The organism is Exiguobacterium sp., from assembly GCF_020832205.1.
Lineage (GTDB): Bacteria > Bacillota > Bacilli > Exiguobacteriales > Exiguobacteriaceae > Exiguobacterium.
The window spans coordinates 1-57,325 of the sequence record NZ_JAFIFD010000030.1; the positions used below are offsets into that span (position 1 = coordinate 1).

The 57,325-nt window shown below is 52.2% G+C and carries 55 protein-coding genes, 1 pseudogene, 2 riboswitches and 1 other annotated feature (1 of these 59 cut by a window edge); of the genes and pseudogenes, 15 read left to right on the forward strand and 41 right to left on the reverse strand.

Features of this window, described 5'->3' with window-relative positions:
• Positions 1-88: 88 nt before the first annotated feature.
• The 3 genes from leuS to JJU47_RS06830 all read right to left on the reverse strand — a co-directional run bounded on the left by leuS (position 89) and on the right by JJU47_RS06830 (position 4,871).
• The gene (gene leuS / locus JJU47_RS06820; protein WP_228617494.1) at positions 89-2,491 is read right to left on the reverse strand and encodes a leucine--tRNA ligase; all 2,403 of its coding nucleotides are present in this window, start codon (positions 2,489-2,491) and stop codon (positions 89-91) included.
• 41 nt (positions 2,492-2,532) lie between these two features.
• Positions 2,533-2,750, reverse strand: a binding site (T-box leader).
• A gap of 58 nt (positions 2,751-2,808) precedes the next feature.
• The gene (locus tag JJU47_RS06825; RefSeq protein ID WP_024371316.1) at positions 2,809-3,555 is read right to left on the reverse strand and encodes a bacteriorhodopsin-like; all 747 of its coding nucleotides are present in this window, start codon (positions 3,553-3,555) and stop codon (positions 2,809-2,811) included.
• 125 nt (positions 3,556-3,680) lie between these two features.
• A complete protein-coding gene (locus JJU47_RS06830; protein WP_228617497.1) occupies positions 3,681-4,871 on the reverse strand; it encodes an MDR family MFS transporter in 1,191 nt (396 codons plus the stop codon).
• A gap of 166 nt (positions 4,872-5,037) precedes the next feature.
• Here JJU47_RS06830 and mnmL point away from each other — a divergent pair, with 166 nt between their 5' ends.
• Positions 5,038-6,021: a tRNA modification radical SAM protein MnmL/YtqA gene (mnmL, locus tag JJU47_RS06835; protein ID WP_483298121.1), complete on the forward strand. Its 984-nt coding sequence runs from the start codon at positions 5,038-5,040 to the stop codon at positions 6,019-6,021.
• Positions 5,975-6,544 (forward strand): tRNA 5-(aminomethyl)-2-thiouridylate-methyltransferase MnmM, encoded by a 570-nt coding sequence (gene mnmM / locus JJU47_RS06840; RefSeq protein WP_228617501.1) that lies wholly within the window; start codon positions 5,975-5,977, stop codon positions 6,542-6,544. The genes mnmL and mnmM overlap by 47 nt, the downstream gene beginning before the upstream one ends.
• A gap of 30 nt (positions 6,545-6,574) precedes the next feature.
• Here mnmM and JJU47_RS06845 read toward each other — a convergent pair whose 3' ends face one another.
• Entirely contained in the window at positions 6,575-7,291 is a 717-nt protein-coding gene (locus tag JJU47_RS06845) for an alpha/beta fold hydrolase (protein ID WP_228617504.1), read from the reverse strand.
• Positions 7,292-7,379: 88 nt separating this feature from the next.
• Positions 7,380-7,850: a GNAT family N-acetyltransferase gene (locus JJU47_RS06850; protein ID WP_228617506.1), complete on the reverse strand. Its 471-nt coding sequence runs from the start codon at positions 7,848-7,850 to the stop codon at positions 7,380-7,382.
• A 162-nt stretch (positions 7,851-8,012) separates the two neighbouring features.
• On the opposite strand from JJU47_RS06850, the gene JJU47_RS06855 reads away from it, so the two are divergent.
• Positions 8,013-8,501 (forward strand): hypothetical protein, encoded by a 489-nt coding sequence (locus JJU47_RS06855; protein WP_228617508.1) that lies wholly within the window; start codon positions 8,013-8,015, stop codon positions 8,499-8,501.
• 43 nt (positions 8,502-8,544) lie between these two features.
• On the opposite strand, the gene metK is transcribed toward JJU47_RS06855, so the two are convergent.
• Complete coding sequence (gene metK, locus JJU47_RS06860; protein ID WP_228617510.1) at positions 8,545-9,753, reverse strand: methionine adenosyltransferase; 1,209 nt, start codon at positions 9,751-9,753, stop codon at positions 8,545-8,547.
• A gap of 130 nt (positions 9,754-9,883) precedes the next feature.
• Positions 9,884-10,003, reverse strand: a riboswitch (SAM riboswitch).
• A gap of 316 nt (positions 10,004-10,319) precedes the next feature.
• On the opposite strand from metK, the gene pckA reads away from it, so the two are divergent.
• Positions 10,320-11,891, forward strand: a complete 1,572-nt coding sequence (pckA, locus tag JJU47_RS06865; RefSeq protein WP_228617512.1) for a phosphoenolpyruvate carboxykinase (ATP) — start codon at positions 10,320-10,322, stop codon at positions 11,889-11,891.
• A gap of 29 nt (positions 11,892-11,920) precedes the next feature.
• On the opposite strand, the gene JJU47_RS06870 is transcribed toward pckA, so the two are convergent.
• The 12 genes from JJU47_RS06870 to JJU47_RS06925 form a co-directional block, all read right to left on the reverse strand.
• Complete coding sequence (locus JJU47_RS06870) at positions 11,921-12,682, reverse strand: alpha/beta hydrolase family protein (RefSeq protein ID WP_228617514.1); 762 nt, start codon at positions 12,680-12,682, stop codon at positions 11,921-11,923.
• Complete coding sequence (gene ytkD / locus JJU47_RS06875; protein WP_228617517.1) at positions 12,663-13,136, reverse strand: RNA deprotection pyrophosphohydrolase; 474 nt, start codon at positions 13,134-13,136, stop codon at positions 12,663-12,665. Before ytkD ends, JJU47_RS06870 begins: the two co-directional genes overlap by 20 nt.
• A gap of 101 nt (positions 13,137-13,237) precedes the next feature.
• On the reverse strand, positions 13,238-14,587 hold the full coding sequence (locus tag JJU47_RS06880; protein ID WP_228617519.1) for a glucose-6-phosphate isomerase: 1,350 nt from the start codon (positions 14,585-14,587) through the stop codon (positions 13,238-13,240).
• 106 nt (positions 14,588-14,693) lie between these two features.
• Complete coding sequence (locus JJU47_RS06885; RefSeq protein ID WP_228617522.1) at positions 14,694-15,857, reverse strand: iron-containing alcohol dehydrogenase; 1,164 nt, start codon at positions 15,855-15,857, stop codon at positions 14,694-14,696.
• Positions 15,858-15,925: 68 nt separating this feature from the next.
• Positions 15,926-16,924 carry a Gfo/Idh/MocA family protein gene (locus JJU47_RS06890; protein WP_228617525.1) on the reverse strand — a complete coding sequence of 333 codons (999 nt, stop codon included), beginning with the start codon at positions 16,922-16,924 and terminating at the stop codon, positions 15,926-15,928.
• A gap of 92 nt (positions 16,925-17,016) precedes the next feature.
• Positions 17,017-17,409, reverse strand: coding sequence for a S1 domain-containing post-transcriptional regulator GSP13 (gene yugI / locus JJU47_RS06895; RefSeq protein ID WP_024371302.1), 393 nt, complete (start codon positions 17,407-17,409; stop codon positions 17,017-17,019).
• A 194-nt stretch (positions 17,410-17,603) separates the two neighbouring features.
• Complete coding sequence (locus JJU47_RS06900; RefSeq protein ID WP_228617528.1) at positions 17,604-18,848, reverse strand: lysine N(6)-hydroxylase/L-ornithine N(5)-oxygenase family protein; 1,245 nt, start codon at positions 18,846-18,848, stop codon at positions 17,604-17,606.
• Positions 18,849-18,906: 58 nt separating this feature from the next.
• Positions 18,907-20,091 carry an aminotransferase gene (locus JJU47_RS06905; protein ID WP_228617530.1) on the reverse strand — a complete coding sequence of 395 codons (1,185 nt, stop codon included), beginning with the start codon at positions 20,089-20,091 and terminating at the stop codon, positions 18,907-18,909.
• On the reverse strand, positions 20,088-20,582 hold the full coding sequence (locus tag JJU47_RS06910; protein WP_228617532.1) for an Lrp/AsnC family transcriptional regulator: 495 nt from the start codon (positions 20,580-20,582) through the stop codon (positions 20,088-20,090). The genes JJU47_RS06905 and JJU47_RS06910 overlap by 4 nt, the downstream gene beginning before the upstream one ends.
• Before the next feature lie 3 nt (positions 20,583-20,585).
• A complete protein-coding gene (locus JJU47_RS06915) occupies positions 20,586-21,386 on the reverse strand; it encodes a glycosyltransferase family 2 protein (RefSeq protein WP_228617535.1) in 801 nt (266 codons plus the stop codon).
• A complete protein-coding gene (locus JJU47_RS06920; protein ID WP_228617537.1) occupies positions 21,383-21,631 on the reverse strand; it encodes a NifU N-terminal domain-containing protein in 249 nt (82 codons plus the stop codon). Before JJU47_RS06920 ends, JJU47_RS06915 begins: the two co-directional genes overlap by 4 nt.
• Before the next feature lie 12 nt (positions 21,632-21,643).
• Positions 21,644-21,877, reverse strand: coding sequence for a DUF1871 family protein (locus JJU47_RS06925; RefSeq protein ID WP_228617539.1), 234 nt, complete (start codon positions 21,875-21,877; stop codon positions 21,644-21,646).
• A 535-nt stretch (positions 21,878-22,412) separates the two neighbouring features.
• On the opposite strand from JJU47_RS06925, the gene JJU47_RS06930 reads away from it, so the two are divergent.
• Genes JJU47_RS06930 through JJU47_RS06940 form a run of 3 tightly spaced genes read left to right on the forward strand, consistent with a single transcriptional unit; the run spans position 22,413 to position 26,186 of the window.
• Positions 22,413-24,653 carry a ribonucleoside-diphosphate reductase subunit alpha gene (locus JJU47_RS06930; protein ID WP_483298122.1) on the forward strand — a complete coding sequence of 747 codons (2,241 nt, stop codon included), beginning with the start codon at positions 22,413-22,415 and terminating at the stop codon, positions 24,651-24,653.
• 29 nt (positions 24,654-24,682) lie between these two features.
• Positions 24,683-25,189: a flavodoxin domain-containing protein gene (locus JJU47_RS06935; RefSeq protein ID WP_228617544.1), complete on the forward strand. Its 507-nt coding sequence runs from the start codon at positions 24,683-24,685 to the stop codon at positions 25,187-25,189.
• Positions 25,146-26,186, forward strand: a complete 1,041-nt coding sequence (locus tag JJU47_RS06940; protein ID WP_228617546.1) for a ribonucleotide-diphosphate reductase subunit beta — start codon at positions 25,146-25,148, stop codon at positions 26,184-26,186. Before JJU47_RS06935 ends, JJU47_RS06940 begins: the two co-directional genes overlap by 44 nt.
• A gap of 123 nt (positions 26,187-26,309) precedes the next feature.
• On the opposite strand, the gene JJU47_RS06945 is transcribed toward JJU47_RS06940, so the two are convergent.
• The 3 genes and pseudogenes from JJU47_RS06945 to JJU47_RS06955 all read right to left on the reverse strand — a co-directional run bounded on the left by JJU47_RS06945 (position 26,310) and on the right by JJU47_RS06955 (position 29,127).
• Positions 26,310-27,686, reverse strand: coding sequence for an N-acetylmuramoyl-L-alanine amidase (locus JJU47_RS06945; protein WP_228617628.1), 1,377 nt, complete (start codon positions 27,684-27,686; stop codon positions 26,310-26,312).
• A gap of 75 nt (positions 27,687-27,761) precedes the next feature.
• A pseudogene (locus JJU47_RS06950) lies at positions 27,762-28,220 on the reverse strand (SH3 domain-containing protein); the annotation flags it as partial.
• A 127-nt stretch (positions 28,221-28,347) separates the two neighbouring features.
• Positions 28,348-29,127, reverse strand: a complete 780-nt coding sequence (locus JJU47_RS06955) for a MazG nucleotide pyrophosphohydrolase domain-containing protein (RefSeq protein WP_228617548.1) — start codon at positions 29,125-29,127, stop codon at positions 28,348-28,350.
• Between the two features lie 84 nt (positions 29,128-29,211).
• On the opposite strand from JJU47_RS06955, the gene ytvI reads away from it, so the two are divergent.
• Positions 29,212-30,345 (forward strand): sporulation integral membrane protein YtvI, encoded by a 1,134-nt coding sequence (gene ytvI, locus JJU47_RS06960; protein WP_228617550.1) that lies wholly within the window; start codon positions 29,212-29,214, stop codon positions 30,343-30,345.
• Positions 30,346-30,349: 4 nt separating this feature from the next.
• Here ytvI and JJU47_RS06965 read toward each other — a convergent pair whose 3' ends face one another.
• Entirely contained in the window at positions 30,350-31,009 is a 660-nt protein-coding gene (locus tag JJU47_RS06965) for a DUF429 domain-containing protein (protein ID WP_228617553.1), read from the reverse strand.
• 135 nt (positions 31,010-31,144) lie between these two features.
• Complete coding sequence (locus tag JJU47_RS06970) at positions 31,145-32,584, reverse strand: leucyl aminopeptidase (protein WP_228617555.1); 1,440 nt, start codon at positions 32,582-32,584, stop codon at positions 31,145-31,147.
• A gap of 330 nt (positions 32,585-32,914) precedes the next feature.
• Here JJU47_RS06970 and ptsP point away from each other — a divergent pair, with 330 nt between their 5' ends.
• Entirely contained in the window at positions 32,915-34,633 is a 1,719-nt protein-coding gene (ptsP, locus tag JJU47_RS06975; RefSeq protein ID WP_228617557.1) for a phosphoenolpyruvate--protein phosphotransferase, read from the forward strand.
• 84 nt (positions 34,634-34,717) lie between these two features.
• Here ptsP and ptsG (JJU47_RS06980) read toward each other — a convergent pair whose 3' ends face one another.
• The 5 genes from ptsG (JJU47_RS06980) to JJU47_RS07000 form a co-directional block, all read right to left on the reverse strand.
• Complete coding sequence (gene ptsG, locus JJU47_RS06980; protein ID WP_228617559.1) at positions 34,718-36,742, reverse strand: glucose-specific PTS transporter subunit IIBC; 2,025 nt, start codon at positions 36,740-36,742, stop codon at positions 34,718-34,720.
• A 112-nt stretch (positions 36,743-36,854) separates the two neighbouring features.
• Complete coding sequence (ptsG, locus tag JJU47_RS06985) at positions 36,855-38,381, reverse strand: glucose-specific PTS transporter subunit IIBC (protein WP_300997564.1); 1,527 nt, start codon at positions 38,379-38,381, stop codon at positions 36,855-36,857.
• A 217-nt stretch (positions 38,382-38,598) separates the two neighbouring features.
• Positions 38,599-39,444, reverse strand: coding sequence for a glucose PTS transporter transcription antiterminator GlcT (gene glcT, locus JJU47_RS06990; protein ID WP_024371284.1), 846 nt, complete (start codon positions 39,442-39,444; stop codon positions 38,599-38,601).
• 105 nt (positions 39,445-39,549) lie between these two features.
• The gene (locus JJU47_RS06995) at positions 39,550-39,867 is read right to left on the reverse strand and encodes a YuiB family protein (protein ID WP_228617561.1); all 318 of its coding nucleotides are present in this window, start codon (positions 39,865-39,867) and stop codon (positions 39,550-39,552) included.
• A gap of 129 nt (positions 39,868-39,996) precedes the next feature.
• Positions 39,997-41,208 carry an NAD(P)/FAD-dependent oxidoreductase gene (locus tag JJU47_RS07000; RefSeq protein WP_228617564.1) on the reverse strand — a complete coding sequence of 404 codons (1,212 nt, stop codon included), beginning with the start codon at positions 41,206-41,208 and terminating at the stop codon, positions 39,997-39,999.
• Between the two features lie 267 nt (positions 41,209-41,475).
• Here JJU47_RS07000 and JJU47_RS07005 point away from each other — a divergent pair, with 267 nt between their 5' ends.
• Complete coding sequence (locus tag JJU47_RS07005; RefSeq protein WP_228617566.1) at positions 41,476-42,453, forward strand: NAD(P)/FAD-dependent oxidoreductase; 978 nt, start codon at positions 41,476-41,478, stop codon at positions 42,451-42,453.
• A 37-nt stretch (positions 42,454-42,490) separates the two neighbouring features.
• On the opposite strand, the gene JJU47_RS07010 is transcribed toward JJU47_RS07005, so the two are convergent.
• Positions 42,491-43,345, reverse strand: coding sequence for a Rossmann-fold NAD(P)-binding domain-containing protein (locus JJU47_RS07010; RefSeq protein ID WP_228617570.1), 855 nt, complete (start codon positions 43,343-43,345; stop codon positions 42,491-42,493).
• 108 nt (positions 43,346-43,453) lie between these two features.
• Positions 43,454-43,810, reverse strand: coding sequence for a HesB/IscA family protein (locus JJU47_RS07015; RefSeq protein ID WP_228617573.1), 357 nt, complete (start codon positions 43,808-43,810; stop codon positions 43,454-43,456).
• A 97-nt stretch (positions 43,811-43,907) separates the two neighbouring features.
• Positions 43,908-44,049: riboswitch (FMN riboswitch) on the forward strand.
• A gap of 159 nt (positions 44,050-44,208) precedes the next feature.
• Here JJU47_RS07015 and JJU47_RS07020 point away from each other — a divergent pair.
• Positions 44,209-44,796 (forward strand): ECF transporter S component, encoded by a 588-nt coding sequence (locus tag JJU47_RS07020; protein ID WP_024372564.1) that lies wholly within the window; start codon positions 44,209-44,211, stop codon positions 44,794-44,796.
• A 151-nt stretch (positions 44,797-44,947) separates the two neighbouring features.
• Here JJU47_RS07020 and JJU47_RS07025 read toward each other — a convergent pair whose 3' ends face one another.
• Together JJU47_RS07025 and JJU47_RS07030 are read right to left on the reverse strand one after the other, a co-directional pair.
• On the reverse strand, positions 44,948-46,159 hold the full coding sequence (locus tag JJU47_RS07025; protein WP_228617575.1) for a NupC/NupG family nucleoside CNT transporter: 1,212 nt from the start codon (positions 46,157-46,159) through the stop codon (positions 44,948-44,950).
• Positions 46,160-46,362: 203 nt separating this feature from the next.
• Positions 46,363-46,599, reverse strand: coding sequence for a YuzB family protein (locus tag JJU47_RS07030; protein ID WP_034804163.1), 237 nt, complete (start codon positions 46,597-46,599; stop codon positions 46,363-46,365).
• Between the two features lie 98 nt (positions 46,600-46,697).
• On the opposite strand from JJU47_RS07030, the gene JJU47_RS07035 reads away from it, so the two are divergent.
• Together JJU47_RS07035 and JJU47_RS07040 are read left to right on the forward strand one after the other, a co-directional pair.
• Positions 46,698-47,753 carry an NAD(P)/FAD-dependent oxidoreductase gene (locus tag JJU47_RS07035; protein WP_228617578.1) on the forward strand — a complete coding sequence of 352 codons (1,056 nt, stop codon included), beginning with the start codon at positions 46,698-46,700 and terminating at the stop codon, positions 47,751-47,753.
• Between the two features lie 267 nt (positions 47,754-48,020).
• On the forward strand, positions 48,021-49,451 hold the full coding sequence (locus tag JJU47_RS07040) for a S8 family serine peptidase (RefSeq protein ID WP_228617580.1): 1,431 nt from the start codon (positions 48,021-48,023) through the stop codon (positions 49,449-49,451).
• Between the two features lie 43 nt (positions 49,452-49,494).
• Here JJU47_RS07040 and JJU47_RS07045 read toward each other — a convergent pair whose 3' ends face one another.
• Positions 49,495-49,776, reverse strand: a complete 282-nt coding sequence (locus JJU47_RS07045) for a YuzD family protein (protein WP_228617583.1) — start codon at positions 49,774-49,776, stop codon at positions 49,495-49,497.
• Positions 49,777-49,876: 100 nt separating this feature from the next.
• Here JJU47_RS07045 and JJU47_RS07050 point away from each other — a divergent pair, with 100 nt between their 5' ends.
• Positions 49,877-50,134 (forward strand): NifU family protein, encoded by a 258-nt coding sequence (locus JJU47_RS07050; protein ID WP_228617585.1) that lies wholly within the window; start codon positions 49,877-49,879, stop codon positions 50,132-50,134.
• 20 nt (positions 50,135-50,154) lie between these two features.
• Here the strand turns inward: JJU47_RS07050 and JJU47_RS07055 are convergent, their stop codons facing one another.
• Both JJU47_RS07055 and JJU47_RS07060 read right to left on the reverse strand, forming a co-directional pair.
• Positions 50,155-50,934 (reverse strand): TIGR01457 family HAD-type hydrolase, encoded by a 780-nt coding sequence (locus JJU47_RS07055; protein ID WP_228617587.1) that lies wholly within the window; start codon positions 50,932-50,934, stop codon positions 50,155-50,157.
• Between the two features lie 4 nt (positions 50,935-50,938).
• Positions 50,939-51,382 carry a DUF86 domain-containing protein gene (locus JJU47_RS07060; RefSeq protein WP_228617590.1) on the reverse strand — a complete coding sequence of 148 codons (444 nt, stop codon included), beginning with the start codon at positions 51,380-51,382 and terminating at the stop codon, positions 50,939-50,941.
• 158 nt (positions 51,383-51,540) lie between these two features.
• Between JJU47_RS07060 and glpX the strand changes: the two genes are divergently transcribed.
• The gene (glpX, locus tag JJU47_RS07065) at positions 51,541-52,521 is read left to right on the forward strand and encodes a class II fructose-bisphosphatase (protein ID WP_228617592.1); all 981 of its coding nucleotides are present in this window, start codon (positions 51,541-51,543) and stop codon (positions 52,519-52,521) included.
• A gap of 167 nt (positions 52,522-52,688) precedes the next feature.
• Here the strand turns inward: glpX and JJU47_RS07070 are convergent, their stop codons facing one another.
• The 6 genes from JJU47_RS07070 to JJU47_RS07095 all read right to left on the reverse strand — a co-directional run.
• A complete protein-coding gene (locus tag JJU47_RS07070; protein WP_228617595.1) occupies positions 52,689-53,894 on the reverse strand; it encodes a YibE/F family protein in 1,206 nt (401 codons plus the stop codon).
• A gap of 258 nt (positions 53,895-54,152) precedes the next feature.
• Entirely contained in the window at positions 54,153-54,830 is a 678-nt protein-coding gene (locus tag JJU47_RS07075; RefSeq protein ID WP_228617598.1) for a DUF975 family protein, read from the reverse strand.
• Between the two features lie 101 nt (positions 54,831-54,931).
• Positions 54,932-55,237, reverse strand: coding sequence for a hypothetical protein (locus JJU47_RS07080; protein WP_024372268.1), 306 nt, complete (start codon positions 55,235-55,237; stop codon positions 54,932-54,934).
• 157 nt (positions 55,238-55,394) lie between these two features.
• Positions 55,395-55,775, reverse strand: a complete 381-nt coding sequence (locus tag JJU47_RS07085) for a YutD family protein (protein ID WP_228617600.1) — start codon at positions 55,773-55,775, stop codon at positions 55,395-55,397.
• Between the two features lie 49 nt (positions 55,776-55,824).
• Positions 55,825-57,168, reverse strand: coding sequence for a bifunctional metallophosphatase/5'-nucleotidase (locus JJU47_RS07090; RefSeq protein WP_228617603.1), 1,344 nt, complete (start codon positions 57,166-57,168; stop codon positions 55,825-55,827).
• A gap of 9 nt (positions 57,169-57,177) precedes the next feature.
• Positions 57,178-57,325, reverse strand: partial view of a DUF72 domain-containing protein gene (locus JJU47_RS07095; RefSeq protein WP_228617606.1) — the end only. Its footprint extends 698 nt past the window's final position; 148 of the gene's 846 nt are visible here — the last part of the coding sequence; its start codon lies off the right edge, out of view; the stop codon is at positions 57,178-57,180.

Genomic DNA, 57,325 nt, shown 5'->3' on the forward strand with positions numbered 1-57,325 from the left:
TAAAAAAAAAAAAAACCCCAACCCGGCCGCGTTAGGCTACGTGTTGCGTCAACAGCCTGAACGTGTGACAATGTCACACGCGCTTCACTTATCCGACAACGATATTGACAAGTTTGCCAGGGACGACGATGACCTTGCGGACCGTCTTCCCTTCCGTGAACTCTTGGACGCGTTCGTTTCCGAGCGCTTCTGCCTCGAGCACTTCTTTTGAAGCGTCACGGCCAACGTGCATCTTCGCGCGAAGTTTCCCGTTCACTTGGATGACGACTTCAATCGTGTCACTGACGAGTTTTGACTCATCGAACGTCGGCCAAGCCGCATACGTCAAGTCTTCCGTCATGCCGACACGCTCCCACAACTCTTCGGCCAAGTGCGGCGCGACCGGCGCGAGCATCTTGATGAAGGCGAGCATCTCTTGTTTCGGAAGCGTCTCTTGCTTATACGCTTCGTTGATGAATACCATGAGTTGCGAGATCGCCGTGTTGAAACGGAGTGCCTCGTAATCTTCGGTCACTTTTTTCACCGTCTGATGATATGTGCGTTCGAAGTCGGCCGTCGGAGCGCCGTCTTCGAGTTTTGTCTGTTCGAAGAGACGCCAGACGCGGTCGAGGAAGCGACGGGCTCCGTCAAGACCGTTCGTCGACCAAGCGATCGCCGCATCGAGCGGGCCCATGAACATTTCGTAAAGTCGGAGCGTATCGGCTCCGTGCGACTTGACGATATCGTCCGGGTTGACGACGTTGCCTTTTGACTTCGACATCTTCTCATTGTTCTCACCGAGGATCATTCCTTGGTTGTACAGCTTTTGGAACGGCTCGTTCGTCGGGACGATGCCGATATCGTAAAGCACTTTGTGCCAGAAACGGGCGTAAAGCAAGTGGAGCACCGCATGCTCGGTACCGCCGATATACAAGTCGACCGGGAGCCAGCGCTTGAGTTTCTCAGGGTCGGCGATCATGTCTTCGTTATGCGGGTCGATGTAGCGGATATAGTACCAGCAGCTGCCGGCCCATTGCGGCATCGTGTTCGTCTCGCGACGACCTTTTTCACCGGTGACAGGGTCTGTGTACGTCAACCACTCATTAGCGTTGGCGAGCGGTGATTCCCCTGTTCCAGACGGTTTAATCTCATCGATGATCGGGAGCTCGAGCGGGAGGTCCTCGACCGGTACCGTCTTCAGTGTGCCGTCTTCCATGTGAACGATCGGAATCGGCTCGCCCCAATAACGTTGGCGGCTGAACAACCAGTCACGGAGACGATACGTCGTCTTCGCACGGCCCGTCCCGGCAAGCTCGAGCTCTTCGATGATTTTGGCGATGGCGTCAGCTTTGTTGAGGCCGTCGAGACTGCCTGAATTGACGTGGACGCCGTCCTCGACGTAAGCCGCCTCATCCAAGTTGCCGCCTGTGACGACTTCGCGGATCGGAAGGTCGAACGTCTTCGCGAACTCGTAATCGCGCTCATCATGTCCCGGTACGGCCATGACCGCACCTGTCCCATACGTCGACAAGACGTAGTCGGCGATCCAAATCGGGAGTTTCTCGCCGTTGACCGGGTTGATGGCGTAGGCACCCGTGAACACGCCCGTTTTCTCTTTGGCGAGGTCGGTCCGTTCAAGGTCCGTCTTCTTCGATACTTCTTCGATGTACGCTTCGATGGCTACCGCTTGTTCCGGCGTCGCAATCGCCTTGACGAACGGATGCTCCGGCGCGAGCGTGACATACGTCGCTCCGTAGAGAGTATCAGGGCGCGTCGTGAACACCGTCACGACTTTTTCATGGCCATCGACTTTAAAGTCGACTTCGGCCCCGACCGACTTGCCGATCCAGTTGCGTTGCATCTCTTTCACGCTCTCTGGCCAATCGAGCCCTTCCAAATCATCAAGCAACCGTTCCGCGTATTCCGTGATGCGGAGCACCCACTGTTTCATCGGGACACGGTATACCGGATGATTCCCGCGCTCTGACAGACCGTCGATGACTTCTTCGTTCGCGAGTACCGTGCCGAGTGCCGGGCACCAGTTGACGGCAACTTCATCGACATAGGCGAGGCCGCGGTCGTAAAGTTGCGTAAAGATCCACTGCGTCCACTTGTAGTATTTCGGGTCGGTCGTGCTGATTTCACGGTCCCAATCGTACGAGAAGCCGAGATCTTTCAACTGACGGCGGAACGTCCCGATGTTGCGCTCTGTGAACTCACGCGGGTCATTCCCTGTATCGAGGGCGTACTGCTCGGCCGGAAGACCGAACGCGTCCCATCCGATCGGGTGCAGGACGTTATAGCCTTGCATCCGCTTCATGCGGGCGATGATATCCGTTGCGGTGTAACCTTCCGGGTGACCGACGTGAAGTCCGGCTCCTGACGGGTACGGGAACATGTCGAGGACGTAGAAACAATCTTTATCCGGGTCTTCTGTCGTCCGGAACGAGTCTCGCTCTTCCCAACGTTTTTGCCATTTCGGCTCGATGTCTTGATGTTTAAAATAACTCAAAATTCTTCCTCCTCTGCATAATAAAAAGCCTTCCGCCCCGGTAATGGGACGAAAGGCTTGAAAGCTTTCCGCGGTACCACCCATGTTGCATTTCTGCCACTTGAGACGCCGATAACGTGGCGTAACTCCGGTTCTCCCTACTCTTCGTTCAGGCGAACTGCTCCAAGGCGAGTTCTCATGGTCCATATACCGGTTCACACCACCCACCGGCTCTCTACAATACAGACGACACGATACTATTCCTTTTCATCGCGATTATTTATCTCACTTCTTTATTCTATCTCAAGATAAAAAACCGCGTCAACGTCAACTTTCCGTCACGTCTTGATTTGTTTCATCGTCGAGATCGTTTTGACGGCGAAGAAGGCGATCAAACCGAACCCGACTTTGTTCACCAAGTCGGCCACGTTGTAAATCAATTCACGCACCAATTGCACTTCGACTCCTGTCGCAAACAGCGTGACGGCATAACCGATCGGGTAAATCGCCCAGCCGATCAAAATGAACAGCCGCATATTGAGGAGCGCTTTCCGAATCGGTGCAGGCGATGATTCGGCCGCTTTCGTGACGTTCGTGAACAGAAGGTAGATGATATAAATCCACGCCAAACAGCCAATCAAATATCCCCATAGTCCGAGTTGCGTGAAGCCGCCGTTCAAGTTGATTGAGGATTCCCCGAGATACCCGGCGACGATCATGATCACGTCCGCGACAATCAGCTTCGTCAACAACCCCGACTTCATCTTTCCTTTCAGACTGAGCAAGAGCGGAAACTTGACGAGCAGGAGCGGCGTCGTGACGAGCCAGTCGATATACCGTATCTCCGTCGGGAAGCCTGTGATCTCTGACAACAACCCTGTATCGCCGACCGCGTCTTTCATGAAGTAATAGTGAATCGCGGCGACGAACGTGACGAGTGCCGCGACGGTCGCGACCGAACGATATTCCGGGTCCAAACTGTTCCGTTCCACTAAAAAGTAAAGCGTCGCTGCTGCCATCCCGACAAAACCGACCCAAAACATATACTGTGTCGCCAACACGAGCAAATTGACTTCTTCGTTCATTCTGTCCCTCTCCTTCGCATGAGAACAGACTAAAGACGACAACTGATTTTATGTGAAAGGATCCTTTACTTTATTTTATAGGAAAGAACAAGCATGCGACGCGTTTGAAAATGCTCCCGATATGCTCATTGTTCCGATGTTTGACGATTCAGTGAACTCGCTTTCGTGAAGAAGAATAGACCGGTCGAACTTAAGACGATGAGCAAGACGAAGACCGCATTCATCCCCATCACATCATACAATAGACCTGATAACGTCGGACCGACCATCCGTCCGACCGAAGCTGCGATATTGACGAGCCCTTGATACTGACCGGCTTTTCCTGGAGGCGCGAGTTTCGCGGCGATCGTCGGAACGGCCGGCCAGATGAACATCTCCCCGATCGTCATGACGATCATCGCCACCATGAACATCGAGAACGCACCCGCGAACGGTACGATCGCGAACGCGGCGAGGAAGATGACACCGCCGATGACGAGTTGACGTTTCAAGTCGTCTTCAAATTGTCGGAGCATCCGGTTAAGGAGCGGTTGTGCGAACACGATCATCGCCCCGTTCACCGTCCATAAAAGTGAATACTGGCTGATGCTGACGCCAAGCCCTTGCGAATGGACGGCGATCGTCCCTTGCCATTGGACGTACACGAACCAGAGGACGGCATAACCGATGGCAACATACCACATCGATTTCATCGTCGCACCTGACAACGTCGTCGCAGCGGCCTCGAGTTGAGACTGAACGACCGGGCGACCCGGGTTCTTCAAGTAACGGAAGCCGAACAAGAGGACGACGACGAACAATACCGACAAGAAGAAGTTCGCATAGAAGATCCACTCGATGTTGATGCGTGCAACTTGGCCGCTCATCGCCGTCCCGAGGGCGACCCCGACGTTTTGGGCGACGTAAATCGCGTTGAAAGAGCGGCGCCCCCCTTCTGGCCAAATCAAACCGGCGAAAGCGTATACGGTCGGAAAGACGAGACCGCCCGAGAAGCCGATCATCCCGAGCCAAGCTAAATAGCCGAAGAACGTCGCGTGGAACAATAAGAAACCAAGCGAGCTCGCAAGCAACAGCGTGACCGAGATGACGAGCGTTTTCTTGCCGCCGAGCCGGTCGAACAACGTCCCGCCGATATAGTTCCCGGCAATCGCGAGCGCCGAGTTGACGAGCAATGCGACGCCAGCGAGTGTCATCGATTCACCGAGATGACCGTTGATATACAGTGTGTTAAAAGGCCACAAAAAAGACGCCGCCGTCGTGTTGAGCGCCATCGCAATGACCAGAATCCAAATAGAAATCGGCATTTTATTGTTCACGCCAACTCCTCCTTCCTTTATAAACAATAAAAATTCGGCACGGTGGCCGAATCTGAAATAAGTCCTTCTCCAAGCTAACGGAACCGTGTATAACTGTCAAGAAAAAGTACTCATTCTGAAGTTTATGAACGACTTGCTTGTGATAGCATGAGCAAAGAAGGAGAGGATGACCATGAACCACCCATTTGGCGAAGCCAGATACAACAAATTGAATGAAGCGTATCGTCGCGAATACGGCGGAAAAGTATTCAAAGTCCCACTCGACGGAGGCTTCACGTGCCCGAACCGGGACGGTCTCGTCTCTCGAGGCGGCTGCACGTTCTGTTCTGACGATGGGAGCGGAGATTTCGCGGGGAACGCCTGTGACCCGATTTCGGTCCAGTTCGCAGAAGGAAAAGCCCGGCTGCATCGTAAATGGAAAGACGCGCGCTATATCGCTTACTTCCAAGCGTTCAGTAACACGTACGCCCCTGTCGAGCGTTTGCGTGAACTGTTCGAGCCGGCACTTGAAGAAGAAGGCGTCGTCGGTCTGTCGATCGCGACACGTCCTGACTGCCTTCCGGATGACGTCGTCGACTACCTCGCCGAGCTGAACGGACGGACGTCTCTATGGGTCGAGCTTGGACTGCAGACGATTCACGACAAGACCGGCAAGAAAATCAACCGCGGCCACGACTACGCGACGTTCCTAGACGGGTTGGCCAAACTGCGGCGCCACAACATTCGGGTGTGTGTCCATATCATTAACGGACTTCCGGGAGAAACGACGGAGATGATGCTCGACACAGCCCGAGAAGTTGCTAAAATGTACATACAAGGAATCAAGATCCATTTGCTCCACGTCTTGAAACAGACGCCGCTCGCACGCCAATACGAATTAGGTTTGCTCAAACTGATGGACGAGAAGACGTACGTCTCACTCGTCTGCGACCAGCTGGAATATTTGCCTGAAGATGTCATCGTCCATCGATTGACGGGCGACGGTCCGCCCGACTTGTTGATCGGACCGATGTGGAGCCGGCAAAAGATGGCTGTCTTGAACGCCATCCACGCCGAATTGGAGCGCCGCGATTCCTTCCAAGGAAAAAAGAAGGATGAGAGATATGGGATTAATGAGAGTGTTACCGTTCGCGAAACATCTGTTACGTGAACACGCCATACCTGGAACGGTCGCCATCGACATGACGGCCGGAAACGGGCATGATACGTTATTTTTAGCTGAACTCGTCGGAGACGGCCATGTGTATGCGTTCGACGTCCAAGAAGCTGCGGTCCTCGCCACTCGGCGACGTCTCGAGGAAGCTGGGCTGATGGAACGCGTGAGCGTCATCCATGACAGCCACCATACCGTTCAAGACGTTGTGACGGACGAGACGCGTCCGATCACGGCAGCTGTTTTCAACCTCGGTTACTTACCGGGAAGCGACAAGACGGTCACGACTTCCGGGAAAACGACGATTGACGCCATCGAACAGTTGCTTGCTGTCATGGCAATCGGCGGGGTCATCGTCGTCGTCATCTACCACGGGCATGACAGCGGCAAAGCGGAGCGCGACGACGTGCTCGCCTATGTGGAAGCACTCGATCAAACGAAAGCCGGGGTGCTTCGTTACGGCTTCATCAACCAAGTGAACCATCCGCCATTTATCGTGGCGATTGAAAAACGGGCATGACAAAGGCGACTCTACTCGAGTCGCCTTTCCTTATTCTTGAATCAATTCATAAAACGTCAATAGCGTCTCGGCGAACTTCGTGTTCAACCGTTCATATCCGAAATGCGGGAAACCTTCGAGTCGGCGGATGTATACTTGGTCGCCGCCGATCTTTCGGCAGACGTTCAGCGTCAGTTTCACATCGGCAAAGCGATCGTCCGGTGCGTAAAAACAAGCGAGCGGCAACCGCGGCAAATGTTTCTTCTCTTCCTGATGTTCGACGATCTCTTCTTCGATTTCCCGATACTGGGCGTAGGTGATTTCTCCGAACCGTGAAGCTTCTTCTCCGCCTCCTGTGAACGTCATCATGCCGAGCGGCAAATCGGGACGGAATCGGTCGACCGCGCTGGCGACGGCTTGTTTCAATCCGCCGATTTGGCGAGACGCATGCCAATCAAACAACGGTGAGATGTACGTCAAGCTGCCGAGCGGCACATCGTATTCTTGCAACAAGCGGTTCGTCAAGAGCGCTCCTAGGCTGAACGCGACGACGTGAATCGGCACTTTGTACTGGCCCGCCTCACGAAGCGTCTTCTTGATCAGTTGCTTATGCTCTTCCGCCGTGATTCCGAGCGCTTGGCCGCTCACGACGAGTACTTCATAGTCTACGCTCAAGCGTTGCAAGAACGCTTCGCTGACGCGCGACGAGAACTGGAGCGGATAAACGATCACGATGACCCCTTTTCGTGATGTTTCTTCATATGTCATGCTGTCACCTCATTATTAGTATGTCTGTTTAATTCTAACAAAAAACATCAGCCGCGACTGATGTTTGTATGAAAATCCGTCTGGAGTCTTAGCGCGGATCATAGCGCAAATGGATGAGTTCCATCGGTTGGTCATATACTTCTTCTTGGATCCGGTTCAACTCGATAAAAGATTGGTGGTTCAAGAATCCGATCGCCTGCTCGTTCGAGCTTTCGACGTACAGTTCGATCGGTTGCGTCTTCCGCTCCTCTAGATGCGTCAGCAACTCTGCCCCTAACCCTTGACGGTGATGGGCCGGGTGAAGATAAAGACGAAGCACTTCCCACATATCGCCCCGGTCGATGGCGTGGTAAAATCCGATGACGTCGCCGTCAGACTCGCCGACGATGAACAACTGTTCTTTCGCTTCCTCACTCGAACTGATGGCTCGGACGATCTCTTCGAGCTGATAAGCCCGTTCCATAACTTTCGATCGGACGTCGTTCGATACACTCGTCGTCGCGAGCGCGATTTCTCGAATCAACGCGGCATCTTCCGGCACGGCTTCCCTCATCTTCATGACAGCTTCCCCCTTTTGGCCAATCTAGTACTATCATTCCCTCTCCCGATAAAAATATCCTGCTGTTTCATTACTTTTTCATGTCGAATTCGGATGGAACGTTACTTTCTAATTTGACAAGGGTATAAAGGTACCAATGCCAACTTACAAAGGAGTGTTTTTATGCAACCACCATTACAAAATGACACACAAGCCAACAACCCGAACCGCCAGTTTGACCAGCACGAGTCGGGCGGTCCAAAGATCAACGTCGTCACCGGTATGTTGCTCGGCGCGCTCGTCGGCGGTCTGATCGCTATGCTTAGCTCATCGAACCGTGAAAACACGAAACAGTCGCTCACGAATGCGAAAGCTTCGGTCGGCGGACTCGTCGACACGGTGAAAGAAGATCCGGCCGGCAAAGCGTCGCAAGTGATCGATCAAGTGAAATCGGCCTCAGGGATCATCCAAGAAGTCGCGACAGACGTACAGAACGTGTACGAAAAAGTCGCCGGTGAAGCCGATACGGTCAAGCAAGACGTGAACAAAGTCGTCGAGACGGCGCAAGAAGCAAAAGCCGACCTGCAAGAAATCGGCGAAAAAGTCGTCGAGGCGAAAGATACGGCTCTCGGGCAAGAAGATACATCGACTGACCAAAAATCACAAACGTAAAAAAAGACGACCTTTCACGAGAGAAAGGTCGTCTTTCATTTGGTTAAGCGAAGCGTTTCGCGCCTTCTTCAAGCACTGCCGCTTTGTCCGTCTGCTCCCAAGGGAGTTCAACGTCCGTACGACCGAAGTGGCCGTAAGCTGCTGTCTGCTTGTAGATCGGGCGACGAAGGTCGAGCATCTTGATGATGCCGGCCGGACGGAGGTCGAAGTTCTCACGGATGAGTTCAACGAGCTCTGTCTCGCTCAATTTGCCAGTGCCGAACGTGTCGACCGCGATCGATACCGGGTGAGCGACACCGATTGCGTACGCGAGTTGTACTTCCGCTTTGTCAGCAAGGCCTGCTGCGACGAGGTTTTTCGCCACGTAACGAGCCGCGTATGCTGCTGAACGGTCAACTTTTGTAGGATCTTTCCCTGAGAACGCACCGCCGCCGTGACGAGCGTAGCCGCCGTACGTATCAACGATGATTTTACGTCCTGTGAGACCTGCATCACCTTGTGGCCCACCGATTACGAAACGGCCAGTCGGGTTGATGAAGTATTTTGTGTCTGCATCGATCAATTCAGTCGGGATGACTGCGTCGATGACGTGTTTCTTAAGATCCGCTTGAATTTGCTCGAGCGTGATCTCTTCAGCGTGTTGTGTCGAGATGACGATCGTGTCGATGCGGACCGGGTTGTTGTCTTGATCGTATTCGACTGTCACTTGCGTCTTCCCATCCGGGCGAAGGTAAGCGAGCGTACCGTTCTTGCGGACTTCCGCCAAACGGCGTGACAATTTGTGTGCGAGCGAGATCGGGAGCGGCATGAGTTCCGGTGTCTCTTTCGTCGCATAACCGAACATGAGACCTTGGTCTCCGGCACCGATTGCGTCGAGCTCTTCTTCAGTCATCTGACCTTCACGTGCTTCGAGTGCTTGGTCGACACCTTGGGCGATATCGACTGATTGCTCATCGATCGAAGTGAGGACAGCACATGTCTCTGCGTCGAAACCGTATTTCGCACGTGTGTAGCCAATCTCACGAACTGTTTCACGAACAACTTTCGGGATATCCACGTAAGTTGATGTTGTGATTTCACCTGCTACAAGCACGAGACCTGTCGTGACAGATGTCTCAGCCGCAACGCGGGCGTTTGGATCTTCAGCTAAAATCGCGTCCAAAATCGCATCTGAGATTTGGTCACAAATTTTATCCGGATGTCCTTCCGTGACGGACTCCGAAGTGAAAAGACGACGGTTTAAGTTTGCCATTTCGAAAAACCTCCTATAATAAGGGTGATGTGTGGACGGTACTCGTTCCCCTTACGCGTTGCTTTGGGACGGTAATGAAAAAAACCTCTCGCCACGTTCAATGGGAAAGGTTGAATCGTTCTTCCTTACCCTCTTATCGTTCGAAGCTTACGCTTCGCTTCAGGATAGCACCTTTTCCGAAAAACTTTGACAAATCGGACGGTTGCTGGGCTTCGTAGGGCCTTGTTCCCTCCACCGCTCAGAATAAGAGTATCCGTTACGAAGACCATCATATAAATGCCGTACCGTTCTGTCAAGCGTATCGACCGAATTCGTAAAACTTTTCACGAACTCGCTAATAGTTATGTTTGTGAAATAACAAACATTTTTTTGTCCGTTTCCGTTTTTGTACTATGACCTGGTACAGAATATGTTAGAATGACAGTGTAAGAAAGCGCTTACTTTACAGAATGAATTAACTCTTGTTTTTGATTAGTGTGTCACATATAATAAAAACGTCATACTAATCAATCGCGGAAGTATGCGGATTTCATCCACATCTATTTAGGGGAAAGGTGGGATTCGGGATGGCGACAACGCTCCTGAAAATCGAAGAATTAATTAACGGTACCGATGTATTGCGGAACTTGACGGTTCCGCAACTGGTGGAAGAGGCCATTCGCAACGGGGAAGGTGTACTGACGAAAGACGGGGCTTTATCAGTCAGTACCGGCAAATTCACAGGACGGTCACCAAAGGACAAATTCGTCGTGAAAGATGAAGTCAGCAACAACTTGGTCGACTGGGGTCCAGTCAACCAACCGATCGCCGAAGAAAAGTTTTCGGCACTGCTCGACAAAGTGCTCACCCACCTCGAGACGAAAGACAAACTTTACTACCTCGAGGCGTCAGCCGGGGCTGACGAACATTACACGTTACCGGTACGGGCCATCACTGAATACGCATGGCACAACTTGTTCGCCAAGCAGTTGTTCTTGCGGGAATGGCCGACTGCTGGCGCCTTCGACCCGTTCACGGTCATCTACGCGCCGAGCTATAAGGCCGACCCGGCTGTCGACGGGACGAACTCTGAGACGTTCATCCTCGTCTCGTTCGCCAAACGCACGATTCTGATCGGGGGAACAGAATACGGCGGCGAAATTAAAAAATCGATTTTCTCGGTTATGAACTTCCTGTTGCCTGAGCAAAACGTCCTCTCGATGCATTGCTCGGCGAACGTCAATGACGCAAACGAGACCGCGCTCTTCTTCGGCCTGTCAGGGACCGGCAAGACGACGCTGTCAGCTGACACGGAACGCCACCTCATCGGGGACGACGAGCACGGCTGGTCACCGGACGGCATCTTCAACATCGAGGGCGGCTGCTACGCGAAGACGATCAACTTGTCGCGCGAGAACGAACCGCAAATCTATGATGCGATCCGCTTCGGGTCACTCATCGAAAACGTCGTGTTGAACGATGACCGGTCACCGGACTATAAAAACATCTCATTGACAGAGAACACGCGAGCGGCTTATCCGATCAACTATATCGATAACGCCATGCTCCCATCGCGAGCCGGTCATCCGAACACGATCGTCTTCTTGACGGCCGATGCTTACGGGGTGTTGCCTCCAATCAGCAAGTTGACGAAAGAACAGGCGATGTATCACTTCCTCTCTGGTTATACGTCGAAATTGGCCGGTACCGAGCGCGGTGTCACCGAGCCGCAAGCGACGTTCTCGACTTGCTTCGGCTCACCGTTCTTGCCGCTCGCACCGGAGCGCTACGCTGACATGCTCGGCAAGTTGATCGAGAAACATGATGTCGACGTCTATCTCGTCAACACGGGCTGGACGGGTGGCGCGTACGGAGAAGGATCACGCATGAAACTTCCTTATACTCGGGCGATGGTGAATGCGGCCGTCAACGGCGAACTTCGTGACGTCGAGACGATGCGGCACGACATCTTCAACGTGGAAATCCCGCTCGATATCCCAGGCGTACCAAAAGACGTGCTCAACCCACGCGAGACGTGGAAAGACGGCGAACGTTACGATGCCGAGGCAAAAGCACTCGCTCGTAAATTCCAAGACAACTTCAAGCGATTCACAAAAGCGAGTGAGTCGGTCGTCGCGGCCGGCCCGATCGTCTTCTAACCACAAAATGACTAGTGCCCCGAGCGGCACTAGTCATTTTTTGTCGTCTTCTCGAGCATCCAATCCATCGCCCGTTCCGTCGTCTCCCACTTCTTCCAAAATGGCAGTTGGTGGGCATACGGCACGACCCACAGTTCGGCTTGATCCCCGAGCTTCTCGGCGACTGCCGTCGCGTGACGCAGCCGCACTTGCTCATCGTCGGTGCCGTGAATGAGCAGCGTCGGTGCTTGCCATTCCTTAAACAGTGGTGACCGCTCGACATACGCCTCTTTAGCCGTCTCCGGATCTCCCCCGGTCATGCGGCGAAGCATCTTTCGCATCGTCCGTTGCTCCTCATACGTCCATGCCAGATTTGTCACACCCGCCCATGAGGTGACCGAAGCGAGCGGGCGCGCTGCGGCCAAGGAGAGCGCCATCATGCCGCCACGTGAGAAACCGAGCGCGTGGATCGTCGGGCATGTATCGTTGACCCGGTCGTACAATGACAACACGTCTTCTAAATCGTCTCCTCCAAAATCTTCTTTCCCACTGCCGCCGTGGTTGCCGCGATAGACCGGCGCGACGACGTGGAAGCCGCGGGCGGCGAATTGCATCAAGCGAGGAAGCCGGACGTCACCGATTCGGCCCGTCCCGCCGCGCAAATAGAAGAGGACTTGTCCGTTCGGACGTTTCGGCGTGATCGTATACGCGACGACATCCTCGCCGTCGCGCGTCTCGTACCATCCACGATGGACCGGGTATCCAGCGTAAGGCGGGAGCACCTCGACCCGGTCAAACCATTTTTTGGGCATGGAGCACCTTCATCGTTTCCGGGAGCACCCGGTCTTTCATCATGAAGCTGTATTGGTGATTGCGGAGCAAATTTTTCGGCAACTCATCGAGAAGAACGGCGCCGTCCGTCTCTTCGATGGCCGGATGATCCTCGAACCGTTCGATGACGGCGAAGTAGATGTTTTTAATGACCGTGTCCCCTCGTCCGAGCACCCGGTATTGCCCGAGATAATGGAGCGACTCGACGATGCCCCCGGTCTCTTCGAACACTTCGCGGATTGCCGCGTCATCTTCATGCTCCCCAGGCTCCACTTTTCCCCCAGGAAATTCGAGACCTCGCTGTTTATGTTTCGTCAAAACCCATTTGTCGCCGTAACGGGCGACGACCCAGACGTGGAGCGGCTTATCTGAGAACGGATAGTGGGTGAAGCTCAACTCGACTTGATTATGATAGTAGTCCGTGAATGTCAACATAGTCCATCCCTTTCTTTCCCGTGTCTACTCTCACTTTACCTTGTCTCACCCTAGTTTCAAACAAAAAAATCGGTCCACCGAGGTGGACCGACTTGGATTCGTTACTTCAAACGCTTTTCAAGCTCTGCTTTTTGCTCTTCATAGCCCGGTTTTCCGAGAAGCGCGAACATGTTCGCTTTGTATGCTTCAACACCCGGCTGGTTGAACGGGTTCACCCCGAGGATGTAACCGCTCATCGCACATGCCTTCTCGAAGAAGTAGAACATGTAGCCGAGGTGGTACGGCGTCATCTCCGGCAATTCGACGACGAGGTTCGGAACGTTTCCGTCCGTGTGGGCGAGGAGTGTTCCTTCTGCCGCCTTGTCGTTGACGAATTGGATTGTCTCGCCGGCAAGGAAGTTCAAACCGTCAAGGTCTTGCGCGTCTTCCGGTACGTTCATCGTGTGGCGGACGTTCGTGACACGAATGACCGTTTCGAACAAGTCACGGCGTCCTTCTTGGATGTATTGTCCCATCGAGTGCAGGTCTGTCGAGAAGTCGACCGCCGCCGGGAAAATCCCTTTGTTGTCTTTTCCTTCTGACTCGCCGTAAAGTTGTTTCCACCATTCCGAGACGTAATGGAGAGCCGGCTCATAGTTGACGAGAAGCTCAATCGACTTCCCTTTCGCGTACATGGCGTTACGGACGACCGCATATTGATACGCTTCGTTCTCGCTTAGCTCAGGTGAGCTGTATGCATTCTCTGCGTCGCGCGCACCTTCCATGAGGGCGTCGATGTCGATGCCGGCAGCGGCGATCGGAAGCAGTCCGACTGGCGTAAGGACCGAGAAACGGCCGCCGACGTCATCCGGAATGACGAACGTCTCGTAGCCTTCAGCGTCAGCGAGCGTCTTGAGCGCTCCGCGAGCCCGGTCTGTCGTCGCATAAATGCGGTCACGGGCGCCGTCTTGACCATACTTCTCTTCCATGAACTGTTTCAACACACGGAAAGCGATGGCCGGTTCAGTCGTCGTCCCTGATTTCGAGATGACGTTGACCGAGACGTCTTTGTCTTTCAAGACGTGAAGCAACTCTGTCATGTAAGTTGACGAGATGTTATGTCCGGCAAAGAACACTTGCGGCGCTTGGCGCTCTTCTTTTGACAACACGTTAAAGAACGAGTGTTGAAGCATCTCAATCGCCGCGCGGGCACCGAGATAAGAACCGCCGATTCCGACGACGACGAGAACGTCCGAGTTGTCACGGATCCGTTTCGCTGCCGCTTTGATGCGGGCGAACTCGTCCGTATCGAAGTTCGTTGGAAGGTCGACCCAGCCTAGAAAATCACTGCCCGCCCCACTGCGGTCGTGGATGACCGAGTGAAGTGCTTTTACCGTTTCTTGCATTTGATCGATCTCATGTTCCCCGACGAAAGACAGGGCGTTAGAATAATCGAAACGTACAGTTGACATATCATTTCCTCCTTTAAATCGCTCATCAAAGAGCCATACATGACTCATCATAAACGGAAACGCCGGATTCGTTCAATCATTATTGCAAAATAGGCATGAAATCGCCTTATTTGCTCAACTCGAGAATCGCCGCCACATCTTCACGCTCAAGCGTGCGGAAACGCCCGAACGACCCGCGCTTCATCGCCGAGTCAAGGATCGCATCAAACGTCGACTCGTCAATCTCGTAATCACGCAACGAGCTCGGCGCGCCTAGTTTGTCAAAGAAAGCACGGATCGCTTGAATCGTCCGTTTCGCCGTCTCGAGGTCGCTCTCCCCTGGCTCGACGTCGAACACTTCTGTCCCGAGGCGGGCGAAGCGTGCCGCATTGTCCTCATCAAGGACGTGTTCCATCCAACGCGGGAACAAGATGGCGAGACCGCCGGCATGGGGAATATCGTGGACGGCCGAGACGGCGTGCTCGATATTGTGAGACGCCCAGTCCCCTGATGCGCCCATTTGCAAGACGCCGTTCAAGGCAATCGTGCCAGCGAACAAGATGATGGCGCGCAAATCAACGTTTTCTAAATCGTCGACAAGTTTAGGCGCCGACTCGACGACCGCCTTTAAGACGCCTTCGGTCATGCGTTCTTGGACCGGTGCATGGTTCGGGTGGAAGTATTGTTCGAAGCAATGGCTCATCATGTCGACGATGCCGTAAATCGTTTGGTCTTTCGGGACCGACACGGTGTAGCGCGGGTCGAGGATCGAGAACGTCGGATAGACGAGCGGATGGCCCCAGCCATACTTCTCTTGTGTCTCCCAGTTCGTGATGACCGAGCCCGAGTTCATCTCAGAACCGGTCGCCGCGAGCGTGAGCACCGTTCCGAACGGTACTGCTTCCGCCGGGATGTGGTCGCGAAGGACGATATCCCAAGCGTCGCCTTCATATGGGATGGCCGCCGAGATGAGTTTTGTACAGTCGATGACCGATCCGCCGCCGACTGCGAGCAAGGCGTCGACGCTTTCTTCGCGCGCTTGTTTGACAGCACGACGTACCGTCTCGATGCGCGGGTTCGGCTCGACGCCAGAGAAGTCGACGAAATCGATGCCGGCTTTGTTTAACTCGGCGACGACTTCTTCATACGTCCCGTTCTTTTTGATGCTCCCGCCTCCATAGACGAGCATCACTTTCTTCGCGTCGAGCGCTGTGAGCTCACCGGCGAGCTTTTCGATTTGATGTGTCCCGAAAATCAATTTTGTCGGGTTTTTGTATTCAAAGTTGTGCATGATTCATCCTCCTCACGAAAATATGTAACACCTACACTATATACCCTGTTTTTCTGGAATGAAAAGCATCATGCCTCCCCGTAGATGCGATCGATGATTGTATGCAAGATGACGGCTTGTTCCCCCTGCTCAAACTCTGGCTCTCGCTGACAAGCGTCAAGAAACGTTTGAATTTGGACGGCGTACGGGTCGACATGTTCGAGATGGGCTGGCGTCTGATCGAACAAGGCGCCGTATGCTTCCGTATGGACGTGGAGGGGGAATAAGGTTGCCCCGCCTTCAGTCCCGCGCAATTCGACACGCATCGTGTCTCTCGGCCCGATATTGGCCATGAAGCTCCCATCAAATAAGAGCGACGCCCCGTCATCAAACTTCACCATCGCCCGCGCTGTGTCTTCGACAGAAAACGTGTCCGGATCCCATGTCCCCATCAAGCCGACACCAGGCCGTGTCCCGAGATATTGACCGGTGTGACCGATCACGTCCACCGGTTTCGGATACCCCATCAAGTAAAGCGCCAAATCGAGCATATGGACGCCGTGATCTAACAGTGCGCCGCCCCCTTGCAGCTCTTTGTCCGTGAACACACCCCACCCCGGGATGCCGCGGCGCCTTAGCGCGATCGCGGTCGCCGCATAAAGATGACCGAGTTCGCCCGCCTCAATCATGCGCTTCAGCAGTTGGGTATCTGACCGGTGGCGGTAATGAAACCCATAATGGAGCGTCCGGTTCGCGGCTTTGGCTGCTTCTAACATTTCCCCCGCTTCTCGGGCGGAGATGGCGGGCGGCTTCTCACACAGGACGTGACAGCCTGCTTCGAGCGCTGCGATGACATGATCTTTATGCAGAGCGTTCGGCGTGCAGACGCTGACCGCGTCGAGCTGTTCGTTCGCCAACAACTCTTTCACCGTTTCGTATACCCGCTCGATCCCGAACTGACGAGCGGCCGCCTCACCGCGCTCACGTGTCCGGTTCATGACGGCGACGACGTCCGCTCCGGCGGCGATGTATTGCGGGATATGGGCGCTTGTCGCAATCCCGCCTGTACCGATAATACCTAGGTTCATGTTAACCCCTCCTTTTCTGTACTGTTCGGGAAGGGGTCGCCGATTTCCTGTACAACAAAAAAGACGACCTACGAATAGGTCGCCTTAATCACTTACTTTTTGAAGTTCGTGTTTTTGATCCAGTCTTCGAGCTTGTCCTTGAGGACAGTGAAGCCTGGTGCTTCTTCTTGCTTGAAGTTAGAAGCTTCGTTGCGGCGTTGACCACCACGGCGAGCTGGCTTAGCAGACTTCTCGCGTTTTGGAGCTTCTTGTGTCGCTTTCATTGAAAGCTTGATTTTCTTAGAAGCTTCATCAACTTCAAGAATTTTCACTTCAACTTCTTGACCGACTTGAACGTACTCGTTCACGTCTTTCACGTAGTCGTGTGAGATTTCAGAGATGTGGACAAGACCTTGAGTCTCGTCGTCGAGTGCGACGAACGCACCGAAAGGTTGGATTCCTGTTACTTTACCTTTTAAAACTTGATCTTTTTCGTATTTTGCCATTACAAACACTCCTATGCTAAATTCATCAACTTACTATAACATACTTTTTTCGATAAAGTGTAGAAATTCCTAAAAAAGATTATTCGAAAACATTTTTACGTTTCAAAGTCGAACTTCGGGGTAAATACAAATCAAGCAAGACTTCAAGTATTCCCCCCTGATTCCGCTAGGCTGAGGCCTAGCCCTTTTTTTGTTCAAAACGTCGTAAACGGCTTTTGACCACCCACTTCATAGAGCGTTTCTCCCGCCATCTCGTTCACGATAATCGCGTTTCGATACACGGCCATGCCGAGGTTCGTCGCGGCCGGTCCATGGGAATGTTCGAGATTCGTATGGGTGAACAACTTTCCACTTAACTCTTCTTCCATGCGCACCTCGTATGTCTCACCTACACGCCATTCACGCTCAGCTTCCCAGACGATCGGCAGTCGATCAATCCAAGACGGAAGAACCGGACGATATCCCGTCGCAACGACGACGAGGTCGTACGTTCGTTCAACCTCTTCTCCCGTGTACATTTTTTTACCTGTCAACTGATGGGTCAACCAATCGTATGTGATGGATTCGACTTCAACTTGTGTGAGTAACTCCGCTTTCGTTGAGTCACGTTCTGCGGTTCGGTGATACAACGTCTCGTAAATCGCTGTCATCGTCTCCGGATTGACACCATGACGAAAGCGTTCGAACGAGCGTATCAACTCTTTTCGTGACGTGTACGATAAGCTGTGAAAGTACTTCACGTAGTCGACACTAAAGATTTCATCCCCTAACTTGCCTGCCTCCAGTGTCTCGAAATGGTCTGATCGTGTGATCCAGTCGACACGTTGCTCATCTGTCGCGTCACGAAGCAAATCTAGGAACACTTCCGCCGCGCTTTGCCCGCTGCCGACGACGGCAACACGATATCGGTCTTTCAATACATCTCGATACGTCATGTATTCGCTCGTATGGATCACTTGTTCAAATCCGGCTGGAACGAACGGCGCCATCCCCGTCCCGAGCACAAGGTGTTTAGCACGAAGTTGCTTCGTCTGTCCTGCCGACTCGACTGTCACGAGAAAACCTTCAGCTTCGAGAGTCACGTCTGACACCTCGTGACCAAACTCAATCGTCGACAAGCGTTCGGAAACCCATCTGAGATAACGATTGTATTCCGTACGAGGAATCGTGTTTCGCTCTTGAGTGATGAACGTCTGCAGTCGCCCCGTCTTATTCAAGTAATTTAAAAAGCTTGCCTCATTCGTCGGGTCAGCGAGCGTGACGAGGTCTTGCAAATAATGTGTTTGCATCGTCATGCCTTCGATAAGCATCCCTTCGTGCCACATCATCTCGGTACGTTTCTCAAAACAAATCCCTCGTAACGTCGTCTTTTCCGCTAGCGCCATCAATCCCAGATTGTATGGCCCACAACCGACGGCGACAAAATCCACTCGTTCCATTTGCCTCACCCCGTCCCTTTATTCCCGTTCACTATACCGATAAAACGTCAACAGACCCTCACTGCTGAGAGTCTGATGTGACGGTCACTTCGAACTGGCTCATAAACCGGTCGATGCGACGAATCGCTTCTTGTAACTGTTCGATCGACGTCGCGTAACTGGCGCGGACGAACCCTTCCCCGCTCGCTCCAAACGCGTTGCCCGGGACGACGGCGACCCGTTCCTCGAGCAAGAGCCGCTCAGCGAACTCTTCACTCGATAGGCCCGTATGACGAATCGACGGGAACGCATAAAAAGCTCCCCCTGGGACGTGGGTCGGCAGTCCGGCATCATTGAGCGCTTGAATGAAGTAGTTTCGGCGCTGGCGATAGCTCTTCACCATCTTCGGGACGTGTTGGTCTCGGGTCCGGAGCGCCTCGAGACCGCCGAACTGGACGAGCGTCGGAGCGCACATCATGCCGTATTGATGAACTTTGAGCATCTCGCGCGTCACGACTTCCGGTGCGCACGTGAAGCCAAGCCGCCATCCCGTCATCGCGAACGCCTTCGAGAAGCCGTTGACGACGATCGTCCGGTCGCGCATATCATGAAGCGTCGCAAAGCTCGTGAACGGTTCATCGTACGATAGTTCCGCATAAATCTCGTCACTGACGACCCAAAGGTCATGCTTCGTCGCGAGCTCTGCGATTTGACCGAGTTCTTCCCCGGTCATCGTCGCGCCAGTCGGGTTTGACGGGAAACAGAGCAAGATGGCTTTCGTCCGTTCCGTGATCGCCGCCTCGACGTCGTCACGGTTTAAACGGAAGCCGGTCTCGGGACGACAGGCGACGGAGACGACTGTTCCGCCCGCCAGTTCGATGAGCGGACCGTACGAGACGAATGCCGGCTCGACGACGATGACTTCATCCCCTGGGTTCAATAAAGCCCGGAAGGCGATATCGAGCGCTTGAGACGCCCCTGTCGTGACGATCAACTCGGTGCCCGCGTCGTAACCGACGTCGAACCGTTCTTTCATATAGCTGGCAATCTCTTCTCTCAATTCCAGCAGTCCGGCGTTGGCGCTGTACGCGGTATAACCTTGTTCAAGCGCCGCGTAACTCGCCTCACGCACGTTCCAAGGCGTGATGAAGTCAGGCTCCCCCACCCCGAGGGAGACGACGTTTTCCATCGTTTGCGCCAAATCAAAGAAGCGGCGAATGCCGGACGGCTTCATCGAGACGACTTGATTTGATAGCGACTTCATGGCGTGATGTTCAACCGTTTATCTTCGACGTGCGGGGTGAACAAGATGCCGTCATGTTTATACGTCTTCAACTTGAAGTGTGTCGTCGTCGAGACGACCGAGTCGAGCGGCGACAGTTTGTCGGACACGAACGAGGCGACGTCTTGAAGCGAGTTCGCCCGGATGACGACTTGCAGGTCGTAAGCGCCTGACATCAAGTAGAGTGCCGTCACTTCCGGGAAGCGATAAATCCGCTCGGCTACTTCATCGAATCCGCGTCCGCGTTTCGGCGTCACTTTGACATCGATGAACGCCGTGACGTCGTGCCGATTGATTTTTTGCCAGTTCACCATGGCCCGGAACCCGAGTAAGATGCCGTCCTGTTTGAACTTCTCAAGCATCGCCTCGACTGTCGCGACGTCGGTCGCGAGCATCTCTGCGAGGATCTTCGTCTCGAGATACCCTTTTTCTTCAAGCAACTCTAACAGTTCTAGTTCTTTTGATGTATACATGATTTATTCTCCTTCCGTTCTACCGGGGAATGCCCCTGTGAACGTTCTTTCTGTCCGTCTCACATAGTCCCGCCGCTCGGACTGGACGATGTGAAAGTTTTTCATCTCCATGTCGGTGAGCCCGTGCTTTTGACAGAAACGATCAAAGTAGCGGCGGCGCGTCTCATCTTGTTTCGCCGACAAGTTGTCCGAGCCGTTAAACGCATACAACACGGTCGCCCGTGCCGGATGAACGATCGTGCCGTGCTCACTCACCCGCAAAATGAAGTCCCAGTCCCAGTAGTTGTACACCGACTCATCGAACGGACCGATTTGATCGTGGATCCGTTTGCGGTATAACGTGCCGGACGGGATATATGTCGAGTCCTGCCGGAGACGCTCGAGATCGAGGTCGTAGGCGAACGCCTCCCAATCGGTGACGACACGGCGGCCGTCTTTCCATTCGAAGCGAAACAGTTCGGCATCGGTAAAGACGAGGTCGGCCGTCTCTAAGTCTTGAAGTGCCTGCTCGATATGCGTCGGCATGAGCAGGTCATCATCGTCGAGCAACAAAATATAGTCACCTTTCGCCTCGTTCACGCCACGGTTTCGCGCCTTGACGTGATGGTTCTCTCCGAGTTCGACCAACCGAATCGACAAGCGATTCAAAAAAGGCGCCAAAAGATGTTGTTTTGGCGGCCCGTCATTATTGATTACGACGACTTCGAACTGCTGGAACGTCTGAACGACGAGACTTTCGAGCAGTTCGGTCAGTTCCGTCTCCCGTGAATAGACCGGGATGACGATTGATACGAGCGGGTTCATCCGCGGTAAGCAGTTTCGACGTGCGGCAAAATCGTTTCCCAGCTGACGCCGTTCTCTTTTGATACGGTGACGAAATCACCATACGCGAAGACGCTCTCGACGCCTTCGATTTCGACGAGTTTCGCGAGGAGCGGTTGGTCTGTCGCCTCGCCCGCTTTCACGCTTTGGCTTTTTGCTCCAAAGACGTTTTCCGGAAGTGTGATTTTCATTGCGTTTGGATTAGGTGTTGGATCGATTCGTAACATGTAAGTTCCCCCTTATAGTTGACAAGATTGTGAAGACGCGAGTAATCGGATCGCCATGGCGCGCGTCTCAGACGGAGGCGGGCATTCGCCGAACGCTTCCGTCAACACGTGTCGGATGCGTGCGTCTAATTCGCCTGCTGTGTCGAGTTGCGTGAGCGCCACCGCGATGTCATCAAACTCTGGTCCATACGACCCGACCCCGTAACCGAGTGGGTCCCATGCTAATAATAAGTCTTCTGCTCTCATTTGTTAAACCCTTCTTTTTAAGCTGATATCAAACCTTACTCCCTCAATCTACCTCACTTTCACTCTCGATGCTAGCACCCGCTCCGATTTCCCTCTTTTCAAAAGTTCGGCATTTCTATATATAGTATGTGAAGATAAGCGAGAAAATGGAATGGATTCATGTGAAAATAATCACATATACCTTTTCTTATCCCTTTTTCCTCAATTGACCGCTTACATAAAAATCTGGACCTTCCTCCGATCGATGACGCATAAATTTTTTTCTATCTCAAATCCCATCTCAAATCGGATGACAGCGCCATTTTACGGTGAAAGCAATATATGGGGCAACAGTTTGGCGAATGTCAAGCATTGCAAAACTAAATATAGGTGATTTATGATTAAAAAGACAAAAAAACGTCAATATATAGTTAAAAGCAAAAACGACGCTTCGCTATATATTGACGGTATGCAGGGTATTACGAGTTATACCTTTATAATATCTACATCTTAAGAAGGAGTGATCATTTTGACATCCCCTATCCACCACGAGACGATGTTGCCTGTGACACCAACGCTCACAGACGTCTCGACCTTGATCCAATCCATCACACAACGCTACCCACAACTCAGTGTGGAACGATATGAAGAACGCTTGGTCCGGGCGCTCGAATCTAAAACGCTGACACAAGATGTAGTATATGACCTCATGACGATGCACGCCCTCGATATGCTGAAAGCCGAGGAGCCGGACTGGACGTTCGTGGCGACCGAGATGTACTTGAACCGCCTCTATCTCGAAGCGGCACGCAACCGCGGCTACGATGCGTCGATGCGTTATGGTGCGCTCTATCCGATGATCGAGACGCTCACGAAGAAAGGCATCTTCACGTCAGCCTTGATCGACACGTATTCAAAAGAAGACGTCGACTACTTAGAGACGTTGATCGATCCGTCACGCGACCGCTTGTTCACATACATCGGGCTCCGGACGTTGTCGGACCGTTATCTCGGACGTGACCACGTCAAAAACTTGTACGAGCTCCCGCAAGAGCGGTTCATGGTCATTGCCATGACGCTCATGCAAAAAGAAAACCCGACGCAGCGTGTCAAGCTCGTCGAAGAAGCCTACTGGGCGCTCTCTAACCTATATATGACGGTCGCGACGCCGACGTTGTCAAACGCCGGCAAGTCTTACGGTCAACTCAGCTCGTGCTTTATCGACACGGTCGACGATTCGCTCCGCGGAATCTATGACTCGAACACGGACGTCGCCACCCTTTCAAAAGGCGGCGGCGGGATCGGCGTCTATCTCGGCAAGATCCGCTCGCGCGGCAGTGACATTAAAGGATTCAAAGGCGTCTCAAGCGGCGCGTTGCCTTGGATGAAGCAATTGAACAACACGGCTGTGTCAGTCGACCAGCTCGGCATGCGCCAAGGCTCGATCGCCGTCTATTTGGACATTTGGCATAAAGACATTTTCGAGTTCCTCGATGCGAAACTCAACAACGGCGATGAGCGCCTCCGGACCCATGACTTGTTCACGGGCGTCTGTTTGCCGGACTTGTTCATGCGTACCGTAGAAGCACGCGGCGACTGGCATCTGTTCGACCCGCATGAAGTTCGGACGGTCATGGGCTTTAGCCTCGAAGACTTCTACGATGAGACAGAGAACGGCGGTTCATTCACCGAGAAATATATGGCTTGCGTCAACACGCCGGAACTGTCGCGTGTGACTGTCCCAGCCATCGACCTCGTCAAACGATACATGCGCTCACAACTCGAAACGGGCACTCCGTACATGTTCTTCCGGGACGCCGTCAACCGCGCCAACCCAAATAAACATGCCGGCATGATCTACAGCTCGAACCTTTGTTCAGAGATCGCTCAAAACATGTCTCCGACGGTCATCGATGAAGAGTATACCGCAGACGGGAAAATCGTCATCACGAAGACACCGGGTGACTTCGTCGTCTGTAACTTGAGCTCGATCGCCTTGGCCCGGGCTGTCAAGTCGGACGTCCTTGAACGACTCATCCCGATTCAAATGCGCATGCTCGATAACGTCATCGACTTGAACACGATCGAAGTGCCGCAAGCGATGATCACGAACCAAAAATATCGGGCCGTCGGTCTCGGTACGTTCGGCTGGCATCACCTGCTCGCACTCGAAGGCATCCGCTGGGAATCGGTCGACGCCGTCCAATATGCGGAGAAGCTGTATGAGAAAATCGCTTATCTCACGATTCAAGCGTCGATGGAACTCGCCAAAGAAAAAGGTGCGTTCGGTGTGTTCGAAGGCTCCGAATGGCACACAGGCGAATATTTCAAGCGTCGCAACTATCGTTCGCACGATGAGCTCGACTGGGACGGCCTCGCGGCTGAAGTTCACCAAAACGGTGTTCGTAACGCCTACATGATGGCAGTCGCCCCGAACTCGTCGACAGCGATCATTGCCGGTAGCACCGCTTCGATCGACCCGATCTACAAGAAAGTATATTCAGAAGAGAAGAAAAACTATAAGATTCCGGTCACGGTTCCTGACCTCAACCCGGAAACGAACTGGTTCTATAAATCAGCGTTTGAAGTCGACCAACTCTGGAGCATCCGTCAAAATGCGGCGCGCCAACGTCACATCGACCAAGCAATCAGTTTCAACTTGTACGTCAAAAATGACGTCAAGGCGACTGAAATGTTGGCGATGCACCTCGAGGCGTGGTCGCTCGGTATGAAATCAATCTACTACACGCGTTCAACGACCGTCGAAGTCGACGAGTGTGAATCTTGCGCTTCTTAAGTTGAGTGAAAAGAAAGGTGGGACCGACCATGAACATCGCAATCGTCTATAGTTCAATGAGCGGAAATACGGAAGAAGTCGCCTCGCTCGTCGAGGCGACCCATCTCGAACGCGGCGACCGGGTCGTCACGTTTGAGGCCGACCGAATCGGGCATCGGGAAGCGATGTCTCTCGCGACGTATGACCTCGTCTACTTCGGGTCATACACGTGGGCCGACGGGGTGCTCCCTGATGAGATGAAAGATACGTTCCGTCTCGTTTTAAAAGAACTGTCCGTACCGATTCGACAAGCGGCCGTGTTCGGCACCGGCGACAAAATGTTCGTCCACTTCTGCCGAGCCGTCGACGAGATGGCGTACCACCTTTCGAAATATGGAATCCCCCTCGTCGGCGAACTGTTGAAAATCGAACAGTCGCCGCGCAACCAGCCGTACAACGTCCGCCACTGGACGGAGCGGTTGGCACGAAACGCCGAAGAAGGAGTATACGCTTATGACCATTCAAAAGATCAAACTTCTGTCGCCCAAACATCCTAACCGGGCGACAGCCATCGTCGGGGGCGAGACAAGTTCTATCGTCAACTGGAACGATATCGCCTACCCGCAATTTTATACGATTTATAAACAGTTGCTCTCGAACTTTTGGATCCCAGATGAGATCTCGATGTCGAAAGATATGCAGCAATGGCCTCAATTGAGCGAACGCGAGCAAGACGCGTTCAAACGCATTATCGGCTTGTTGTCGATTCTCGACTCTGTTCAGACGCGTTACATCCTCGAATCGTCGATGTTCTCGTCTGATTCGTCGGTTCATGCGGTACTCGCGGTCATCGCCCAACAAGAAGTCGTGCATAACCAGTCATACAGCTACGTGCTGTCAAGTCTCGTTCCGCTCAGCGAACAAAACCGAATTTTCGATATCGCCAAAGACGACGAGATGGTCATGAAACGGAACCAGTTCATCTTGAACTTATACGAAGATTTCCGGGCCGAGCAAACGGCTGAAACGTTCGCCAAATCACTCGTCGCTTCAATCATTCTCGAAGGGATCAACTTCTATTCCGGATTCGCTTACTTCTATAACTTGGCCCGTCACCAGAAGATGGTCGGGACATCGACGATGATCAGTTACATCCAACGCGATGAGATGCAGCATTCGTACTTCGTCAGCCAGTTGCTCCGTGCCGTCTTGACGGAAAACCCTGAAATCGACGCTGACGGCAGCTTCAGCCAGTTCGTCTACGACACGATGGCAGAAGCAGTCGACCTCGAGATCGAATGGTGCGAATACGTTCTCCGTGACCTCGACGGCCTCGATGTCAGCGAGATGCGCGACTACGTCAAATACCTCGCCAACAAACGCTTGCGCGTCATCGGCTTGAACGACTTGTACGAAGGTTTCAACGAAGACGTCATGCCTTGGATTCGTGCCTACTCGGACGACTCGCTCAACGCGACGAAATCGGACTTCTTCGAACAAAAATCCCGCTCTTACGCAAAAGTCACGGACGCCAACGGCTTCGACGACTTGTAAGCCACGAAAAAGCGCAAGACCTCATCATTCGGATGGGGTCTTGCGCTTTTTAATCGTCCATTAGAAAGCCCTCGACCGTGGTCGAGGGCTATATTCATATCGTCCTGCGCGAGCAGGTCAGAATCAATGGTATGCTCTGACGTATTGGGCGATTCCTTCAGCGATGGCTTCAGCCATGCGCTGACGTGATGCATCACTACGTAAATGAATGATATCTTGCGGTGAAGAGATGAAACCAAGTTCGACGAGCGCTGACGGCATTGTGTTGTAACGGATGACATAATAGTTCGCCGTTTTGACACCGCGATTCGTCATGCCTGACATCGTCGATACCAAGTTCGACTGGATGTTCGTCGCCAACACACGGCTCCGGGCGCTATGGGCAGAAGACGATGAGTAGAACGTCTCGATCCCTTTGGCCGCCGATGAAGTCGCTGCGTTCGCATGGAAGCTGACGAACAGGTCGCCACGAAGGTTCTTCGCGATTTGTACACGTTGGTCAAGTGTCAAATAAACATCCGTTGAACGAGTCAAACGTACTTGATAGTCGTACTTCGAACGGAGGTACGCTTCAGCTCGTTTCGTCACGTCGAGGACGACCGTTTTCTCATAAAGCGATCCGCTGACGGCCCCTGGATCGGTTCCGCCATGGCCGGCATCTAAGACGATGACAGCACCGCTCGATACGCTCGGTTTCGTCGCCATCGTGAACGCCGCCGAGATGAAGCCGTCGCGTCCATTGTACTTGATCTTATAGAAACCGTTCGTCAATCCGTAATGGTCGACTTGCGTCCCGTGAGCAAGTTTGCCGAGAATGGCTGAACTTGCCGACGCCGTCGAACGAACGTTCAATGCGTCGCCCGGTGTGTTCGTGAACACTTTTCCTTGCGGTTGCGCGACCGGTGCTGACGGTGCCGTTCCAGCTGTCAACCATGACGTCGGTGTGTAATACGTCTTTGACCCGATATGAACTTCCGACCAGCTCGAGTTATGCTTGCTGTACGTCACGGCCGAGTATTGCGGTAACACGAGCAATATTGGCGAGCTCTGAAGAGTTTGACCGAACAAGTTGATGTTCCGGTTCGCGTACCCTTGTACTTTTGTCGGTTCCGGCGTCGTTGTCGTCGGCGGTTGGACAGGTGGTGCGCCTGGCGTGATCCATGCCGTCGGGGTGTAGTACGTGGCGCTTCCGTCGTATACAATTGACCAACTCGAATTGTATACACTTGAGACGACCGGTGTATGCAGCGGAAGTACTTTCATAACTTTGGAAGTTTGGATTTGAGTTTCGAACAGCCTCATCTCACGGTTCGCATAGCCGTTCTGTTTCGTGACTGATGGTTGGAGTGCTCCCGCCGTAATGCCTTGTGTCGGCGTGAAATAAGTACTTGTCCCTTCATAGACGACGGACCAGCTCGAGTTGTGAATGCTGAACGTGACTGTACGGTTCGCAGGAATCGTCTTGACGACCGGAGACGTCTGTAGCGTCCGATTGAACAATTCGATTGTCCTGTTTGTATAACCCGTTTGCTTATGCGAGACTGTCGCCCCGACTTTAGGTGTAATGTAAGCCTTCGACGCATAATACGTTTGTCCACTTAAAAATACTTTTACCCACGATGTGTTGTGGGAAGTATATTGAACTTCAGTTCCCTTTTTTAGCGTTCGTACAATTCCAGCACTACTAGAAGCAGAAACACGAATGTTTAAATTCACGGTAGTCACGCCCGTGGAAGATACGGCTTGAGTAGTGATGTTTGTTGGAATTGTAATCTTTTTAATGTACTGGGCCGAGGCATAATAAGTACGGTTATTTAAATACACTTTATGCCATGATTGGTTATGAATACCATACTTTACTTTTGTACCTTTCGGCAACGTCGTGAAGACGGTTCCCGTCGTACTTGCTGTCGTACGTACGTTCAAATTGACAGTCGTTTCGCCATCTAACGTCGAGGCCTCAACCGCTGGGATTTGGGCACCGAACAATAAAAGCGACAAGATAAGAGCAACCTTCAATAGTTTCATTTTCATCCAAAATATTCCTTTCCTCTCGCGCTACTTACTACTAACAACAACTTCATATTAGCATACTGCTTTTTAAAAAAAAGTAAGTATTTGAAAAAAAGATGAATATTTTTGATAAAAAGGGGAATGATTTTTAGTTAGGTTGTCGAATGACAATGTATTTGTCATTCCCATATATTTCTTCTTCGATGTAAAACCCAGGAATGAGTTCGACCGATCTCTCCGTCAGCGTCCAACGTTGATCACCTAACCGAATGACAAACCCGTCCAGACCCTCTACCGGGGCAATCTTACAAAACCGGGCCACGTTATGGTCTCGCTCTATATATCGGTCAAACGTTTCAGAAGGTTTAGGCCCAATTCCTCCCCAATATCGACCTGTCTCCTGACGCGGATAGGAACGGACCGACGGCTCGGTGATCGGATCCGGTGTATGGTCAAACCGTCCAAAGTCCCGTGACGATTTTTCTTCCACGAGCGCCCCGATCGATGCGTATACATCCAGCCCAATTCGTTCGGCCATCGCCACGACTGCACGCTGGACGCCTTCGATGTGCCGCTTCAACGAACCCGGTGTGGCCGAAGCCTTCAGCTTCTTGTCTCCTTCATATGCGTTTAAGATGCGAGCGACCTCCCCCGCCTCGCGGACGAGCGCAAAATACGTCACATGAATCGGAACCTCGTTCGCTTCACTCGTCTGAGGCTGAAGCGTGATCGCGTACTGATTGGCGAGACACGTCGAAATGACGAACACGTCTAGCAGTTCTTCGACGAGCGCCGTTTCGTCGTGATCGTGAAGCGCAGCCCCGACTTCCCCGACCTCTTCCAACAAACGGGCTAAGCCCGACAACGGTCGCCAATACCCCCCTAAATGAATGATCATCTGATCGACTTGTCGTTGAATCTCTCTCATATCCGTCACCTGTCCTTCTGCTCTATTAACCGGTCACATGGTATACTATGCTCAATCCACTTGTGCGGAAAGGGGCAATGCCTCATGTCGTCTGTCCGGCTTTGGCAACTCGTTCGTCTCGTCCTCGTCGTGATCGGGATGAGCGCTGTCATCTGGTTGCTCAGCATCATCTTTCAGTACACGTATCCTTTCGTCCTCGCGTTCTTGTTATCCTTGTTGACCGTACCGCTCGTCAACTTGTTCGAACGAAAAGCCAACATGCCGCGCGCCCTCGGGACGCTCCTCGCCCTCCTCATCGTCATGGGGCTCGTCTCCGGCGTGATTGTCATCGTCATTTCCCAGCTGATCCGTTACGCGACAATCGCGGCGGAAAAACTTCCGACTCAAATCGAGACGTTCACCGCTTTCGCCCAGCGCGTCTTCAATGAGAAGATCGCCCCGTTCGTCAATGACGCTTACGACAGCATCGAGCGGCTAAACCCGAGTCAGACGACGTCCCTCGAAGGCGGCATCACCGAGCTCGGCGTGCAACTAGGTGCTGCGATCGGGGTGCTCTCGCGCGGCCTCGCGGGCATGCTGCAAAGCTTGCTCGGCGCCTTGCCGCTCGTATTGTTGCTCTTCATCGTCATCGTCCTCGCTTGGTTTTTTATCACGAAAGACTGGCCGTCTTACATGCGGCAAATCGAACGCTTGAACGAACGCAAAGGGTTTAACGAATTCGAGGAGGTCATGTTGAACCTGCGGGCGGCTCTTTTCGGTTACGCCCGGGCCCAGTTGACACTCATCTCCATCACGTTCGGGATCGTGCTCGTCGGCATGTTCATCCTCCGAGTCGAGAACCCGCTCTCGTTCGCCCTCCTTGCCGCTTTCTTTGATTTACTGCCTTACCTTGGTGTCGGGACATTGTTAGTCCCGTGGGCCGCTTATGCCGCCATCTCGGGTGACTGGTTCGTCGCCATCGGCGTGCTCGTCCTTTACATCATCGTCATCGTCCAACGCAACTTGGCCGAGCCGAAGATCGTCGGTTCGCATATCGGGTTGAACCCGCTCGCCGCGCTCGTCTCAATTTTCGTCGGGCTCAAACTGTTCGGTGTCCTCGGCTTTATATTAGGGCCGGTCATCGCCGTATTGTTGAAAGCCCTATACAACGCTCGCGTCTTCTACTACGTGTGGCGCTTCATCGTCGGACCGAAACCGGTGACACCAAAAGAGCGATGACACGTCATCGCTCTTTTATCGTGGGTACCGCCACGAACGGTTCTCCTTCAGATCGGTCGGGATAAGTCGACATTCCCGTCGTGCCCGCTTCATAAGCGGCGACGGCCAGTATACAGGCATCGATAATGTCATCGACCTGTACGTTCGACATCTTCCATTTCCATGGCGAGCTGTTCGAATAACGGCGTAACAGTTCAATCCGTTCTGCCTCGCCGGCTTCCGTCTTCTTGCTGAACTCGGCCTCGCGACCCGTCATGACCGCAAAGCAGACTTCTGGGTGGGACTCGAACACATCATCACGGTCTAACGCTTGGAACTCCCGGATTCTCGGGACGAGGTTCCACGCTTGTTTGCTGATCCCTTTCCCGATGAGCTCGCGACTCTTAAGGCTTGCCGCTTCGTACGTGTCCTCGTTCAACACTTCTTCAATCGGAGGTGTGAAAATCGAAGACTTCCGTTGTTTCAACTGCGACCGCATAAACGCGTCACACGAACGGCCCGGTTGCTCGATCGTCCCTAAATCTTTCGGCATATCGACGAAATGCACGGCCCCGTCGATTAATAAATCTTCCAACTGTTCTGAGATGGTCAAACAGAGCGAGATGCTGTCGTACGTGATTCGTACCCAACCCCCGCGCGCGCCATCAATTCCTACTCCTACCACGTCGTACCTCCTGTATGAAAACTAACAATCCAAACACCGCACAAAAGACGGTGATCCCTAACAACCATTGATTCGGCCACACCGTATACCCGAAGCCGGATACGACGGCAAAGCCGAACAAAGTCAATCCAAGTTTCAACGGTTCCACCCGTCCAACAGTGAAGCGAGTGTCCTCACCATGACCCCGGTCGGCCCTTTAGGCCCGAGCTCGTTCGCAGCCGAGCGTTCACTCGTGCCGGCGATGTCCAAGTGAAGCCACGGTGTATCGCCGACGAACTCCCCGACGAACGCGCCGCCGAAGATCATGTGACCGAAACGGCCAGGCGAGTTGTTCAGATCGGCTACTTCCGACTTGCGAACTTTATTGATGAAGACGTCGAAGTACGGCATTTGCCAGACAAGTTCGTTCGTCTCACGGCTGGCCACCTCGAGCGCACCGTAGAGCGTGTCGTCGTTCGTCAGACAGCCGGTGACGTCTGTCCCGAGCGCGACGAGCACACCGCCCGTGAGCGTCGCCACATCGATGATTGCTTGCGGGTCATACGTTTTTGCGAACGTCACCGCGTCAGCCAGGACGAGGCGCCCCTCGGCGTCCGTGTTCAACACTTCAATCGTCTTCCCGTTCATCGCTGTGATGACGTCATCCGGTTTAAAGGCGTCGCCAGAAATCATGTTGTCCGTCGCCGGAATGACGCCAAGCACATTGACAGCCGGTTTCGTCGTCGCGAGCGTCTCGAACAACCCGATGACGGTTGCCGCTCCACCCATATCACCTTTCATACCGACGATCCCATCTTTCGGCTTAATCGAGTAACCGCCCGTATCGAACGTGACGCCTTTGCCGACGACGGCGATCGGAGCTTCGTCCCCGGCTCCGTTGTATTCAAGCACAATCAGTTTCGGTGGAAGTTTCGATCCTTGGTTGACCGCGAGCAACGCGCCCATCCCGAGCCCTTCCATCTCTTCCTTCTCCAAGATACGATGGTTAAACCCATGACGTTCCGCCAATTCGACCGCATAGTCGGCAAGCGCCTCTGCTGTCAAAATGTTTGCCGGCATCATCGTCAGCTTTCGGGCCACGTTGACTCCACGGCCTCGGGCCGCGCCTTTGTCGACTTCCGCCTGATCGATGTCCCCAAGCAAGGTGATCGTCACCTCAGGCGCACTGTCTTTCGGCGCCGACTTGTATGTAGGATGTTCGTAAGTCGCCATCTCATAAGCCTCGGCGAACAACGCACCGTTCGACTCGAACGTCTCGAGCGCGATCGCCACGTCCGTGAACGCGCGGGCCTTGATTTCTTTCGCGACTTTGCCAAACCAGTTGCGGACGTTTTCTGTCGAGTTCTCGTTGCGTTGCCCGAGTCCGACAAATAAGATGCGCTTCACTGTCCCCTCAAACGTCGGCACGACTGACAATTCTCCTGTCTTCGTCGAGATATCCGCTGATTGAATGAGCGACTTGACCCGCCCGTTATATAAGGCATCGAGCCCTTCATCAATTGTATCGGCAGCCCCGATTCCGACGACCATCGTGTCATATGAACCGTTCCAATCCAAGTCTTTTACTTGATACATGTGTGTCACTTCCCTTCTTTATATATAGTTAGCATAACGAACTTCTGTAAAATAATGAAACGGTATGCGTAAGAGTCAAGAAATCTTCGAATTCAAGCGCTATCTCCTCGTTGTGACGATGTTTTATTTTATGATAGGATAAGTTAGTACGCAATCCGGCACCCCTCAGTCTTGAGGTGAGGCCATTTTGTCCGGTCGAGGCTTCCCCTAGTCGCAGACCGTTGCTACTCTAAACTTCCGTCTTTTCGTTAATTCCTTTTTCAATTCGGGTAAGAACTAACGAGACAACGTCGGAAACAAACTATTTCTTTGAAGAGAGGGACTACGCTTATGTCACACATTAAAGGTATTGGCGCATCTGCAGGAATCGCAGTTGCGAAAGCATTCGTCATGGAGACACCTTCATTTGACATCCCAACGAACAAAATCGAGGACGTAGCAGCTGAGAAAGCACGCTTCCAAGCAGCCATCGCTCAGTCGAAAACAGAACTCGAAGAAATCCGTGAAATCACACTCCGTGAACTCGGCGAAGACAAAGCAGAGATTTTCTCGGCTCACTTGCTCATCGTGGAAGATCCGGAAATCGTTTCACAAGTGAACGACAAAATTGAAAGCGAACACATGAACGCTGCGAAAGCGCTCGACGAAGTCGCTCAAACAATGGTGATGATCTTCGAATCGATGGACAACGAGTACATGCGTGAACGCGCAGCTGACGTTCGTGACGTCACAAAACGCGTCATGGCCCACATCCTCGGTGTCACGTTCATGACGCCGGCCTCAATCTCAGAAGAAGTCATCATCATCGCTGAAGATTTGACACCGTCTGACACGGCGCAGCTCAACCGTAAATATGTCAAAGGCTTCGCGACGAACATCGGCGGACGCACGTCTCACTCGGCCATCATGTCACGCTCACTTGAAATCCCTGCCGTCGTCGGGACGAAAGTAGCACTCGAAGAAATCAAAAACGGCGACCTCGTCGTCATCGACGGGACAGAAGGAGACGTCTTCGTCAATCCGTCTGAAGAACTCGTCAATGAATATAACGCGAAACGCGCTTCATTCGAAGCGTATAAAGAAGAATTGAAGCAACTCGTCAACGAAGAGTCAATCACAGCTGACGGCCACAAGGTCAAACTCGCTGCGAACATCGGGACACCGAACGACCTCGAAGGCGTCTTGAAAAACGGTTCTGACGCGATCGGACTTTACCGTACCGAGTTCCTTTACATGGACTCAGAGACGTTCCCGACCGAAGAAGAACAGTATACAGCTTACAAAACAGTGCTCGAAGGTATGGAAGGCAAACAAGTCGTCATCCGTACACTCGACATCGGTGGAGATAAAGAATTGTCTTACCTCGACCTTCCGAAAGAAATGAACCCGTTCCTCGGCTACCGCGCGATTCGCCTTTGCCTTGAGGAAACTGACTTGTTCCGTACGCAACTTCGCGCCCTTCTCCGTGCCTCTGCTCACGGTGACCTCGCCATCATGTTCCCAATGATCGCGACGCTCGAAGAGTTCCGTGCCGCAAAAGCACTTCTCCTCGAAGAAGAAGCGAAGTTGAAAGCTGAAGGCATCGCTGTCGGCAACTACGAGACAGGGATGATGGTTGAGATCCCTTCGACTGCCGTCATGGCGAAACAATTCGCGAAAGAAGTCGACTTCTTCTCAGTCGGCACGAACGACTTGATTCAATACACGATGGCAGCGGACCGGATGAACGAGAAAGTCTCGTACTTGTACCAACCGTTCAACCCGGCCATCTTGAACCTTCTCCACAACGTCATCACAGAAGCACATAAAGCAGGCAAATGGGTCGGCATGTGTGGCGAGATGGCAGGGGAAGAGCTCGCGATTCCAATCCTTCTCGGACTTGGTCTCGATGAGTTCTCGATGTCAGCTTCGAGCGTCTTGCGCGCACGTAGCCTCGTGAAACGTTTGACGAAATCGGAAACAGAAGCGATCGTCAACGACGTCTTGAACATGGATACAGCAGAAGAAGTCGTGAACTTCCTCAGTGAAAAATTCGATATTAAAAAGTAACCTGCTATAAAAATAAGCTTCGTCTCTCGTCGAGACGAAGCTTATTTTTGATTGTTTCAATGGACTGATAGAAGCGAAGATACGTTACTCGATGCGATCAACAATTTGGAAGTCTAGTTTTTCCCCGATGACGATCGACTCGCCGTACGAGACAATGACCTGTTTCCCGTCACCATTCGTAAGAATGATTGGTGTGATTAAGGATGGGACCTTGTCTCGTATCGAATCAAGATTGACTTCCAATAGGACGTCACCTGCTTTTACGTGATCGCCTTCTTTCACTTTAGCGTCGAAGCCTTCACCCTTAAGGTTGACCGTATCTAGACCGACATGGATGAGAATCTCGCGTCCATCATCCGAGAGCAATCCGATGGCATGCTTAGTTGGGAAGAATGTGGTGACTGTGCCGGTGAATGGTGCAACTACTCTTCCATCACTCGGTTCAATCGCAAATCCATCTCCCATCATCCGTCCAGAGAAGACTTGGTCCGGTACATCATCAAGCGACAAAATCGTTCCCGACATCGGCGCTAAGAATCCTTCTTCTTCAGGGTTCGACGTACCGGATGTGACGACCGGTTTCTCTTTCGGCTTGAACTCGCCCCCTTCGATGATTGCGGCGATTTGAGATTTGAGCGTATCCGACTTCGGTCCAAAGATCGCTTGGATGTTGTCACCGACTTCGAGTACGCCAGCTGCACCAAGGTCTTTGAGCAAGTCTTTGTCGACTTGTTTGACGTCGTTCACGGTGACGCGAAGTCGCGTGATACAGGCGTCAAGGTGTTTGATGTTCTCAGGCCCACCTAGACCGACGAGTACTTCGTACGGTAAATCATCACCGACGACGGCTCGTGCCACTTTCCCTTCCGTCGACTCACGACCCGGGATTTTCAAGTCGAACTTTTGAATCGCGAAGCGGAACCCGAAGTAATAGATGACAGCGAACACGAGACCGACTGGAATGACGAGCCACCAGGCTGTCCGGTTCGGCAACACCCCGAACAACAGGTAGTCGATGAGTCCGCCCGAGAACGTCATCCCGATTTTCACGTTCAGTAAGTGCATCGTCATAAAGGATAGTCCGGCAAATACGGCGTGAATACCGAAAAGAAGCGGCGCGACGAAGACGAACGAGAACTCGACCGGCTCCGTGATCCCTGTCAAGAACGATGTCAATGCGGCAGAGAAGTATAACCCTTCGACGTTTTTCCGACGTTCTTTCGGTACGGTGTGATACATCGCGAGACAGGCAGCCGGCAACCCGAACATCATGAACGGGAATTTCCCTGTCATATACGTCCCGGCCGTGAACTCGACACCGTCACGCAATTGGGCGAAGAAGATCCGTTGGTCCCCTTGTACGAGATCACCGGCTTGGTTCGTATATTCTCCGAACTGGAACCAAAACGGAGAGTACCAGATGTGATGAAGCCCGAACGGAATCAATGACCGTTCGACCAATCCGAAGACGAATGCCGAAACCGCCACGTTCGCCTCGATGATCGTGCGTGAGAACGTGTTGATCCCGACCCCAATCGGCGGCCAGATGTAGGCGAGCGCGATACCGACGACCAAGCTGAAAGCTGCCGTGGCAATCGGGACGAACCGCTTCCCGGCGAAGAACCCTAAAAACTCCGGCAACTTGATGTTGAAGTATTTGTTGTAGGCAAATGCGGCAATCAGACCAGCGATAATCCCCCCGAACACCCCCATCTGGAGCGTCGGAATCCCGAGCACCGTCGCATACTGCGGGTCCCCTTGGACGATTTCCGAGGTAATCCCGTTCCACGTGCTGATGACTTTGTTCATAATCAAATACCCGACGATAGCTGCTAACCCGGCGACACCGTCCCCGTTGGCAAGCCCGATGGCGACCCCGACGGCGAACAACAGACCTAAGTTGGCAAACACGATATCCCCGGCATCGGTCATGACCTGCCAGATGAGAACGAGTGAATCGTTTGCCAAGAAAGGTAAGAGTGCAACGAGATCAGGATTTTGGAATGCGGTACCGAACGCCAGTAAGAGACCGGCTGCCGGCAAAATCGCAACCGGAAGCATGAGTGCCTTCCCGATCCGTTGCAAAACACCAAACACTTTCTTCCACATCTTGGTTCCCTCCTTTTGTCAGAATACTTACTTTTCCCCATCTGACATATGGCTGAAACCGTTTCCCGACACAAAAAAGCCAACCCACGAAGGATTGGCTCATACGTTTACATTAGTTTGCTTTCTTTTCGTTACCTGAAGCGATGACCGCTTGCATTTCTGATTTCAATGCATCCGAACGCGGACCGAAGATGGCTTGAATGTTGTTTCCGACTTCAAGGACACCAGCTGCGCCGAGGCGTTTCAACTCTTCTTTGTTTACTTGGTTCTTATCTTTAACTTCAACGCGGAGACGTGTGATACATGCGTCTAGGTGTTTGATGTTTTGCGAACCACCGAAACCAACGAGGATATCTTGTGCAAGTTCCGAACCAGTAGCTGTTGATTGCTCAACGACTTCATCTTCACGGCCCGGTGTTTTAAGGTTGAACTTGCGGATTACGAAACGGAATCCGAAGTAGTAAACGACTGCGAATACGAGACCGACCGGAATGACGAGCCACCAGTCTGTACGGTTAGGAAGAACACCGAAGAGAAGGTAGTCGATCAAACCGCCCGAGAACGTCATCCCGATTTTGACGTTCAAGATGTGCATGACCATGAATGAAAGGCCAGCGAAAACGGCGTGTACTGCGAACAAGAGTGGAGCGACGAACAAGAATGAGAACTCGATCGGCTCAGTGATACCAGTCAAGAACGATGTAAGTGCTGCCGAAGCCAAGAGACCACCGACGACTGCTTTACGTTCAGGACGTGCTTCATGGTACATCGCGAGTGCTGCTGCTGGAAGACCGAACATCATGAACGGGTATTTACCAGTCATGAACGTACCAGCTGTAAGTTCAGCGCCGTCACGAATTTGTGCGAAGAAGATCGCTTGGTCACCACGGACGATCGTACCCGCTGCATCCGTGTACGAGCCGAACTCGAACCAGAACGGCGAGTAGAAGATGTGGTGAAGACCGAACGGGATCAAAGAACGTTCAATCAAACCGAAGACGAACGCCGCGAGCGTGCGGTTTTCAGTCAACATGAAGTTTGAGAATGAGTTCAAGCCGTGCTGAACTGGTGGCCAGATGAGAAGCATGACGAAACCAGCGACGACTGCCAAAACAGCCGTGACGATTGGGACGAAACGCTTACCAGCGAAAAAGCCAAGGAATTGCGGTAGTTGAATGTTGAAGTATTTGTTATACGCCCAGGCGGCAATCAGACCGACGATGATACCACCGAATACCCCTGTTTGAAGTGTTGGGATACCAAGAACTGACGCGTAAGCCGGGTCACCTTGTGCGATAATTTCAGGCGTGAGCTCGAGCCACACACCCATAACTTTGTTCATGATGAGGAACCCGACGATAGCTGCGAGTCCGGCAACGCCGTCCCCTGCTAAACCGATCGCGACACCGACAGCGAACAAGAGTGCCAAGTTCGAGAAGATAATGCCACCCGCTTGCTCCATGAGCTGAGCGAATTTCACGACGCCTGCGTTCGTTAACCAACCAGCGCGTGATGTAAGGGCCGGGTTTTGCATCGCGTTACCGAATGCAAGAAGAAGACCGGCGGCCGGCAAGATCGCAACAGGAAGCATAAGCGCTTTACCGACTTTTTGAAGAACACCAAAAATCTGCTTAAACATGATAAATCCTCCTTTTGAAATGGTTTGTACGGAAAGACGACTGTAGATGTCAGACAACCGACGTATCTAAACGTTTTCATAATAAACGTTTATAAAAACAGAAACAGGCATGAACAAGGGATAGAACGTAGACCTCTCCCAATGGAGAAATCGTAAGCCGTTCCACTCCTTACTCATGCCTGATCGAATCAGTAACACGTAAGATACGTGGTATCAGTTATCTACTTGTAAGGCGCTGGAGATGCATCGTCAAATATGTCGCTTCACCTCGCGGGACAGGACGCTTTAACTCGCGTTCCATGATACCCATCAGCTCCCAAGCAGTACTATAGCATAGCGGATATTCTTCACGCAATACCTTTTCTATTTTTTGTGGAGCCTCGACGAGCTCACCGGTCGCAACCCGCTCAACGGCGTACCTTAAGTGCCGAAGTAAGCGCTTATAATCGAGTGAAGTCCGGTCCATTTTGACGTTCAACCGACTCTCAATCGTCTGAACGATTTGCCCGATGATTTGATTGTGACGGTTCACTTCGAGCACATTTTTAAACGTCGTCGCCGAATGGATATGAAGGGCGATGAACCCGACCTCGGCGTCCGGCAACAATACGTCGAGCCGTTCATGAATCATATCGACGATGCGTTCGGCGAGTGCGTACTCATTCGGATAAAGCGATTCGGTCTCGAGCAAGAACGGATTTGTCACTTCCATCCCTTGTTCGATTCGTTTCATCGTGAAGAACAAGTGGTCGGTCAAGCCGATATGGATATGTTCATCGACTTTCTTGCCTGTACTCATCTCGATGAAGCCGACAATCTCTTGCATGAACGCGATGAAATCCTCGTCGACGTGCTTGACGAGTTCACGGTACTGCGACTGTTCTTCTTTATCGGTCAACTGATACACTTTCTCCGGGACGCTGGCGGGGTCGACGAGATCGCCTGCCTTCTTGCCAAAGCCAATCCCCTTACCGAGTAGAATGACTTCCGGATCCGTATCATGTTGACAAATGACAACGCTATTATTCAACACTTTTTTGATCGTATACATCGGTAATGTCATTCGTATCGCATCCCTTACTAATTAAATCGTTATCTTATCTAGTATATCGGTTCAGCTTCTAAAAAAGTAGGCGGAAAACAAAAAAGACGAACATTTCTGTCGTCTTTAGAACATCGAATAACCGCTCTTGCGCAAAAATCGAATCGTCACGCCAGCCAAAATGGTGCCGAGCAAGCCGAAACCGAGCATGAAGATGTCAAGAAACTGCAGCCCGAGCAGACGTTCATATACGTTCGCGAGTGCCGTCGACGTCTCTGTGACGTAACTTGAGAGCTTGACGTTATCAATCATCAAAATGACGAAAATCGGATAGATGAACACGAGCGTCCATGTTTTTTTCAGCAACATGTTCAAGATGAAGCCGATGCTAAAGAAGATGACCAAATATAAAATCGCGCCGATGACGGCCTGGATGATATGCATGCGATTGCCCCCTTTTCCCGATATCTATTATACCGAATCGCCTTCCGCTTGGTCAAAGAAGTTCGCCGGATTGTCGACATGAAAAAGCAGCCCGTTCTCACGAACGGGCTGCGCGTTGGCTCAACTGAATTAGAACTTACCCTTTTTAAGGACAAGACCATATTTCTTGAGCTCGATGAAGTGTTTGTTGTCGATCACTTTCTTCATGAATGAAGCGTTGCGACCGAAGATTTTTTTGCCCATGACGATACCAATTCCGTCGTTATGGCCAAGTGATGCGACTGTCCCTTTGCTCTCATACGTGAACTTCGAAGTCGATTTTCCGTTGATGAGCGCCGCGATGTTTTTCGCAACGTTATGAGCTTGTTGCGTCGCGATTTGGGCTGTCGGCGGGTATGGGCGGTTTGATACCGGGTCCATGACAGCTGAGCAGTCACCGATGATGAAGACGTTGTCGTGACCAGGGGCACGGTTATCCGCTTCGACCATGACGCGGTTACGGACCGCTTCAAAGCCAGACTTCTCGATGATCGGGCTACCGCTGACGCCGCCTGTCCAAAGGATCGTGTTCGCCGCGATCGTCTCGGTCGTGTCGCCTTGGAGTGGGCCGAACGTGACGAGACCAGGCTCAACGCCTTTGATCCCGTTGCCGAGTTTCATTTCGACGCCGTTACGCTCGAGCCATTTCTGCGCGTACGTCGTGAGTTCCGGGTCGAAACCTGGAAGAACCGTTGGCGCCGCCTCGATGTTGACGATGCGAACCGCTTCACGCGGTACATCGTACTGCTTGCAAAGCTCAGGGATCCGGTTGACGAGCTCACCGAGGAACTCGATTCCTGTGAACCCTGCGCCACCGACGACGATCGTCACGTATGAACGGTCAGTCGAACCGTTTGATTTATATTCTGAGAACGAGTACTCAATGTGGTTTTTGATTTTACGAACGCTGTTGAGTGAGCTGATCGTCATCGCGTTCTCTTTGAGACCTGGAATACCGAACGTTTCAGGTACGCCACCGAGTGCAAAGACGACATAATCGTATTCAACCGTCGAACCGTCTTCGAGCAACACTTGTTTAGCCGTAGTATCGACGCGATCGACGATCCCTTTGACAAATTTCACACGTGACGGGTTCACGACGTCGTTAATGTAAACGCGCGCTTGTTCCGGTTTCATCGTTCCTGCCGCCGGCTCGTGAAGCCACGTCGTCTGGTAATGGTAATCATGCTTGTTGATCAGCGTGATGTTCGCATCTCCGGCTGAAAGTGTCTTCTGAAGATTGACTGCTGTGATAAGCCCGCCAAAACCTGCGCCGAGAATAACAATGTTAGGTCGTTTCATGTTCATTTCCACCTTATGTTTCATAGTTTTGTTTTCTTGAACAACCATGTTGTGTGTTTTTTCACATGATTGTTCACAATAAAGCCTAAACCTTGTTCAACCAATGTTCACAATTGCTTCTATGTCATTGTACGCTCTTTGTTTCGTTTTCTCAATGGAAAAGCTTATCTTCTTGATTTTTTTTTGAACGTGTAGCATGTTTGTACAGAATGGATTTAATTGACGATTGTCACTATAATAGATGTATACGTTTTGAGGAGGAATTCGATGAAATCGACGAAAGATGTGATCATCATCGGTGGCGGCCCGGTCGGACTGTTCACCGCATTTTATGCAGGTATGCGACAACTCGATGCGACGTTGATTGAAAGTTTGCCACAACTAGGCGGACAATTATCAACGCTCTATCCAGAAAAATATATTTACGACATCGCCGGCTTCCCGAAAGTGAAAGCCCAAGATTTGATTGACCAGCTGAAAGCTCAGGCTGACCAGTTCGAGCAAGACTACCGTTTAGGCGAGACCGTCGAGACAGTCGAACGTCTCGAAGACGGCACGTTCCACATTACGACGAACAAAGACGAATACCACACGAAAGCGATCATCATCACTGCTGGGAACGGGGCATTCGCCGCACGTCCGCTCGGAATTGATGGTTGTGAAGACTTTGCGAACCTTCATTATTTCGTCGACAACATGGAGAAATTCCGTGACCGCCGCGTCATGATCGCCGGTGGTGGCGACTCAGCCGTCGACTGGGCGCTCATGCTTGAAGGCATCGCCAAAGAAGTTCATATCGTCCACCGCCGCGACCGTTTCCGTGCCCACGAGCACACGGTCGAACAGATGAAGGCGTCGACGATCAACGTCTGGACACCATACAATATCGAATCACTCTCAGGTGAGACGCACATCGAATCGGTCGAATTGACCGACAAAGACGGTGCATCAAAATTCGTCGAGATCGACGACCTCATCTGCAACTACGGTTTCGTCTCGTCACTCGGCCCGATCAAGAACTGGGGCATGGAGTTCGAGAAAAACACGATCCGCGTCGACTCGCGCATGGAGACGACGGTCGCCGGTATCTTCGCATGCGGTGACATCGCCACGTACGAAGGAAAAGTGAAACTGATCGCGACTGGCTTCGGAGAAGCCCCGATCGCCATCAACCAAGTGAAGCAGCTCGTCGACCCGACAGCGCGCCACCCGCAACACTCGACCTCGGTATTTGCCGGGAAATAAAAAATTGGCCTCTCATCGTTGATGAGAGGCCAATTTTTTATTTACGGATCGTTTGAATGATGACGCGGTCGATCCAGTCATCAAGTTGCGTGAAGACGAACCCGGCTTTTTTCGCCTCAGCGATCGACATATAATAGTCGACGTCCGTGTCATACGGGGACGACTCCCCGTCCTTGATGATGTGGACCGGTTTGCCGAGGTGGTGGCCAATCCGTTCCATGAGTGCCCCCACGGACATCACCCCTTCGCTCGCTGCGTTGAACGGGCCGGTGACGTTCGCTCGGCCGACCCATTCTAAAAAGGCGGCCGCCTCAAAACTTGAGATGAAGCCCATTTTCGCTTCCGGGTGATGAAGGACGATCGGCTCTTCCCGACGAATCGCATCGACATAAAATTTGAGCCGGTCCGTATAGTCGTCCGGACCGAGCACAATCGGAAAACGAACGGTCGCGACCGGGAATGAGGCGCGATGGAAGAAATACGACTCGGCCTCCCGCTTCCCTTGCCCGTAGTCATGTTCTGCTTCGAGATGATAATCGAAATGAAGCGGGTTGAAGTCACTTTCCTTTAAATTGGCGCCAGGGGCATATACGGACAACGTGGATGTCAGCACATACTTGCCGACGTGGTCCAAAAACGCATCTGCCGCGATTTTCGCCTGGTACGGCGAGAAACAAATATTGTCATAGACGAGATCGTAATGGTCACGCGATAAGTCTTTCATCGTCGCGACCGACTGCCGGTCCCCTTTGATCGAACGGATCCCTTCCGCCTCAGGTACTTGCAGTTGCCCTCGCGTCACGATCGTCACGTCGTCCCCTGCCTCGGCCAAGCGGAGCGCCAATCGCTTCCCGAAATAGCGCGACCCACCGAAAATCAGTACTTTTCTCATCCTGTCTGCCCCCTTTTCATCCTTCTCTCTCCAATATTCCCGTTCATTTCCTTGGAATAACCTGCGAACAAAAAAAGGTCGCAGACGAAATGTCTGCAACCTGTATGTTCAGCAATCTCCCGGCGTACCGGCGTTCGACGCCGTCCGGAAACTCGAACCGCAACCACACGTCGCGATGGCGTTCGGGTTTTTAATCGTGAAGCCGCCCCCGAGCATCGACTGTTTATAGTCGATCTCGAGTCCGTCGACGACTCCGTGATCGGCCTCGGCGACGATGACGCGGACTCCGTGATGGTCAAACTGGACGTCTTTGTCCGTCTTCTCCTCATCGAATCCCATTCCATAAGACAAGCCGGTACATCCGCCTCCTTGCACTTTAATCCGTAAATATTGACCCTCGGGGCGTTCGGTCTGTTTCATCATATCGATGACCTGAAGCGCCGCTGACTCAGTCAAATGAATCATCTGAACTCCTCCTTCATTATCTTCATATCAAGTCAACTCACTTGAGATTTTGTGAAATATCTTGTATAACTAAACTGTAACAAAAAAAATTAAATCGTTCCATCTTCGGGGCAGGGTGAAATTCCCGACCGGCGGTATTGAAGACAAGTTCTTCTCAGCCCGTGAGCGAGCAAGGCGTTGCTTGCTGATTTCGTGAGATTCGAAAGCCGACAGTATAGTCTGGATGGGAGAAGATGGCGGCATCCGACCGATATCCGGATGTTTTCTTTGGCGTGGTCTCCATACCGATGAGAACATCTATTTCGTATGCGCGTAAACTCTCCCGATTGTATGATGCAATCGGGTTTTTCTATGCGACGGGTGCCATTCATCAAGGAGCGACAAAAGGAGAGATTTTGATGAAAACAACGCGTAACAAACGATTGACAACACTGGTGACGTTATCGATGCTCGGGGCGATCTCATTCGTGCTCATGCTCTTTAACTTCCCGCTGCCTTTCCTGCCACCGTTCTTAAAAGTGGACTTCAGTGACATCCCAGCGCTCGTCGCCGGTATCGTCTTTTCCCCACTCGCAGGCGTCGTGGTCGTCGCTCTAAAAAATGTCCTTTATTATGTCTTTAACGGCGGCGGCGTGCCGGTCGGTGAACTCGCGAACTTCTTCGCAGGTGTCGCCTTCATGTATCCGGTCGCTTGGTTCTACCATAAACGTAAAACGAATAAAGCGCTCGCTTCAGGCCTTGTGGCCGGAACGATCACGATGGCGCTCAGCTTGGCCATCTTAAACTATGTACTCATCTTACCGGCCTACGCGTTCTTCTTCGGGATGGCTGAAATGGCGGACCCGGCCGTGAAAACAAACCTCGTTCTTTACGGGATCTTGCCGTTTAACTTCATTAAAGCTTTGCTGATCACCGCCTTGTTCGTCCCGCTCTTCATCAAGTTGAAGCCGTGGATCGAACGTCAGCGCATGCAGCTTCAAGCGTAACACGAACGCGTCTAGGAACATTCCTAGACGCGTTTTTACGTCTTCGCCCCTCATCAATACCAACACAACCCTACTACACGACCACGACCAGCCCTAGCCCACAAAAAAAGAGTGACCACCGAAGTGATCACTCTGCGTATACCGTGTTTGATTAGAGAAGAAGTCCAGCGAGTGTCGCCGACATCAAGTTGGCAAGCGTACCTGCGAGAATCGCGAGGACACCCATGCGCGCGATATCACCACGACGGTTCGGCGCCATACCACCTAGACCACCGAGAAGGATCGCGAGTGACGAAATGTTAGCGAATCCACAGAGCGCGAACGCTATCATCGCTTCTGTACGAGCAGACAACTCACCAGAACCGATAATCGGTGCGAATTCTGAGAAGGCAACGAATTCGTTCAAGACGAGTTTTTGTCCAAGGAAGCTACCGAACTGGACAGCATCTGCCCATGGTACACCGATGACGAATGCGAGCGGAGCAAACACATAACCGAGAATCAATTGAACCGTAAGACCGTCGAATCCGAACAAGCCACCGATTCCACCAAGAATCAAGTTAACGAGGGCGATGAGTGAAACGAATGCGAGAAGCATCGCACCGACGTTCAAGGCGAGGAAGAGACCGTCTGACGCACCACGAGCAGCTGCATCGACGAAGTTCGCCGGTTTGTTCTCTTCATCGACTGCGATGTCGATGTTATCATCCGGTACATCCGTTTCCGGAACGATGATTTTCGCGAACATAAGACCAGCTGGTGCTGCCATGAAACTTGCAGCGAGCAAGTATGAGAGCGGTACACCGAGCGCAGCGTATCCGGCAAGTACTGAACCGGCAACCGACGCGAGACCACCGACCATGACTGCAAAGAGTTCAGATTGCGTCATTGAAGGAAGATACGGTTTGATGACGAGTGGTGCTTCGGTTTGACCGACGAAAATGTTCGCCGTTGCCGAGAGCGACTCCTTACGTGACGTACCGAGTGCTTTCGAAAGTGCCGTACCGAGAATCCGGATGACCCACTGCATAACTCCTACATAGTATAGAAGAGCGATGAGTGATGACATGAAGACGATGATCGTCAACACTTGGAACGCGAAGACGAAGTTGTCCCCGCCTACGGCTGTGCCGAAGACGAAGCTAATTCCTGCGTTCGCCGTGTTCAAGACGTTTTGAACCCCTTCCGAGATCCAAAGCAAGACCGCCCGTCCTGCTGACGTATAAAGTACGAGGAAGGCGAATAAGAACTGAATAGCGAATGCCGCGAGGACGGTGCGCCACTTGATCGCTTTACGGTTGGTTGAGAAGATGTAAGCGATTCCAATTAATACCAAAATACCAACCACACTCATGATTTTCATTAGTGTTTTGCTCCTTTCATATTAAGAAAAGCCGTTATAATGTGTCATACCCGAAAAGAGATGTGTCCTACCGTTTGAAACGCTTTCTTTTTCTGATGTTAAACGTCAGACAACCTACATTCGAACCTCTTTGAATATACCAGACCACTTTTAAAAAAGCAACGGGTCAAAAAGAAAAAAAGTTTGAAGAAACTCCAAACTTTTTACCATGCCATTTCTTCGATTTTTTCATATACGTTCGTCACGAGTTCTTCCGGTGTCTCCCCTGTCACGACTTCACCGTCGACGAGACAAAACAAGTCGAGGGCACACACACCGCAGTAACCGGTGCAGCCATATTCCACGACGTCAAGGTCAGGGTCAGACTCGAGCTTGGCGCGGGCGATTTGTGAGCCCATTGCTAAGTTCGAGGCACAGAACTCGATGATTGGATTCATCATTTCTTTCACCGTCTTTCTTTCCTTTATTCTAAGGAAAATGGTTCTTCTACGGCAGATTATAACATGATACAGTTAAAGAGTAACAAAGGGGGATTTTTATGCGCAAATTAGTCGTCTTAGGAGGCGGTTACGGGGGAATGCGTGTCATCGAACGTGTGCTCAGCCATCAGCTGAACGACGTGTCGATCACACTCGTCGATCGTCTGCCTTATCACGGATTAAAAACAGAGTATTATGCACTAGCCGCTGGAACGGTGTCAGACCGTGACATTCGGGTCGACTTCCCGGAAGGAATCGACTACATATACGGCCAAGTGGCGGACATCGACACGACAGATAAAATGGTCTTGCTCGCAAGCGGGGAAAAAGTACCGTATGACGACCTCGTCATCGGGCTAGGTTGCGAAGACAAGTACCACAACGTGCCTGGAGCAGCTGAATTCACGTACAGCATCCAAACGCTTGAAGAATCGCGGAAGACGCAACAAGCGATCAACGGCCTCTCGCCCGGTTCTGTCGTCTCGATCGTCGGTGCCGGCCTGTCCGGAGTCGAGCTCGCGAGTGAGCTTCGGGAAAGTCGGCCCGACTTGACCGTTCGTCTCTTCGACCGTGGCCCGTCCGTCTTGTCATTCTTGTCAAACCGCGTCTCGATGTACGTCCAGTCCTGGTTCGAAGATCATGGCGTCGACGTCATCAACAACGCCAACATTACGCGCGTCGATGCGGACGGGCTTTGGAACCATGAAGAGCTGTTCGCATCAGACATGATCGTCTGGACGGCGGGCATTCAACCGGTCGCGGTCGTCCGCAACCAAGGTTGGGAGCTCGATGGCGGTGGCCGTGTCAAATTGACACCGCACCATCACGTCCCGGAAGCACCGGACGTCTTCATCGTCGGGGATAACGCGAGCCTTCCGTACGCGCCTTCGGGCCAACTTGCCGAAGCCCAAGCCGAGCAAATCGTCCAAGTGCTCCTCTGCAAATGGAAAGGCGTCGCTTATCCAGACCTTCCCGCCATCAAACTGCGGGGCACGCTCGGTTCACTCGGAAAGAAAGCCGGGTTCGGCGTTTTCATGGGCAAACAATCGCTCACGGGGAAAGTCGCACGACTGCTCAAGTCGGGCATCTTGTGGAAGCATAAAGTCATCAAATAAGCGCTCGTTACGACGTGTTGTGCCGAATTCGGCATGACACGTTTTTGTATGGACGCAATCGTTGTCGTTTGAGGACGCCCGTGACAAAAGTCCTGGACCGATGTCCCCGATTTCGCATTTTAAATATTCTGAATATTGATACGATTGACATCTACATCCCGATGGAAATACTTGTTACATTATGGACACGGCATGAACGACACGTTGCTCTTATCCACGATGCGAGCAAATGTCAGACCGCCTACATAACCTAAAGGGGGAACCACATTGAAGAAAATCTGCAGCACTGTACTCGCCTCGCTTCTCGTCTTGTCATCAGCTCCACAAATCGCGGATGCGTCTAGCGATAACGGCAAAGAACGCGTCATCGTCGTCTTCAAAGACTCGGCCAAAAAGAATCCGCTCTCGATCCCGGGACTTGAAGTTCGTCAGCAATACGCGAACATTCCGGCCGCGGCGCTTGAAGTACCGAAAGCTGCCTTGAACGGCTTGAAGAACAACCCGAACATCGCCCACGTCGAAGTCGACCAAACCGTTCAAATCGAAAACCAGACGCAAGACTGGGGCATTCCAAAACTAAAAGCACCGGCGGCATGGCAGAGCGGTTTCACCGGAAAAGGCGTCAAAATCTCCGTCGTCGATACCGGCATCTCGGCACACCCTGACTTAACGATTTCGGGCGGTGCCTCATTCAGTAGCGTGACGAGCTCATACGCCGACGACAACGGTCACGGAACTCACGTTGCCGGGATTATCGCCGCTCGCAACAACAGTATCGGTACGGTCGGGATCGCCCACGAAGCGAGCATCTATGCCGTCAAAGCGCTCGAAGCGAACGGTAGCGGTAGCCTGTCGAGCATCATCGCCGGAATCGACTGGTCGATCTCGAACCAAATGGATATCATCAACTTGAGTTTAGGTACGACGAGCCATTCGTCAACGCTTCAGCAAGTCGTCGACCGGGCGAACAACGCCGGCATCCTCGTCGTCGCGGCAGCAGGCAACAACGGACGGGCCGACGGTTCAGGCGACCTCGTCAACTACCCGGCTCGATACAGTTCAGCCATCGCGGTCGCAGCGACGGACATCAACAACAACCGCGCCTCGTTCTCAGCAACAGGCAGCACGGTCGAAGTCGCAGCGCCAGGCGTGAACATCAACTCGACGCTCTACAATGGCGGCTACGGTCCATTGAGCGGAACGTCGATGGCGACACCTTACGTCGCCGGTAACTTGGCGCTCATGAAACAAGCGTATCCATCACTCTCGGCGTCACAGCTCCGGACTCGCTTGTCGCAAGACGTGATCGACCTCGGCCCAACTGGCCGCGACACATGGTTCGGTAACGGACTCGTTCAAGCTCCAGCTTCTGGCGGCACGTCGCAACCTGTTCAAGCACTCTCGACGACAGTCACGACGTCAAAAACGACGTACAATGCCGGCGAGCAAGTCTCGATCGCTTCAACAGTACGTGACGCGAACGGTCAAGCGGTTGCCAATGCGGACGTCCGCGTGACGGTCACACAACCGAACGACGCAACGTTGACAGGGACAGGCAAAACGGCATCGAACGGTTCGATCACGTTCACTCTCTCGACGACGTCTTCTTCACAAAAAGGTACGTACCAAGTGAAATCGGATGCGACGCTTTCTGGCTACACAGCCGGGTCGGCAACGACATCATTCCAGCTTCGCTAATAAAAACGAGTCGGACGGGTCCAGTGGACTCATCCGACTCTTCTTATTTTTGATCGATGGCCGCATATACTTTTCGGAGTTGGACGACCCCTTCGTCCACCACTTCGCCATCCAACAGAACGAGCGGATAGAACCACTCATCTTGTTTGATCGCCTCCGCAATCTCATCATCGACCGTCTCGAAATCGATATATTCGAACTCGAAATGATGTTCCGGATATTTACGCCCGAGCGCGCTCTGCAACCATTCGTACGTCTCTGTCGAACTCGGTGCCCCAACACAACTCGCGCATTGGACTTCGGCCCCGTATACCGTGATTTTCATCTCCATTCCCCCTCTTCTTTCCTATTATACAAAATCAAGAGCACCCTCGTCATAAAACGCTCGGCGTTAATGATTGAGAAACAATCTCAAAATTGCTAGAATGAAAGAGAACCAGAAAGGGGTAGATACCATGGAAATGTTCGATCAAGTCCAAGAAGTACTCGATAAATTACGCCCGTTCTTGCTTCGCGACGGTGGTGACGTTGAACTCGTAGATGTAGAAGAAGGCATCGTCAAGCTTCGTTTGATGGGTGCTTGCGGCAGTTGCCCGTCTTCAACGATTACGTTGAAAGCCGGGATTGAGCGCGCGCTCATCGAAGAAGTACCTGGCATCGTCGAAGTTGAACAAGTATTCTAATTAGAAAAGGGAGACACGTGTCATCCCTTTTTTTCGTGCGTCCATTCGTCCAGGCTCTCGACCATGTAGGTCGGGAGCTTTTCTTGTTCCTGGATGAACGCCGGACCGTGCACGCCTGAGTTGACGTGGAGCGTCCGGATCCCGCCGTTGATGCCGAACAAGATGTCCGTATGATAGTTATCCCCGACCATGACGACCTCATCTTTCGTGAGACCGATCATCTCAAGAGCGATATCGACCATGACCGGCTCCGGCTTGCCGATAAAGAACGGGTCTTTTTCGGTCGTGACGGCTAGGACCGAGGTAAGCGCTCCGTTCCCTGGCAGGAAGCCGCGTTCTGTCGGGATGGCGATGTCCCCGTTCGTCGAAATAAAGCGCGCCCCGTTACGGATGGCCAATGCTCCTTTTGCCAGCTTTTCGTACGTGATGTGGCGATCGAGACCGATGACGACGTAATCCGCTTTCGGCTCATCCGTCACCGTAAAGCCGCGCTCTTCAAGTGCGAGGCGAAGCCCGTCTTCCCCGATCATATAAATCGTCGCTTTCGGTGTCATCTTCTCGATGTAGCGCGCTGTCGCCATCGCACTCGTCAAAACGTGCTCAGGCGTCACGTGCACACCCATCTTCACAAGTTTATCGGCCACTTGTCCAGGTGTCATCGAAGCGTTGTTCGTCACGAACAAGTACGGGAACCCCGTCGCCTCGAGCCGGTTCACGAAGTCGACCGCTGCTTTGATTGGTTCGGTCCCGGCGTACATCGTTCCGTCTAAATCAAATAAGTATCCTTTAATCGTTTCCATCCAATCACTCACTTTCTGGTAGAAATGCCGACACGGGCCCAAGCTCGACTTCGATATACCGGCGAACTTGTTCCGGAAATTTAGCGAACGTTTCTTGATTAGCAGTTGCCCACCCGTCAAAGCGTGATGAATCTGACGTCACGAATTCCCGGACGTAATAGGCACGGAGCAAAACGAGCTCTTTCGCCGCTCGCGCCGTCTCGTCATCGAGCACTCGCTCATCAAGCAAGATGTCGACGATATCTTCGTAACTTCCCGGGTCGCGCATAATGAAACCATCAATCATCGAGTTCCCGACGTCAATCACGCCTTCCATCAGATGGACGGCAAGACGCTCTTTCGCAAGTTCGACCGTGAACGCATCCCCTTCAAGCTTGTCGATTCGCTCGAGCATCGATTCCATATGGGCCAATGTCGCATTGATTTTTTCTCTGTTAACAAAATACATCGTGATCCCCCCTGCCCCCTATCATAAGCCTTTTTTTAACGCGAGAAAAGAAACTCCCCTATTTACATCATTTATTTCATTGTGATACACTAATCAACGGATTAACGTTGCAAAAAGTATAACACATTAAAAATAGATCACGTGGAGGGTACAACACTATGGAACGAGAATTAGCGTTAGAGATCGTACGGGCAACTGAGGCGGCAGCACTTGCCTCATCAAAATGGATCGGTCGCGGTCAAAAGAATGAAGCCGATGATGCGGCAACGTCTGCGATGCGAGAAGTGCTCGGTACGGTCAACATGGATGCGACGGTCGTCATTGGTGAAGGTGAGCTTGACGAGGCGCCGATGCTTTATATCGGTGAACGTCTCGGTACGACGTTTGGTCCTGAAGTCGATATCGCCGTCGACCCGCTTGAAGGCACATCGATCGTCGCCAAAGGGCTCGGAGACGCGATGGTCGTCATCGCTGTCGCTGATAAAGGCGCCCTCCTCCACGCGCCAGATATGTATATGGATAAACTCGTCGTCGGACCGAACTTGAAAGGGAAAGTCTCGCTCGATGAGCCGCTTGAGTCAATCATCGAGAAGGCCGCCCTTTACAACGGGAAACGCATCGAAGAAGTGACGGTCATCATGCAGGACCGGGACCGTCATGAGCATTTACGCCAAGCCGCCATTAAAATGGGCGCCCGCGTCAAATTGTTCGAAGATGGCGACGTATCAGCCGGAATCGCCGCAGCCGTCAAATCAAACCCGATCGACATCTTCATCTCGACGGGTGGCGCACCGGAAGGCGTCATTACGGCAGCCGCCGTCAAGGCGCTCGGCGGTGACATGCAAGCCCGTCTGCATCCGATGAACGAAGAAGAGACGGCACGCGTCATCTCGATGGGTATCGAAGACCCGCTTCAACTGCTCACGCTCGACGACCTCATCAAGAGCGACGACTGCATTTTTGCCGCGACAGGTGTCACAACGGGCGAACTGCTCGACGGCGTCAAGTTCTTGACGGACGATATCGTCGAGACGACTTCGCTCGTCATGCGCTCGAAAACGAAGACGATTCGCAAAGTCGTCGCCGAGCATACGCTCTCGCTCAAACCATATTTACAGAAGCAACCGGTAAACGCCTGATTTGTTCGCTTTGAACCCTGTGTGGCCTCCCTATGTAAGGGACGCGACACAGGGATTTTTTTCTGGTCGAACGCGTTCCATCGGCAATCACCTCACAAAAAAGATGGCCCGGAGCAAGACCGGAGCCACCTGAAATGATTGGACTGATGGATTGTTTACGAGATTGGTTATGACCCGGTGTCTCGGTCACCGATCACAGTCGTTGAATCTTCTTCTGTCCGGATGTCTCCCTTACTCAACAGGAAGGCCGAGACGAGCGCTGTAATCGGAATGGCGAGCACGAGACCAATGCTTCCGGCAAGCGTCCTCAGAATTTCTACGCTATAAACCTCCATATGAATCAATTCTCCAAATGGATACTCATAGGCATTCATCAATAAAAGAATCGGGAGGGAAGCACCTACATAAGCTAAGATCAACGTATTCGCCATCGTACCCATGATGTCCCCGCCTACGTTCATTCCGGACTTGAATAAGTCTTTATACGTCGCCTCGCGGTTATTACGTTTTACTTCTTCAAGCGATGAAGCAATCGAAATCGCGACATCCATGACGGCGCCTAACGCGCCGATGATAATCCCAGCAAGCAACAGGCCGGAAAGGTCAATCGCGTTTTCCGAATCGAGCATGCCGAGCATGATTTCTTCTTCCCCATGAAAACCGGACATTTTCATCAGACTCATGAAAACAAAGGAAATCAAAGCCGCCGCGCCCAATCCGCCCACGGTTCCGGTAATCGCAGCAAGCGTTTTTCGGGAAATTCCGCTTACAATCACGAAAGTCAGCGTCGTGACAATCGCGCCGGTAACGAGTACGAGCAATACCGGATTATAGCCTTCCAACAAATAAGGAATCATAAACTTGAAGAGAATGAAGACGGTCAACCCTAACGTAATCACAGACTTAAGACCTTTCATCTTGCCGAAGAAGATCAACAGCGCGATGAACAACCCGCCTAGAATATAGGTTGGAACGTCTCTCGTATATCCGATCGGATAAGCACGAGTGATTTCTCCATTTTCAATTTGAAGTCCGACGGTAATGCGGTCCCCTTCTTTAAACCAGAAATTGCTGTTCGCAAAATACGTATCGACATAATTGAAACCTTCAATTTCGATTTCCTGGCCTTTGTATTCACCAGATAAAATCTCGACATTTAATCGTTGAAATTCTCTTTCTTCTTGTGTGATTTCCTCGATTTCTGTTCTTTCCTCAATGACTTCAACAACACGGGCAGTTGTGTTGACTGTCTCCGGCATATCCTGCATCATTTCCTCTTCGCCAGGGTTCATCGGCGGAGGCGTATAGCTTGCAAGGGCAGTAGACGGGATTGTTAGAAACGTGAATAAAATGAGTATGAATAATCTAGACATGACGTTAAAGTTCTCCTTTGCGCGCAATCAACCTGTCAGACAATGCGAACCTATTATAACAAAGAAGTACGAATACTCGTTTGGTGCCTCCGTTTTTAAATCAAATTGTAACAAAAGGAACGAATGGTTCTGATTAACTCCCTTCGTCCATTCATTCGTTCATTTCCAAGCGTTTGGAAATGATCCATTCACTACAAAAAGCGACCATCCCTCTATTGTAAGGGACAGTCGCTTTCATCATGTCGTGCGTTTACAAATTTAGAATCCAGTCGGGGCATCCGCAGAATGATCGTTCATATATTGCGGTTCTGGTCGCTTGTCTTGTTGAATCGAATCGTAGAACGTCGCGTACGCCGTCGAGAAGTACGGATAGATGAACAAGAAACCGATTCCGAGCGTCAAAATCCCGACGAAGAACCAGCCGATGAACGATAAGACGAGCTTGAACGCTTGCATCTTATGGCCGTCCATCAAGCGACGCGATTCCGTGATCGCCTCAAGTGCCGAGAGTTCCGGCTCGTCACGCATGATGTAATACGTGAGCGAGTACGAGAACGCTTTGATGATCCCTGGAATCAGTAAGAGCAGCGACCAGAGGAAGATGAAGATTCCCATGAGAAGCGGCGCCAGAACGTGCTTCACATACCCGTTCCGGAACGGTTCAAACAGTTGCGAGACAGCCGGCTTGTCGCCACGCGACACCGAAAGGACGACCCAAGACCATCCGAGCGTGAGCGGGGCAATTAAAATCGTGAGCAAAAGTGACAAGAACGTAAGTGACGTCTCCGTCGCCGTCGGTACCGTCTCTGCATCCATCGTCGGGGCGAACGTCTGCGGAATCGCGTTCAAGACGGTGAACACGATCAAGATTCCGGCGAGAAGCCACCATTTCCCTTTTAACATTTGTCGTGCATGTTGTTTCCATTGTGCTGTCATATATTCCACCCTTTTTTATCAGTCTTTCCTTAGTGTACGTGAAAGCAGTGAAAAAGTTTCAGGAAAATGCGAAAAAAGGGAAAAGGTTTTTCCTTTTCCCATCAGTACATCACGTTGCCTAAGAAGAATTGCGACATCGATAAAATCAATAAGAGCACCCCGACAGCAACCGCCGCGAGCGACGTTGCCTTGAACAAACGAGTTCTTAAAAATGCGTGTCGATATTCGAAGCGACGGATGAACAAGACGTGCGTCAATTCAAATAAAAGGACTGCGGCTGTAAAATAAAAGGTCATGATGCTTCCTAGTCCGAAAAACAGCATCGTCAATAGTCCTAACCCTAAGTTATGAATCCGGTTATGGACGTCGTCACGATCGCCGACAGTCGTCACTTGTGCGTGTTGCATCCGATCACCTCTCTCGTACCACCCAAACGCCAAAAAATCATCTTATAGATAAGGTATCACAATTTATAAGCTCCTAAACCTGTCACACCGTCTTTTCACGTAAACGAAACACTTTGGAAAAGATTGTAACAAAAAAAGCGCCGATGTCATCAGCGCGTCATGTTTCCGGGGCAGTTTCAACTTCCCCAGCCTTCTTGAATTTTCGTTTAAGTTTGAGCGGTTGCTTCGTTCCACCGAACACCGGTCCGTCTTCCGACTCATCGATCTCAGTCTCTTTCTTCAAGACGAAGAACGGGCAACCAAAATTGCAATACTCGTACACGTAATCCATCACATGGTCGATCCGATTATCGTACGTAGCAAACTTCGATTTCGCCTCATAGAAGCCTTTCAAGCGAAGCTGGCCGTGTCCCCAATCGCCGACGATATAGTCATACTTATCGAGCACATCGCTATAGCGAGCGATGAACGCCTCCTCGTCAAATCCGTCTCGTTTCTCTTCGATGACGGTATAGCCGTGGCGATTCACTCTAATCATGTCTCACACCTCCACTCTCCTATCATATCATGAGGTCCGACTCATCGCCTTACCCTTTTCGAATCGTGTCACGGCGCTTGATCGTCTCGCGCAATACGTCACGCAACAACTCGGGCATGAAATAGCGTTTCGGCTGTTCGGCCAAATAAGGAAGCAACGGTCCGAACGTGAACATATCGACCGTGGCGATACGGTACGTCCGTCGCGGGTCAATCACTTTACCGCCGAGCAACCAGCTCCCCTCATTTGCTTCGACGTTGTGAAGCGTCGGCCAACCGAGGACGGTGCCACGAAAACCGAGGCCGCGCACATGCATCGTCGTGAACGACCGTTCGTGCACGTCTTCTAAGAAACGCACGAGCGTGTCCCCGTCAAGCGTCAACAGACACGGGTTGATCGGGTGCGGACAAATCCGGTGCAACATATTGAGCGTCACCGCACCGGGCGCCAACCGGTCGAGCAAGACGCCCGACGGCACGATACTCGCCTCAGCCGCGCACCAGTCGGCAAGACCGCCCGCCAACAAATCCGCGATCGGGGAAGGCCCGAACCAATCCGACGCATACCCCGGCGATTGTGCGATCGTCACGTCGAGCAATCGCTCCGCTTCTTCATACTCCGTTTGCAGCACTTTCGCCGTCGCCTCATCTAACGGCCGCTCCGACAGTTCGTGAAGGGTCGCCCGTTTGTCGAACACTCGCCCTGCCTTGACCGTGAGCGTCACTTCTCCGACGTACTGACCGTATTTTCCGGCCTGGGCGATCAACACCCCGTTTTTCAAGACGCCGTCATCGAGCACATGATGCGTATGCGCCCCGAGAATGACGTCTAGCTCCGGGAACGCCTCGGCCAGCCGTTCGTCAGCATAAAACCCGAGATGGCTCAAGGCGATGAGAACATCACAATCGGACAGTTGATCGATTGCACGAGCCGCCGCCTCATGGGGTGATTCGACTTGCCAGCCAAGTTCTGGATAAAGCTCTTCATAAGGTGCCGTCACCCCGAACAGACCGACCCGCACTCCTGCTCGTTCGACGACGAGCGTCTCCGTCACCCAATCCGGGCGACTTCCATCCTCACGGTAAACGTTCGCAAGCAATACCGGGAACGTGGCGTCCTCGTAGAGCGCATCGAGCCAGTCATGCGGAAACGTGATGCCTTCGTTGTTGCCGATCGTCACTGCCGTCGGCTGCAAGCGATTGAGCAGACGCACGTTCACTTGCCCGCGTGTCACTTCCGTCGCCGGGTGGGTCCGGTCGGCGTGATCACCGAGATCAAACACGAGTGACGCTTCATCCCGTCGTTCATTTAAAAAAGAAACGAGTTGAGGCCACGTATGAAGTTTGGAATGCAAATCATTGTAATGAAAAATTGAAATCGTACGCACGGCCATCCCCTCTTCCTAAAACAAGCTGATTTGACTCGGAGCGAGCTCATACTCGGCACCGAGAATCTCAATCAAGCGCTTCGCGTTCGGTACAGCATCGCCGGCCGAATTGTTGTTGAAATAAACATACACATCGTCCGCTTCTGCGTCGACTTGGCGGAGC

What these genes read in the sequence shown, in the direction of transcription:
- JJU47_RS06930 (WP_483298122.1), top strand. Translation starts at nt 22,413, where the DNA reads ATGTTGCCTGTGACACCAACGCTCACAGACGTCTCGACCTTGATCCAA.
- ptsG (WP_228617559.1), bottom strand. Translation starts at nt 36,742, where the DNA reads ATGTGGAAGAAAGTGTTTGGTGTTTTGCAACGGATCGGGAAGGCACTC.
- JJU47_RS06870 (WP_228617514.1), bottom strand. Translation starts at nt 12,682, where the DNA reads ATGCCCAAAAAATGGTTTGACCGGGTCGAGGTGCTCCCGCCTTACGCT.
- metK (WP_228617510.1), bottom strand. Translation starts at nt 9,753, where the DNA reads ATGGCAAACTTAAACCGTCGTCTTTTCACTTCGGAGTCCGTCACGGAA.
- pckA (WP_228617512.1), top strand. Translation starts at nt 10,320, where the DNA reads ATGGCGACAACGCTCCTGAAAATCGAAGAATTAATTAACGGTACCGAT.
- JJU47_RS07075 (WP_228617598.1), bottom strand. Translation starts at nt 54,830, where the DNA reads ATGACAGCACAATGGAAACAACATGCACGACAAATGTTAAAAGGGAAA.
- JJU47_RS06825 (WP_024371316.1), bottom strand. Translation starts at nt 3,555, where the DNA reads ATGAACGAAGAAGTCAATTTGCTCGTGTTGGCGACACAGTATATGTTT.
- mnmL (WP_483298121.1), top strand. Translation starts at nt 5,038, where the DNA reads ATGACCATGAACCACCCATTTGGCGAAGCCAGATACAACAAATTGAAT.
- JJU47_RS06900 (WP_228617528.1), bottom strand. Translation starts at nt 18,848, where the DNA reads ATGGAACGAGTGGATTTTGTCGCCGTCGGTTGTGGGCCATACAATCTG.
- yugI (WP_024371302.1), bottom strand. Translation starts at nt 17,409, where the DNA reads ATGGCAAAATACGAAAAAGATCAAGTTTTAAAAGGTAAAGTAACAGGA.
- ptsP (WP_228617557.1), top strand. Translation starts at nt 32,915, where the DNA reads ATGTCACACATTAAAGGTATTGGCGCATCTGCAGGAATCGCAGTTGCG.
- glpX (WP_228617592.1), top strand. Translation starts at nt 51,541, where the DNA reads ATGGAACGAGAATTAGCGTTAGAGATCGTACGGGCAACTGAGGCGGCA.
- mnmM (WP_228617501.1), top strand. Translation starts at nt 5,975, where the DNA reads ATGGGATTAATGAGAGTGTTACCGTTCGCGAAACATCTGTTACGTGAA.
- JJU47_RS06935 (WP_228617544.1), top strand. Translation starts at nt 24,683, where the DNA reads ATGAACATCGCAATCGTCTATAGTTCAATGAGCGGAAATACGGAAGAA.
- JJU47_RS07060 (WP_228617590.1), bottom strand. Translation starts at nt 51,382, where the DNA reads ATGTATTTTGTTAACAGAGAAAAAATCAATGCGACATTGGCCCATATG.
- JJU47_RS06995 (WP_228617561.1), bottom strand. Translation starts at nt 39,867, where the DNA reads ATGCATATCATCCAGGCCGTCATCGGCGCGATTTTATATTTGGTCATC.
- JJU47_RS07015 (WP_228617573.1), bottom strand. Translation starts at nt 43,810, where the DNA reads ATGATTCATTTGACTGAGTCAGCGGCGCTTCAGGTCATCGATATGATG.
- JJU47_RS06905 (WP_228617530.1), bottom strand. Translation starts at nt 20,091, where the DNA reads ATGAAGTCGCTATCAAATCAAGTCGTCTCGATGAAGCCGTCCGGCATT.
- JJU47_RS07010 (WP_228617570.1), bottom strand. Translation starts at nt 43,345, where the DNA reads ATGAGAAAAGTACTGATTTTCGGTGGGTCGCGCTATTTCGGGAAGCGA.
- JJU47_RS06880 (WP_228617519.1), bottom strand. Translation starts at nt 14,587, where the DNA reads ATGTCAACTGTACGTTTCGATTATTCTAACGCCCTGTCTTTCGTCGGG.
- JJU47_RS06915 (WP_228617535.1), bottom strand. Translation starts at nt 21,386, where the DNA reads ATGAACCCGCTCGTATCAATCGTCATCCCGGTCTATTCACGGGAGACG.
- JJU47_RS07090 (WP_228617603.1), bottom strand. Translation starts at nt 57,168, where the DNA reads ATGGCCGTGCGTACGATTTCAATTTTTCATTACAATGATTTGCATTCC.
- JJU47_RS07045 (WP_228617583.1), bottom strand. Translation starts at nt 49,776, where the DNA reads ATGAAAATCACGGTATACGGGGCCGAAGTCCAATGCGCGAGTTGTGTT.
- JJU47_RS06850 (WP_228617506.1), bottom strand. Translation starts at nt 7,850, where the DNA reads ATGAAGATGAGGGAAGCCGTGCCGGAAGATGCCGCGTTGATTCGAGAA.
- JJU47_RS07025 (WP_228617575.1), bottom strand. Translation starts at nt 46,159, where the DNA reads ATGAAAATCATGAGTGTGGTTGGTATTTTGGTATTAATTGGAATCGCT.
- JJU47_RS06855 (WP_228617508.1), top strand. Translation starts at nt 8,013, where the DNA reads ATGCAACCACCATTACAAAATGACACACAAGCCAACAACCCGAACCGC.
- JJU47_RS06970 (WP_228617555.1), bottom strand. Translation starts at nt 32,584, where the DNA reads ATGTATCAAGTAAAAGACTTGGATTGGAACGGTTCATATGACACGATG.
- JJU47_RS07035 (WP_228617578.1), top strand. Translation starts at nt 46,698, where the DNA reads ATGCGCAAATTAGTCGTCTTAGGAGGCGGTTACGGGGGAATGCGTGTC.
- JJU47_RS07070 (WP_228617595.1), bottom strand. Translation starts at nt 53,894, where the DNA reads ATGTCTAGATTATTCATACTCATTTTATTCACGTTTCTAACAATCCCG.
- JJU47_RS06940 (WP_228617546.1), top strand. Translation starts at nt 25,146, where the DNA reads ATGACCATTCAAAAGATCAAACTTCTGTCGCCCAAACATCCTAACCGG.
- ytkD (WP_228617517.1), bottom strand. Translation starts at nt 13,136, where the DNA reads ATGTTGACATTCACGGACTACTATCATAATCAAGTCGAGTTGAGCTTC.
- JJU47_RS06955 (WP_228617548.1), bottom strand. Translation starts at nt 29,127, where the DNA reads ATGAGAGAGATTCAACGACAAGTCGATCAGATGATCATTCATTTAGGG.
- JJU47_RS07080 (WP_024372268.1), bottom strand. Translation starts at nt 55,237, where the DNA reads ATGCAACACGCACAAGTGACGACTGTCGGCGATCGTGACGACGTCCAT.
- JJU47_RS07020 (WP_024372564.1), top strand. Translation starts at nt 44,209, where the DNA reads ATGAAAACAACGCGTAACAAACGATTGACAACACTGGTGACGTTATCG.
- JJU47_RS06890 (WP_228617525.1), bottom strand. Translation starts at nt 16,924, where the DNA reads ATGAACCTAGGTATTATCGGTACAGGCGGGATTGCGACAAGCGCCCAT.
- JJU47_RS07050 (WP_228617585.1), top strand. Translation starts at nt 49,877, where the DNA reads ATGAAAGAGAACCAGAAAGGGGTAGATACCATGGAAATGTTCGATCAA.
- JJU47_RS06910 (WP_228617532.1), bottom strand. Translation starts at nt 20,582, where the DNA reads ATGTATACATCAAAAGAACTAGAACTGTTAGAGTTGCTTGAAGAAAAA.
- JJU47_RS06920 (WP_228617537.1), bottom strand. Translation starts at nt 21,631, where the DNA reads ATGTTACGAATCGATCCAACACCTAATCCAAACGCAATGAAAATCACA.
- ytvI (WP_228617550.1), top strand. Translation starts at nt 29,212, where the DNA reads ATGTCGTCTGTCCGGCTTTGGCAACTCGTTCGTCTCGTCCTCGTCGTG.
- JJU47_RS07005 (WP_228617566.1), top strand. Translation starts at nt 41,476, where the DNA reads ATGAAATCGACGAAAGATGTGATCATCATCGGTGGCGGCCCGGTCGGA.
- glcT (WP_024371284.1), bottom strand. Translation starts at nt 39,444, where the DNA reads ATGACATTACCGATGTATACGATCAAAAAAGTGTTGAATAATAGCGTT.
- JJU47_RS07030 (WP_034804163.1), bottom strand. Translation starts at nt 46,599, where the DNA reads ATGATGAATCCAATCATCGAGTTCTGTGCCTCGAACTTAGCAATGGGC.
- JJU47_RS07085 (WP_228617600.1), bottom strand. Translation starts at nt 55,775, where the DNA reads ATGATTAGAGTGAATCGCCACGGCTATACCGTCATCGAAGAGAAACGA.
- ptsG (WP_300997564.1), bottom strand. Translation starts at nt 38,381, where the DNA reads ATGTTTAAGCAGATTTTTGGTGTTCTTCAAAAAGTCGGTAAAGCGCTT.
- JJU47_RS07055 (WP_228617587.1), bottom strand. Translation starts at nt 50,934, where the DNA reads ATGGAAACGATTAAAGGATACTTATTTGATTTAGACGGAACGATGTAC.
- JJU47_RS06925 (WP_228617539.1), bottom strand. Translation starts at nt 21,877, where the DNA reads ATGAGAGCAGAAGACTTATTATTAGCATGGGACCCACTCGGTTACGGG.
- JJU47_RS06885 (WP_228617522.1), bottom strand. Translation starts at nt 15,857, where the DNA reads ATGCACAACTTTGAATACAAAAACCCGACAAAATTGATTTTCGGGACA.
- JJU47_RS06845 (WP_228617504.1), bottom strand. Translation starts at nt 7,291, where the DNA reads ATGACATATGAAGAAACATCACGAAAAGGGGTCATCGTGATCGTTTAT.
- JJU47_RS07000 (WP_228617564.1), bottom strand. Translation starts at nt 41,208, where the DNA reads ATGAAACGACCTAACATTGTTATTCTCGGCGCAGGTTTTGGCGGGCTT.